This is a genomic window from Streptomyces sp. DF42 (assembly GCF_058267695.1).
The window spans coordinates 5756851-5814072 of record NZ_CM177859.1 but is presented as its reverse complement, the minus strand read 5'-3'; the positions used below and the strand labels follow the sequence as shown (position 1 = coordinate 5814072).

The 57222-nt window shown below is 69.7% G+C and carries 50 protein-coding genes, 1 pseudogene and 1 riboswitch (1 of these 52 only partly in view); of the genes and pseudogenes, 21 read left to right on the top strand and 30 right to left on the bottom strand.

What is annotated here, in order from left to right; all coding sequences use genetic code 11:
- Both ACYUED_RS26700 and ACYUED_RS26695 read right to left on the bottom strand, forming a co-directional pair.
- Positions 1 to 577: the 5' portion of an NADH-quinone oxidoreductase subunit B gene (locus ACYUED_RS26700; RefSeq protein WP_491285744.1), read on the bottom strand. It extends 65 nt beyond the left edge of the window; 577 of the gene's 642 nt are visible here — the first part of the coding sequence; it begins with the start codon at positions 575 to 577; its stop codon lies off the left edge, out of view.
- Positions 568 to 960, bottom strand: coding sequence for an NADH-quinone oxidoreductase subunit A (locus ACYUED_RS26695; protein ID WP_491285742.1), 393 nt, complete (start codon positions 958 to 960; stop codon positions 568 to 570). Before ACYUED_RS26695 ends, ACYUED_RS26700 begins: the two co-directional genes overlap by 10 nt.
- A gap of 270 nt (positions 961 to 1230) precedes the next feature.
- On the opposite strand from ACYUED_RS26695, the gene ACYUED_RS26690 reads away from it, so the two are divergent.
- The 5 genes from ACYUED_RS26690 (at position 1231) to ACYUED_RS26670 (ending at position 8231) form a co-directional block, all read left to right on the top strand.
- Positions 1231 to 2424 (top strand): sensor histidine kinase, encoded by a 1194-nt coding sequence (locus ACYUED_RS26690; protein WP_491285740.1) that lies wholly within the window; start codon positions 1231 to 1233, stop codon positions 2422 to 2424.
- A gap of 121 nt (positions 2425 to 2545) precedes the next feature.
- Positions 2546 to 3937: a sensor histidine kinase gene (locus ACYUED_RS26685; protein WP_491285738.1), complete on the top strand. Its 1392-nt coding sequence runs from the start codon at positions 2546 to 2548 to the stop codon at positions 3935 to 3937.
- A 322-nt stretch (positions 3938 to 4259) separates the two neighbouring features.
- The gene (locus ACYUED_RS26680; RefSeq protein WP_323182986.1) at positions 4260 to 4919 is read left to right on the top strand and encodes a response regulator transcription factor; all 660 of its coding nucleotides are present in this window, start codon (positions 4260 to 4262) and stop codon (positions 4917 to 4919) included.
- Positions 4920 to 5230: 311 nt separating this feature from the next.
- On the top strand, positions 5231 to 7159 hold the full coding sequence (locus tag ACYUED_RS26675; RefSeq protein WP_491285736.1) for a 2-oxoacid:acceptor oxidoreductase subunit alpha: 1929 nt from the start codon (positions 5231 to 5233) through the stop codon (positions 7157 to 7159).
- Complete coding sequence (locus ACYUED_RS26670; RefSeq protein ID WP_491285734.1) at positions 7152 to 8231, top strand: 2-oxoacid:ferredoxin oxidoreductase subunit beta; 1080 nt, start codon at positions 7152 to 7154, stop codon at positions 8229 to 8231. Before ACYUED_RS26675 ends, ACYUED_RS26670 begins: the two co-directional genes overlap by 8 nt.
- 106 nt (positions 8232 to 8337) lie before the next feature.
- Here the strand turns inward: ACYUED_RS26670 and ACYUED_RS26665 are convergent, their stop codons facing one another.
- From ACYUED_RS26665 to ACYUED_RS26655, 3 genes are all read right to left on the bottom strand, one after another.
- Positions 8338 to 8526: a hypothetical protein gene (locus ACYUED_RS26665; RefSeq protein WP_491294445.1), complete on the bottom strand. Its 189-nt coding sequence runs from the start codon at positions 8524 to 8526 to the stop codon at positions 8338 to 8340.
- A 163-nt stretch (positions 8527 to 8689) separates the two neighbouring features.
- Positions 8690 to 9253: a DUF6082 family protein gene (locus ACYUED_RS26660; protein WP_491285732.1), complete on the bottom strand. Its 564-nt coding sequence runs from the start codon at positions 9251 to 9253 to the stop codon at positions 8690 to 8692.
- 279 nt (positions 9254 to 9532) lie between these two features.
- Complete coding sequence (locus tag ACYUED_RS26655) at positions 9533 to 9937, bottom strand: winged helix-turn-helix transcriptional regulator (protein ID WP_491285730.1); 405 nt, start codon at positions 9935 to 9937, stop codon at positions 9533 to 9535.
- 91 nt (positions 9938 to 10028) lie between these two features.
- Here ACYUED_RS26655 and ACYUED_RS26650 point away from each other — a divergent pair, with 91 nt between their 5' ends.
- The 4 genes from ACYUED_RS26650 to ACYUED_RS26635 all read left to right on the top strand — a co-directional run bounded on the left by ACYUED_RS26650 (position 10029) and on the right by ACYUED_RS26635 (position 13558).
- Positions 10029 to 10883: an SDR family oxidoreductase gene (locus tag ACYUED_RS26650; protein ID WP_491285728.1), complete on the top strand. Its 855-nt coding sequence runs from the start codon at positions 10029 to 10031 to the stop codon at positions 10881 to 10883.
- Between the two features lie 120 nt (positions 10884 to 11003).
- Positions 11004 to 11951 carry an EamA family transporter RarD gene (gene rarD / locus ACYUED_RS26645; RefSeq protein ID WP_491285726.1) on the top strand — a complete coding sequence of 316 codons (948 nt, stop codon included), beginning with the start codon at positions 11004 to 11006 and terminating at the stop codon, positions 11949 to 11951.
- A 48-nt stretch (positions 11952 to 11999) separates the two neighbouring features.
- Positions 12000 to 12458: a VOC family protein gene (locus ACYUED_RS26640; protein WP_491285724.1), complete on the top strand. Its 459-nt coding sequence runs from the start codon at positions 12000 to 12002 to the stop codon at positions 12456 to 12458.
- Positions 12459 to 12607: 149 nt separating this feature from the next.
- The gene (locus ACYUED_RS26635) at positions 12608 to 13558 is read left to right on the top strand and encodes a M28 family metallopeptidase (RefSeq protein ID WP_491285722.1); all 951 of its coding nucleotides are present in this window, start codon (positions 12608 to 12610) and stop codon (positions 13556 to 13558) included.
- Positions 13559 to 13593: 35 nt separating this feature from the next.
- On the opposite strand, the gene ACYUED_RS26630 is transcribed toward ACYUED_RS26635, so the two are convergent.
- Positions 13594 to 15132: a tetratricopeptide repeat protein gene (locus ACYUED_RS26630; RefSeq protein ID WP_491285720.1), complete on the bottom strand. Its 1539-nt coding sequence runs from the start codon at positions 15130 to 15132 to the stop codon at positions 13594 to 13596.
- 257 nt (positions 15133 to 15389) lie between these two features.
- Between ACYUED_RS26630 and ACYUED_RS26625 the strand changes: the two genes are divergently transcribed.
- Both ACYUED_RS26625 and ACYUED_RS26620 read left to right on the top strand, forming a co-directional pair.
- Positions 15390 to 15905, top strand: a complete 516-nt coding sequence (locus tag ACYUED_RS26625; RefSeq protein WP_491285717.1) for a DUF6668 family protein — start codon at positions 15390 to 15392, stop codon at positions 15903 to 15905.
- A 120-nt stretch (positions 15906 to 16025) separates the two neighbouring features.
- On the top strand, positions 16026 to 16616 hold the full coding sequence (locus ACYUED_RS26620) for a flavodoxin family protein (RefSeq protein WP_491285715.1): 591 nt from the start codon (positions 16026 to 16028) through the stop codon (positions 16614 to 16616).
- 3 nt (positions 16617 to 16619) lie between these two features.
- On the opposite strand, the gene ACYUED_RS26615 is transcribed toward ACYUED_RS26620, so the two are convergent.
- The 5 genes from ACYUED_RS26615 to ACYUED_RS26595 all read right to left on the bottom strand — a co-directional run bounded on the left by ACYUED_RS26615 (position 16620) and on the right by ACYUED_RS26595 (position 22265).
- Positions 16620 to 17495, bottom strand: coding sequence for an ABC transporter permease (locus ACYUED_RS26615; RefSeq protein ID WP_491285711.1), 876 nt, complete (start codon positions 17493 to 17495; stop codon positions 16620 to 16622).
- Complete coding sequence (locus ACYUED_RS26610; RefSeq protein WP_491285709.1) at positions 17482 to 18456, bottom strand: ABC transporter ATP-binding protein; 975 nt, start codon at positions 18454 to 18456, stop codon at positions 17482 to 17484. Before ACYUED_RS26610 ends, ACYUED_RS26615 begins: the two co-directional genes overlap by 14 nt.
- An 83-nt stretch (positions 18457 to 18539) precedes the next feature.
- Positions 18540 to 19784 (bottom strand): LolA family protein, encoded by a 1245-nt coding sequence (locus ACYUED_RS26605; RefSeq protein WP_491285706.1) that lies wholly within the window; start codon positions 19782 to 19784, stop codon positions 18540 to 18542.
- Between the two features lie 264 nt (positions 19785 to 20048).
- Positions 20049 to 21062, bottom strand: coding sequence for a CHRD domain-containing protein (locus ACYUED_RS26600; protein ID WP_491285704.1), 1014 nt, complete (start codon positions 21060 to 21062; stop codon positions 20049 to 20051).
- Between the two features lie 192 nt (positions 21063 to 21254).
- Complete coding sequence (locus ACYUED_RS26595) at positions 21255 to 22265, bottom strand: polyprenyl synthetase family protein (RefSeq protein WP_491285702.1); 1011 nt, start codon at positions 22263 to 22265, stop codon at positions 21255 to 21257.
- A gap of 385 nt (positions 22266 to 22650) precedes the next feature.
- On the opposite strand from ACYUED_RS26595, the pseudogene ACYUED_RS26590 reads away from it, so the two are divergent.
- Together ACYUED_RS26590 and ACYUED_RS26585 are read left to right on the top strand one after the other, a co-directional pair.
- A pseudogene (locus ACYUED_RS26590) lies at positions 22651 to 22862 on the top strand (CocE/NonD family hydrolase); the annotation flags it as partial.
- Positions 22863 to 23255: 393 nt separating this feature from the next.
- Positions 23256 to 23431: riboswitch (cyclic di-AMP (ydaO/yuaA leader) on the top strand.
- Between the two features lie 3 nt (positions 23432 to 23434).
- Entirely contained in the window at positions 23435 to 23917 is a 483-nt protein-coding gene (locus tag ACYUED_RS26585) for a transglycosylase SLT domain-containing protein (RefSeq protein ID WP_491285700.1), read from the top strand.
- Between the two features lie 6 nt (positions 23918 to 23923).
- Here ACYUED_RS26585 and ACYUED_RS26580 read toward each other — a convergent pair whose 3' ends face one another.
- The 3 genes from ACYUED_RS26580 to ACYUED_RS26570 all read right to left on the bottom strand — a co-directional run bounded on the left by ACYUED_RS26580 (position 23924) and on the right by ACYUED_RS26570 (position 27385).
- Positions 23924 to 24736: an HAD family hydrolase gene (locus tag ACYUED_RS26580; protein WP_491285698.1), complete on the bottom strand. Its 813-nt coding sequence runs from the start codon at positions 24734 to 24736 to the stop codon at positions 23924 to 23926.
- Positions 24737 to 24839: 103 nt separating this feature from the next.
- Positions 24840 to 26072, bottom strand: coding sequence for an FAD-dependent oxidoreductase (locus ACYUED_RS26575; protein ID WP_491285696.1), 1233 nt, complete (start codon positions 26070 to 26072; stop codon positions 24840 to 24842).
- A gap of 65 nt (positions 26073 to 26137) precedes the next feature.
- Entirely contained in the window at positions 26138 to 27385 is a 1248-nt protein-coding gene (locus ACYUED_RS26570; protein WP_491285694.1) for a carboxylate--amine ligase, read from the bottom strand.
- A 216-nt stretch (positions 27386 to 27601) separates the two neighbouring features.
- On the opposite strand from ACYUED_RS26570, the gene fahA reads away from it, so the two are divergent.
- The 7 genes from fahA (at position 27602) to ACYUED_RS26535 (ending at position 34302) form a co-directional block, all read left to right on the top strand.
- Positions 27602 to 28840: a fumarylacetoacetase gene (fahA, locus tag ACYUED_RS26565; RefSeq protein ID WP_491285692.1), complete on the top strand. Its 1239-nt coding sequence runs from the start codon at positions 27602 to 27604 to the stop codon at positions 28838 to 28840.
- Between the two features lie 229 nt (positions 28841 to 29069).
- On the top strand, positions 29070 to 30011 hold the full coding sequence (locus tag ACYUED_RS26560) for a M56 family metallopeptidase (protein WP_491285691.1): 942 nt from the start codon (positions 29070 to 29072) through the stop codon (positions 30009 to 30011).
- A 144-nt stretch (positions 30012 to 30155) separates the two neighbouring features.
- A complete protein-coding gene (locus ACYUED_RS26555; RefSeq protein WP_491285689.1) occupies positions 30156 to 30944 on the top strand; it encodes a GntR family transcriptional regulator in 789 nt (262 codons plus the stop codon).
- 35 nt (positions 30945 to 30979) lie between these two features.
- On the top strand, positions 30980 to 31207 hold the full coding sequence (locus ACYUED_RS26550; protein WP_016437651.1) for a 4Fe-4S dicluster domain-containing protein: 228 nt from the start codon (positions 30980 to 30982) through the stop codon (positions 31205 to 31207).
- 14 nt (positions 31208 to 31221) lie between these two features.
- Positions 31222 to 32580 carry an ABC transporter substrate-binding protein gene (locus tag ACYUED_RS26545; RefSeq protein WP_491285687.1) on the top strand — a complete coding sequence of 453 codons (1359 nt, stop codon included), beginning with the start codon at positions 31222 to 31224 and terminating at the stop codon, positions 32578 to 32580.
- Positions 32577 to 33512 carry an ABC transporter permease gene (locus tag ACYUED_RS26540; protein ID WP_491285685.1) on the top strand — a complete coding sequence of 312 codons (936 nt, stop codon included), beginning with the start codon at positions 32577 to 32579 and terminating at the stop codon, positions 33510 to 33512. Before ACYUED_RS26545 ends, ACYUED_RS26540 begins: the two co-directional genes overlap by 4 nt.
- Positions 33496 to 34302 carry an ABC transporter ATP-binding protein gene (locus tag ACYUED_RS26535; RefSeq protein ID WP_491285684.1) on the top strand — a complete coding sequence of 269 codons (807 nt, stop codon included), beginning with the start codon at positions 33496 to 33498 and terminating at the stop codon, positions 34300 to 34302. The genes ACYUED_RS26540 and ACYUED_RS26535 overlap by 17 nt, the downstream gene beginning before the upstream one ends.
- Before the next feature lie 23 nt (positions 34303 to 34325).
- Here ACYUED_RS26535 and ACYUED_RS26530 read toward each other — a convergent pair whose 3' ends face one another.
- The gene (locus ACYUED_RS26530; protein WP_491285682.1) at positions 34326 to 35549 is read right to left on the bottom strand and encodes an IS110 family RNA-guided transposase; all 1224 of its coding nucleotides are present in this window, start codon (positions 35547 to 35549) and stop codon (positions 34326 to 34328) included.
- A gap of 254 nt (positions 35550 to 35803) precedes the next feature.
- Between ACYUED_RS26530 and ACYUED_RS26525 the strand changes: the two genes are divergently transcribed.
- On the top strand, positions 35804 to 38638 hold the full coding sequence (locus tag ACYUED_RS26525; RefSeq protein ID WP_491285681.1) for a fumarate reductase/succinate dehydrogenase flavoprotein subunit: 2835 nt from the start codon (positions 35804 to 35806) through the stop codon (positions 38636 to 38638).
- A gap of 58 nt (positions 38639 to 38696) precedes the next feature.
- Here the strand turns inward: ACYUED_RS26525 and recQ are convergent, their stop codons facing one another.
- From recQ to ACYUED_RS26450, 15 genes are all read right to left on the bottom strand, one after another.
- Entirely contained in the window at positions 38697 to 40718 is a 2022-nt protein-coding gene (gene recQ, locus ACYUED_RS26520) for a DNA helicase RecQ (protein WP_491294444.1), read from the bottom strand.
- A gap of 210 nt (positions 40719 to 40928) precedes the next feature.
- Positions 40929 to 42587 (bottom strand): NADH-quinone oxidoreductase subunit NuoN, encoded by a 1659-nt coding sequence (gene nuoN, locus ACYUED_RS26515; RefSeq protein ID WP_491285679.1) that lies wholly within the window; start codon positions 42585 to 42587, stop codon positions 40929 to 40931.
- Complete coding sequence (locus ACYUED_RS26510; RefSeq protein WP_491285677.1) at positions 42584 to 44155, bottom strand: NADH-quinone oxidoreductase subunit M; 1572 nt, start codon at positions 44153 to 44155, stop codon at positions 42584 to 42586. The genes nuoN and ACYUED_RS26510 overlap by 4 nt, the downstream gene beginning before the upstream one ends.
- A 5-nt stretch (positions 44156 to 44160) precedes the next feature.
- On the bottom strand, positions 44161 to 46056 hold the full coding sequence (nuoL, locus tag ACYUED_RS26505; RefSeq protein WP_491285675.1) for an NADH-quinone oxidoreductase subunit L: 1896 nt from the start codon (positions 46054 to 46056) through the stop codon (positions 44161 to 44163).
- Between the two features lie 15 nt (positions 46057 to 46071).
- A complete protein-coding gene (gene nuoK / locus ACYUED_RS26500; RefSeq protein WP_242779136.1) occupies positions 46072 to 46371 on the bottom strand; it encodes an NADH-quinone oxidoreductase subunit NuoK in 300 nt (99 codons plus the stop codon).
- The gene (locus ACYUED_RS26495) at positions 46368 to 47204 is read right to left on the bottom strand and encodes an NADH-quinone oxidoreductase subunit J (RefSeq protein ID WP_491285673.1); all 837 of its coding nucleotides are present in this window, start codon (positions 47202 to 47204) and stop codon (positions 46368 to 46370) included. The genes nuoK and ACYUED_RS26495 overlap by 4 nt, the downstream gene beginning before the upstream one ends.
- The gene (nuoI, locus tag ACYUED_RS26490; protein ID WP_491285671.1) at positions 47201 to 47812 is read right to left on the bottom strand and encodes an NADH-quinone oxidoreductase subunit NuoI; all 612 of its coding nucleotides are present in this window, start codon (positions 47810 to 47812) and stop codon (positions 47201 to 47203) included. Before nuoI ends, ACYUED_RS26495 begins: the two co-directional genes overlap by 4 nt.
- The gene (gene nuoH, locus ACYUED_RS26485; protein WP_491285669.1) at positions 47805 to 49169 is read right to left on the bottom strand and encodes an NADH-quinone oxidoreductase subunit NuoH; all 1365 of its coding nucleotides are present in this window, start codon (positions 49167 to 49169) and stop codon (positions 47805 to 47807) included. Before nuoH ends, nuoI begins: the two co-directional genes overlap by 8 nt.
- Entirely contained in the window at positions 49166 to 51670 is a 2505-nt protein-coding gene (locus tag ACYUED_RS26480) for an NADH-quinone oxidoreductase subunit G (protein WP_491285667.1), read from the bottom strand. The genes nuoH and ACYUED_RS26480 overlap by 4 nt, the downstream gene beginning before the upstream one ends.
- Positions 51667 to 53013, bottom strand: coding sequence for an NADH-quinone oxidoreductase subunit NuoF (gene nuoF, locus ACYUED_RS26475; RefSeq protein WP_491285665.1), 1347 nt, complete (start codon positions 53011 to 53013; stop codon positions 51667 to 51669). Before nuoF ends, ACYUED_RS26480 begins: the two co-directional genes overlap by 4 nt.
- On the bottom strand, positions 53013 to 53885 hold the full coding sequence (gene nuoE / locus ACYUED_RS26470) for an NADH-quinone oxidoreductase subunit NuoE (protein WP_491285663.1): 873 nt from the start codon (positions 53883 to 53885) through the stop codon (positions 53013 to 53015). Before nuoE ends, nuoF begins: the two co-directional genes overlap by 1 nt.
- A complete protein-coding gene (locus ACYUED_RS26465; protein WP_491285661.1) occupies positions 53882 to 55222 on the bottom strand; it encodes an NADH-quinone oxidoreductase subunit D in 1341 nt (446 codons plus the stop codon). Before ACYUED_RS26465 ends, nuoE begins: the two co-directional genes overlap by 4 nt.
- A complete protein-coding gene (locus tag ACYUED_RS26460) occupies positions 55219 to 55974 on the bottom strand; it encodes an NADH-quinone oxidoreductase subunit C (protein ID WP_491285659.1) in 756 nt (251 codons plus the stop codon). Before ACYUED_RS26460 ends, ACYUED_RS26465 begins: the two co-directional genes overlap by 4 nt.
- A complete protein-coding gene (locus tag ACYUED_RS26455; RefSeq protein ID WP_009310345.1) occupies positions 55971 to 56525 on the bottom strand; it encodes a NuoB/complex I 20 kDa subunit family protein in 555 nt (184 codons plus the stop codon). Before ACYUED_RS26455 ends, ACYUED_RS26460 begins: the two co-directional genes overlap by 4 nt.
- A gap of 14 nt (positions 56526 to 56539) precedes the next feature.
- Positions 56540 to 56899 (bottom strand): NADH-quinone oxidoreductase subunit A, encoded by a 360-nt coding sequence (locus ACYUED_RS26450; RefSeq protein WP_003992243.1) that lies wholly within the window; start codon positions 56897 to 56899, stop codon positions 56540 to 56542.
- Positions 56900 to 57222 lie beyond the last annotated feature (323 nt).

Sequence of the window (57222 nt, the reverse complement as noted above, 5' to 3'; positions counted from 1 at the left end):
CGGCCGACGGGCGTGAGGTGCCGTACCGCTCGCCCAGCGACTCCCGCGCGATCTTCTCCTGGAGCTTCAGGATCCCCTGGAGCAGGGCCTCGGGGCGCGGCGGGCAGCCGGGGACGTAGACGTCGACCGGGATGATCTGGTCGACGCCCTTGGTGACGGAGTAGGAGTCCCAGTAGGGGCCTCCGCAGTTGCTGCACGCGCCGAAGGAGATGACGTACTTCGGTTCCGGCATCTGCTCGTACAGGCGCTTCACCGCCGGCGCCATCTTGTCCGTCACCGTGCCGGAGACGACCATCAGGTCGGCCTGTCGCGGGCCCGGTGCGAAGGGGATGACGCCGAGGCGGATGAAGTCGTGGCGGGCCATCGACGCGGCGATGAACTCGATCGCGCAGCAGGCGAGGCCGAAGTTGAAGACCCACAGCGAATACCGGCGGCCCCAGTTCAGGACCACCTTCATCGGCTCGGGGGCGAGGCGTGCGAGAGCGCCGAGACGCTTGGGCTCCGGCAGCAGAACGGGCTCGGCCGGCCCACCCGGTGCGGTCGGCTGCCCGTTGGTGTCTGGCGTCGTCACATCCATGCCAGAACGCCCTTCTTGTATGCGTACAGCAGGCCCACGGCCAGGAAGCCCAGGAAGATGAACATCTCGACGAGGGTCGCCGCGCCGTAGCCGGGGGCGGCGAAGACCGTGGCCCAGGGGAACAGGAAGATCGAGTCGACGGCGAAGACGACGTACAGGAACGCGTAGACGTAGTAGCGGACCTGGGTGTGGGCCCAGCCCTCGCCGACGGGGTCGACTCCGCACTCGTAGGTCAGGAGCTTCTCCGGGGTGGGGACCACAGGCCGCAGCAGGCGGCCGGCCCCGAAGGCGACAGCGACGAAGAGCACGCCGACGACGGCGAGCAGTCCGACGACGGAGTACGACTGGAAGTAGTCCGCCGCGACAACGGTCGGTTCCCGCACGTCCGTACCCTCGCTCCCTGACTCTGCGGCCCTGCGGCATCACCGTGGGCCGTCTGCCGCGGGTCGCCATCCGCCCCGGTGACCTGCGGCCCTGATGAACGCTGCTGTTCGACGATCTGTACGCACGGGAGTCTAGGCCCTGATAAAGAGACGGTAAGCAGCCCGTCACGCCTTGAGATCACCTTGAGATGCCGGGGTGGGGTTTTCCCCAGGGGACGGCGGCGGCCGACCTCATGGCGCGGGCGCCCGGCGCGCGGCACGCTGACCCATATGACCGAACGACTCTCGCGCCCGATGCGGGCCCCGGAAAGCGACGGCGACCGTCTGCCGCCCGTCCGTTTCGCCTACGACCGGCACACCTGGAAGGAGATCGCGCATCTCCTGGCGAATCTTCCGGTCGCGCTGCTGGGCTTCACCTACGTCGTCACGGTGCTGTTCACGGGCTTCTGGCTGACCGTGACGGTGATCGGGTTCCCGTTGCTGGCGGCCGGGCTGACCGGTGCGCGGCTGCTGGGCCGGATGGAGCGGGCGCGGGCCAGGAAGCTGCTCGGGGTGCGGGTGGACGAGCCGAGCCCGCTGCCCGGACGCGGCACCGGTTTCCTGCCGTGGCTGTGGATGAGGGTGAAGGACCCGGTGGGCTGGCGCACGGTGCTGTACGACTTCATCCGGCTGCCCTGGGGCATCCTCACCTTCGTCATCACGCTGACCTCGCTGTTCGTGCTGTGGCCGGTACTGCCGTTCATCGCGCGGGGGCTGACCAACGCCGACCGGGCGATGGTGCGCGGCCTGCTGTCGCCCTCCGACGAACTGGAGCGGCGTATCGCGGAGCTGGAGTCGGACCGCGGGGTCGTGGTCGACACGGCCAACGCCGACCTGCGTCGCATCGAGCGCGACCTGCACGACGGGGCGCAGGCCCGCCTGGTCAATCTCGCGATGGGGCTCGGCCTGGCCAAGGAGAAGCTCCTGGAGGACCCCGACACGGCGGCGGAGATGGTCGCGGAGGCGCACGGCGAGGTGAAACTCGCGCTGCAGGAGCTGCGGGATCTGGCGCGCGGCATCCATCCCGCCGTACTCACCGACCGGGGTCTCGACGCGGCACTCTCCGCGGTCGCCTCGCGCTGCACCGTCCCCGTGAAGGTGACGGTCGACCTCGCCGCACGGCCCGCCGCGGCCATCGAGGGCATCGCCTACTTCACCGTCTCCGAGCTGCTGCAGAACATCAGCAAACACAGTGCGGCGAAGACCGCGTCCGTCGAGGTGTGGCGGTCGTCGGACCGGCTGCTCATCCAGGTGGAGGACGACGGCCGCGGCGGCGCGCGCCTCGACGGCGGCAGCGGGATGAAGGGGCTCGCCGACCGGTTGAACGCCGTCGACGGGCTGTTCGTCATCGACTCCCCGCAGGGCGGGCCGACCGTCGTCACCGCGGAACTGCCGTGGCGCGACCGTGCCCCGGGCGAGGGGTAGGGAAAACCCCCCTTCCAAGACGCCGACGGACTCCATGGTTCGCGGACCTGCGGCGAAGGAGTGTGGAGGTACGACAGAACAGCCGCACGGCTAGAAGGACGAGTAGAAACGGACGACGCCGATGGCCACGGAGTACGGACAGGGCTACGCGCACGGTTACGACGACGGGCACGGTTACGACGACGGGTTCGGCGACGGGCTCGGGCTCAGCGACCGGCGGCGCCGACTGCCCGTCGGGCTGCGGGCGCCCTTCGAGGGGCGCAGTTGGCGCGAGTTCGGATATGTGCTGCTGGGCCTGCCGATCGGCGTCCTGATGTTCACGTACGCCGTCACGATGCTGTCGCTCGGGGCGGGTCTGCTGGTGACGTTCCTCGGCGTTCCGGTGCTGGCGGCCGGGCTGGCGGGCTGCCGGGGCCTCGGGGCGATGGAGCGGGCTCGGGCGCGCGGGCTGCTGGGCCTCGACGTGGCCGACCCCGAGCCACTGCGGATGAAGAAGCCCGGCGTGATGGCCTGGATGGGGGCGGTGCTGAAGAGCGGCACGTCGTGGCGGACGCTGCTGTACGCGCTGCTGCAGTTCCCCTGGTCGGTGTTCTCGTTCGTGGTCGCCGTGAACTTCTGGGCGTACGGGTGGGCGCTGCTCACGTATCCGCTGTGGTTCTGGCTCTTCCCGATGTACGGCGGCCAGGACGGCCTTCAGCTGTACGGCGACGGCAGCCACAGCATCTACCTGGACAACCCCTTCGAGATCACCGTCACCGCGCTGGTGGGGCTGCTGTTCACGCTGGCCACGCCGTGGATCGTACGGGCGCTGACGATGGTGGACCGGCTGATGGTGCACGGGCTGCTCGGGCCGTCGCGGCTGGCGACGCGGGTGGTGGAGCTGGAGTCGGACCGGGGGGTCGTGGTGGACACGGCCGCTGCGGACCTGCGGCGGATCGAGCGGGACCTGCATGACGGGGCACAGGCCCGTCTGGTGGCGTTGGCCATGGATCTGGGGCTGGCGAAGGAGAAGCTCACGGAGGATCCGGCGGCGGCCGCGCGGATGGTCGGCGAGGCGCACGGCGAGGTGAAGACGGCCTTGCAGGAGCTGCGGGATCTGGCTCGCGGAATTCATCCGGCGGTGCTGACGGACCGGGGCCTGGACGCGGCGCTGTCGGCCGTTGCCTCACGATGCACCGTGCCGGTGCAGGTGGAGGTGGATCTGGCCGAGCGGCCGACGCCGGCCATCGAGGGCATCGCCTACTTCACCGTCTCCGAGCTGCTGCAGAACATCAGCAAGCATGCGCGGGCCACGTGGGCCTCGGTGGATGTGTGGCGGGTGGAGAACCGGCTGATGGTGCAGGTCGTGGACAACGGGGTGGGCGGCGCGGACGCCACCGTCGGGTCCGGGCTCGGGGGGCTCACGGAGCGGTTGGACGCGGTGGACGGGATCCTGGTGGTGGATTCGCCGGTCGGCGGTCCCACCCGGGTCACCGCGGAGTTGCCCTGGCGTGGGGAGCGGGCGTTGGGCTGACCGCAGGCTGATCACAACCGCTTGCACGCCGCTTGCACGCCGCTTGCACCTCCGCCGGATGGCGCCCGGCGCCCTCCGGCGGTTCCGCCTGCACGTCCTCGTCTCCCCACCCACCCGACTCACCCCCCAGCCAAAGATCAACAATCCGTCACCCCGCACGAGCAACCCGTGACCCGAGAGGCCCCGAGGGGCGGGAACCCGCCGCGCGTGCACGTATTCGCGTTGATTCCTGTTGGTCAGGGGCGACCCGGTCCGAATGCTGGAATGCTGGACTACCGGCAGTTGGAGTCGGGCTGGGGGGCCGGAGATCGTGGAGGACAGGGTGCGCGTGGTCATCGCCGAGGATTCAGTACTGCTCAGGGAGGGACTGACCCGGCTGTTGACCGACCGAGGGCACGACGTGGTCGCCGGAGTCGGCGACGGGGAAGCGTTGATCAAGACCATCACCGAGCTGGACGCGCAGGGCGAGCTGCCCGACGTCGTGGTCGCCGACGTGCGGATGCCGCCGACGCACACTGACGAAGGGGTGCGGGCCGCGGTGCAGCTGCGCAAGGCGCATCCGGGGCTCGGCGTGCTCGTGCTGTCGCAGTACGTGGAGGAGCGCTACGCCACCGAACTGCTGGCCGGTTCGAGCCATGGCGTCGGCTACCTGCTCAAGGACCGGGTCGCCGAGGTGCGCGAGTTCGTGGACGCGGTGGTGCGGGTGGCCCAGGGGGGTACCGCGCTGGACCCCGAGGTGGTCGCGCAGCTACTCGGGCGCAGCCGTAAGCAGGACGTGCTGGCCGGGCTGACGCCCCGGGAGCGGGAGGTGCTGGGGCTCATGGCCGAGGGGCGGACCAATTCGGCCGTCGCGCGACAGCTCGTGGTCAGCGACGGTGCCGTCGAGAAGCACGTCAGCAACATTTTCCTGAAGCTCGGGCTGTCCCAGAGTGACGGGGATCACCGGCGTGTTCTTGCGGTCCTCACCTATCTGAACTCGTGACGGGCTGACACTGAGTCAACAGCAGCCCGTTCAACGAGTCAGCAGCAACCCGTTCGGCGCGTCAGCAGCCGCCATTCAGCCGTCAATCCAGCGTCCGTCCAGCCCCAGGACCGAAGAATTGCGGGGAGCGTCTTCAAGGGAAGCGCCGGGGGGCGAGAAATCATGACAAGTCAGGGCGTCACATCGTCTCAAAACTGTGTCCATGATGCGAATGGCCACAGGAAGGCGACCCTAACCGACGTAGGGTTGATCCTGGGAGGGCCTGCGGGAGGGCCGGTCCCAGACAGCCGCCTCGAGGGAGGTCCAGTTCAGTGACCAGCCAGGTCAGCAGGACAGCGGAGCAGGCAGACGGAACCGTCGTCGGAGAGCAGCGGGGGCCGGGCGGAACGAAGGACGTTCGCAGGCTGGACCGGGTGATCATCCGGTTCGCGGGAGACTCCGGTGACGGTATGCAGCTCACCGGCGACCGCTTCACCTCCGAGACCGCGTCCTTCGGCAATGATCTCTCCACCCTTCCCAACTTCCCCGCGGAGATCCGGGCACCTGCCGGAACCCTGCCGGGCGTCTCCTCCTTCCAGCTGCACTTCGCCGACCACGACATCCTCACCCCGGGCGACGCGCCGAACGTGCTGGTCGCCATGAACCCCGCCGCCCTGAAGGCGAACCTCGCCGATGTGCCGCGCGGCGCGGAGATCATCGTCAACACGGACGAGTTCACCAAGCGGGCGATGCAGAAGGTCGGATACGCGGCCTCCCCCCTGGAGGACGGCTCGCTCGACGGCTACAGCGTGCATCCGGTGCCGCTGACGACCCTCACGGTCGAGGCGCTCAAGGAGTTCGCCCTCAGCCGCAAGGAGGCCGAGCGCAGCAAGAACATGTTCGCGCTGGGGCTGTTGTCGTGGATGTACCACCGGCCCACCGAGGGGACCGAGAAGTTCCTGCGGGCCAAGTTCGCGAAGAAGCCCGAGATCGCCGAGGCGAACCTCGCCGCCTTCCGGGCCGGCTGGAACTTCGGCGAGACGACCGAGGACTTCGCGGTCTCCTACGAGGTCGCGCCGGCCGCCACCGCGTTCCCGCCGGGGACCTACCGCAACATCTCCGGGAACCTCGCGTTGTCCTACGGGCTGATCGCCGCGTCTCGCCAGGCGGACCTGCCGTTGTTCCTGGGCTCGTACCCGATCACCCCGGCCTCGGACATCCTGCACGAGCTGTCGAAGCACAAGAACTTCGGCGTACGGACCTTCCAGGCCGAGGACGAGATCGCCGGCATCGGCGCGGCACTGGGCGCGGCCTTCGGCGGCTCGCTCGGGGTGACGACGACCTCCGGCCCGGGGGTGGCGCTCAAGAGCGAGACCATCGGCCTCGCCGTCTCCCTGGAGCTGCCGCTCCTCGTCATCGACATCCAGCGGGGCGGCCCGTCGACCGGCCTGCCCACCAAGACCGAGCAGGCGGACCTCCTGCAGGCCATGTTCGGCCGCAACGGCGAGGCGCCCGTCCCGGTGATCGCGCCCAGGACGCCGGCCGACTGCTTCGAGGCGGCCGTGGAGGCGGCGCGGATCGCGCTGACGTACCGCACCCCGGTGATGCTGCTCTCCGACGGCTACCTGGCCAACGGCTCCGAGCCCTGGCGCATCCCCGAACTCGACGAACTCCCGGACCTGACCGTGCAGTTCGCGCAGGGACCGAACCACACCCTGGACGACGGCACCGAGGTCTTCTGGCCGTACAAGCGCGACCCCCAGACGCTCGCCCGCCCCTGGGCCGTCCCCGGCACGCCCGGCCTGGAGCACCGCATCGGCGGCATCGAGAAGGAAGACGGCACGGGCAACATCTCCTACGCCCCCGCCAACCACGACTTCATGGTGCGCACCCGGCAGGCCAAGATCGACGGCATCGACGTACCGGATCTCGAGGTCGACGATCCGCACGAGGCGGGCACGCTGGTGCTCGGCTGGGGTTCGACGTACGGACCGATCACCGCGGCGGTACGGCGGCTGCGCGCGGCCGGCGAGTCCATCGCACAGGCCCATCTGCGTCACCTCAACCCGTTCCCGCGGAATCTCGGCACGGTGGTGAAGCGTTACGACAAGGTGGTGATCCCCGAGATGAACCTCGGTCAGCTCGCCACGCTGGTCCGGGCGAAGTACCTGGTGGACGCCCACTCGTACAACCAGGTGAACGGCATGCCGTTCAAGGCTGAGCAGCTCGCCACGGCTCTCAAGGAGGCCATCGATGGCTGAGACGTCCACGGAAGGCACGGGCACGATCGAGGCGCTCTCGCTCGTCCCCAAGGCCGAGGCCCGCCAGTCCATGAAGGACTTCAAGTCCGATCAGGAAGTGCGCTGGTGCCCCGGCTGCGGTGACTACGCGATCCTGGCGGCCGTCCAGGGCTTCATGCCGGAGCTGGGTCTCGCCAAGGAGAACATCGTCTTCGTCTCCGGCATCGGCTGCTCGTCCCGCTTCCCGTACTACATGAACACGTACGGCATGCACTCCATTCACGGACGGGCCCCCGCCATCGCCACCGGACTCGCCGCCAGCCGGCGGGACCTGAGCGTGTGGGTGGTCACCGGTGACGGCGACGCGCTGTCCATCGGCGGCAACCACCTCATCCACGCCCTGCGCCGCAACGTCAACCTCAAGATCCTGCTGTTCAACAACCGGATCTACGGCCTCACCAAGGGCCAGTACTCCCCCACCTCGGAAGTCGGCAAGATCACCAAGTCGACGCCGATGGGCTCACTGGACGCGCCCTTCAACCCGGTGTCCCTGGCCCTCGGCGCGGAGGCGTCCTTCGTGGCCCGGACGATCGACTCGGACCGCAAGCACCTCACGTCGGTCCTGCGGGAGGCAGCCGCCCACACCGGCACCGCGCTGATCGAGATCTACCAGAACTGCAACATCTTCAACGACGGCGCGTTCGACGCCCTCAAGGACAAGCAGCAGGCCGAGGAGGCGGTGATCCGGCTGGAGCACGGGAAGCCGATCCGCTTCGGGGCGGACGGCGCGCGCGGGGTCGTACGGGACGCGGTGACCGGTGATCTGAAGGTGGTCGACGTGACCGCGGACAACGAGTCCCGGATCGTGGTCCACGACGCCCACTCCCCATCGCCGACCACGGCCTTCGCGCTGTCCCGGCTGGCCGACCCGGACACCCTGCACCACACCCCGATCGGTGTGCTCCGGTCCGTGGACCGGCCGGTCTACGACACGCAGATGGCCGACCAGCTCGACACCGCGATCGAGCAGAACGGCAAGGGCGACCTGGCGGCGCTGCTGACAGGCGGGGACGCCTGGACGGTCGTCGGCTGACGGCCTGACACGGGATCCCGCACGGGACTCTGACACGGGACACCCTGCACGGAAGCCCGGCACGGAAAGGGCCCGTATGCACGCTGCGCATCCGGGCCCTTCCGTCTCACGCGTCGGGAATGTCTCTCTTGGCGCGGAGGAGGGTGTCGCGGGTGATGACGACGATGCGCTCGTAGTCGGCGCGGGCGGCATCCGCCGGAAGCAGTGCGTCCAGTTCTTCGGTCCGGTCGGTTCCGATCACCGCGAAGGCACCGTCACTCAACTCGAAGAGATCCGGGCATGTCTCGCCCGTCATGGATCCGCGCTGACGGGGCGTGTCCCCGAGGCGGCGGGTGATGTGGACGGACCGGAACTCATTGCTTGGCACTGAGGTGACCTCTTCCTTACCAGGCCCCAACTCTGGGCCCCTCAGCCCCAAACGAACAGACGCTACCTCAAACACTGTCAGGTCCGTACGGTCACCCGGACGGGTCGGTGTCCGGCCTCGGCCCCACGACCCACCACTCTTCCGGGCCCTCCCCGAGCTCCTCCATGATCACGTCGACCGCCCGGCCCACCCTCGCCTCAAGGCTCTGGTGCGGAACACTCCGACGGTGCTCGACCGTCGCCTCCCAGTACTCCTTGAACACCTCGTTCCGGGCGAGGACCCGCAAGTGGCCGATCAGTTCGTCCCAGTCGTAGGCGCCGATGCGATGGCCGAGCACGATCGCGCCGTATTCACGGTTGGCGAACAACACCTGCCGTCGCTTGCTGTGCGACACGCCGTCCAACGTGCTCATGGCCGACGCCAACGCGGGATCCGCCATGGCGTGATCGACCTGCGCGGCGGTGATGCGATGCAACTGGATCAGGTTGGCATGGCGGATCTCGTCGGTGAGGCGGGTGAGTTCGCTCAGGAGGTCCAGGGCCAGTTCCTCCTGGCGGCGACGCCAGGCCTGACGGGGAAAGGGGACGCGGGTCCGACCGGCCCGGGGCCGTCCTGCAGAACCGATCCTTCGCGCGTCCGGATTCTGTGTGGCCAATGCGAACCCCCGAATAGGCGTCCGCGCACCGGTCGATGACCTCGTGGGCGGCACGAGGACCAGCGCGCGGTTGGGCACAGCGCCCGCCCCCAGGATGCCGGGCGGATCAAGACGGCGCGGGAGGCGGAGAGGGGGCGCATGGGTGGACGAACCGCTCATGTCAACCGACACCCTGTCTAGTGTGTGCCCGGCGAGCGCCTGCGCCATTCCTTCGCCGGCGGGCGTCGATGCCGGCCACGGGAGGGCGTCGACGCTGCCGCTGGAGGGCGTCGATACCGCTCAGTCCCGCGCTTTCGCCGCGTCGTACACCGCGCGCGCCTTCTGCACCTCCCCCATCCGCCGCTCGGTCCATGTCGCCAGGACCCGCACCTGCTGCGCCGCCTCCCGGCCCAGGTCGGTGAGGGAGTAGTCGACCCTCGGGGGGATCACCGGCTTGGCGTCGCGGTGCACCAGGCCGTCGCGCTCCAGGGTCTGCAGGGTCTGCGTGAGCATCTTCTCGCTGACCCGGCCGATGGCCCGGCGCAGTTCGCTGAAGCGGTAGGGGCGGTCGAGGAGTTCGATCAGGACCAGGACGCCCCAGCGGCTGGTGAGGTGCTCCAGGACGAGGCGATGGGGGCACATCGCCTCGCCGGTGCCGTACTTCGCGGCACCGGCGGTCCCGCCACCCACTGTACTTACTGTCATGCCAGTACCTTACTTCAAAGTGGGTACTTTCGAAGAGTTAGCGCACCTCCTAGGGTAAGTGCCATACGCACCCCACAAGGAGTCACCCATCATGAGCATCGTCGTCACCGGCGCCACCGGACACCTCGGCCACCACGTCGTTGAGCAGCTGCTGGAGAAGGTTCCGGCCGACCAGATCACCGCCGTCGTACGCGACGAGGCGAAGGCCGCCGACTTCGCCGCCCGCGGCGTGAAGATCGCGGTCGCCGACTACAACACCCCCGAGACCTTCGGCAGCCTCTTCTCGGCCGGCGACAAGGTGCTGCTCATCTCCGGCAACGAGTTCGACAAGGGGCGCGTCGGCCAGCACACGGTGGTCATCGAGGCCGCGAAGGCCGCCGGTGTCGCCCTGCTCGCCTACACCAGCGCCCCCGGCACCCTGACCGCAGCGCTCGCCGACGACCACCGCGCCACCGAGGAGGTCCTCCTCGCCTCCGGCGCGCCCTACGCGCTGCTGCGCAACGGCTGGTACCACGAGAACTACACCGAGAACCTGGCCCCCGCGCTCGAGCACGGCGCCGTCGTCCAGGCGGCCGGCGAGGGCCGGGTCTCCTCCGCCTCGCGCGCCGACTACGCGGCCGCCGCCGTCGCCGTTCTGACCGGCGAGGGGCACGAGAACAAGACGTACGAGCTGGGCGGCGACGAGGCGTGGAGCTTCGCCGAGTACGCGGCCGAGCTCAGCAGCCAGACCGGCAAGGAGATCGCGTACAGCCCCGTCTCCGTCGAGGCCTTCACCGGGATCCTGGCCGGTGCCGGGCTGCCCGGTCCGCTCGCCGCGATCCTCGCGGGCGTGGACGCCTCCATAGAGAAGGGCGAACTGGTCGTCTCCTCCGGCGACCTGTCCCGGCTGGCCGGCCGTCCGACCACGCCGCTCGCCGACGCGATCGCGGTGGCGGTCAAGGGCTGAGGCTCCCCCCGGGCACACCCTCGCCTGTCATGACCGTATGGCGATACGGGCATGACAGGCGGGGGCGCTCGGCGTTACCTTCTGCCTGACACGCATGCGCGGCGAGGCGAGGAGGGGCCCGTGACAGGGAAGGCGAGGGGCGAGCGGCACATAGGGCTGCTGAACGGCTTCGCGGCATACGGGATGTGGGGCCTCGTGCCCCTCTTCTGGCCCCTGCTGAAGCCCGCCGGAGCGATCGAGATCCTCGCCCACCGGATGGTCTGGTCCCTCGTCTTCGTGGGCGTCGCGCTCGTGGTGACACGGCGTTGGGCCTGGGCCGGCGAGTTGCTTCGGCAGCCGCGCAGGCTGGGGCTCGTCGCGGTCGCCGCGGCGGTCATCACCGTCAACTGGGGCGTGTACATCTGGTCCGTCAACAGCGGACACGTGGTCGAGGCCTCGCTCGGGTACTTCATCAATCCGCTGGTCACCATCGCGATGGGCGTGCTGCTCCTGAAGGAACGACTGCGGCCCGCGCAATGGGTGGCGGTCGGGACCGGGTTCGCGGCGGTGGTCGTGCTCGCGGTGGGATACGGGCAGCCGCCGTGGATCTCGCTCACGCTCGCCTTCTCGTTCGCCACGTACGGGCTGGTGAAGAAGAAGGTCGGTCTCGGCGGGATCGAGTCGCTGGCCGCGGAGACCGCGATCCAGTTCCTGCCCGCGGTCGGCTACCTGCTGTGGCTGGCCTCGCGAGGTGAGTCGACCTTCACGACCGGCGGGGTCGGACACGGGGCACTGCTCGCGGCGACCGGGGTGGTGACCGCGTTGCCGCTGGTCTGCTTCGGGGCGGCGGCGATCCGGGTGCCGTTGTCGACGCTGGGGTTGCTGCAGTATCTGGCGCCGGTGTTCCAGTTCGTGCTCGGGATTCTGTACTTCCATGAGGCGATGCCGGTGGAGCGGTGGGCCGGGTTCGCGCTGGTGTGGGTGGCGCTGTGCCTGCTGACGTGGGACGCGTGGCGCGCTGCGCGGAGGGTGCGGGCCGAGGTCAGGACGCCGCGGGTGGACACGGCGGCGGCCGCGGTGGAGGCCTGACCGACGCGGGTGGCGCTGATGATCGTGCCCGCCAGCTATAAGTGGTCCATGACACAGACTCCCGTGCACTGGAAGCTCGTCATCGACTCCGCCGATCCGCATGCGCAGGCCGAGTTCTGGAGCGCCGCGCTCCGGTACGAGGTCGAGGACAACAGCGCGCTCATCGAGCGGCTGCTGAAGCTCGGTGCCCTGCCCGCCGCGGCCACCCTCGACTTCCACGGCCGCCCGGCCTTCCGGGACCTGATCGCCGTACGGCATCCGGACGACCCGTACGACCAGGACAGCGGAACCGGTCTCGGGCGGCGGCTGCTGTTCCAGCGGGTGCCGGAGGCGAAGACCGTGAAGAACCGGCTCCATCTCGATCTGCATCCCGGCGAGGGTCGCCGGGACGGGGAGGTCGAACGGCTGGAGGGGCTCGGGGCGAGTGTGGTGCGCCGGGTCAAGGAGGCGGGCGGGGAGTGGGTGGTGATGGCAGATCCGGAAGGGAACGAGTACTGCGTGCAGTAGGTGAGCGCGGGCGTGCCCGACGGGGCGGCCGCACCGCCGGATGCTCCGTTATGCGAACTCGCTGTCCTGATAACGCTCTTGACTCCTAGTTGGTCAAAGCTTCACCATCCGGGGACCCTGTTCGATCGAAGGACTTCGGAGCCCCCCACATGAAGCTCTCCGTTTCCGGGCGTGCGACGGCGGCCGTCACCGTTTCGGCTGTCATGCTCCTGACCGGTGGATCCATAGCCGGCGCGGCACCCGCTGCGGCACCGGCGGCCGCCGCCGCGCCCGACATCTCCGTGGCCAACGTCAAGGCCCACCTCGCCCAACTGCAGACCATCGCCACCGCCAACGGCGGCAACCGTGCGCACGGCCGGGCCGGCTACAAGGCCTCGCTCGACTATGTGAAGGCCAAACTGGACGCGGCCGGATTCACCACCACCGTCCAGCAGTTCACGTCCTCGGGCCGTACCGGCTACAACCTGATCGCCGACTGGCCGGGCGGCGACACGAACCAGGTCGTCATGGCCGGGTCCCATCTGGACAGCGTCACCGCCGGGCCCGGCATCAACGACAACGGCTCCGGCTCAGCCGGCATCCTGGAGACCGCGCTCGCGGTGTCGCAGGCCGGCTACAAGCCGGCCAAGCACCTGCGGTTCGCCTGGTGGGGCGCCGAGGAGCTGGGGATGGTCGGCTCCCGCTACTACGTCAACGGCCTCTCCACCGTGAACCGTTCGAAGATCAGCGACTATCTGAACTTCGACATGATCGGCTCGCCCAACCCCGGCTACTTCGTCTACGACGACGACCCGGCGATCGAGAAGACGTTCAAGGACTACTTCACCGGCCTCGGCATCGCCACCGAGCCCGAGACCGAGGGCGACGGCCGCTCCGACCACGCGCCGTTCAAGGACGCGGGCGTTGCGGTGGGTGGGCTGTTCAGCGGCGCCGACTACATCAAGACGGCGGCCCAGGCGGCCCGGTGGGGCGGCACGTCGGGGCGGGCCTTCGACCGCTGCTACCACGCGTCCTGCGACACCGCGTCCAACATCGACACCACCGCGCTGGACCACAACAGCGACGCCATCGCGCACGCACTGTGGGAGCTGTCCTCCTAGCGTCCGAGCAGCCGTTCAACCCATCGGGCCTACGGTCAACCCATCGGCGGCCGGGCCGACTTGCGGGCGCGTTCCGTGAGTCGGCCCATTCGGGCGCGGGCCGACTCCAGCTGCTCGATGTCGTCGGCGGCCGGACCGTCCTCGGCCGTGAGCTCGGTCCACAGGCCGATCAGATCGCGGCCCAGGTCCAGGCCCTGCTGCGGATCGCGCACGGCACGCCAGGCGGAGGCCGCGCTCTGGATGTTGCCGTAGGCCGCCTCCGCGTCCCGGGCGCGACGGCGGATCCCGGCGAGGTCGAGCGAGAGCCGGAAGGAACGGATCGGGTCACCCGCCAAATAGGCGATGTACGCCGTGAGTTCGCGCAGCCGCAGCACCTCGGTGTGCTCCGCTCCGAGCGCCGCCGACGCCTCCCCGACCGCGCTCTCGGCCAGCCCTGCGGCCGTCTCCACCCGCCCCGCCTTCACGGCCTCGTTGATCTGCGCCATCGGCTCCGCGAGGAAGTCGGGCGTGGTCGGCGGTTCGTCGCCGAGTACCGCCTCGGCCACGGCGTCGAAGCCGCGTGCCGGGGTGGGCTTGGGGTCGGGGTCGAGGGCCGGGTCCGGGGGGACGACGAGGAGGGTACCGGCCGAGCGGTCACGTGCGGGTTCCCGGCGGGGTGCGGGTGCGTCCTCGGGTTCGAGGCCACGCTGCGGCACCACGTCCATCGGCGGGGGCGGGCCGAACTCGCCCGTCGGCGCCGCGACCGTGCCGGGGGCCCTGCCCTCGGGCGGCTCCGGCAGCGCTCGCAGCGCGAACGTCTGCGCCGCCCCTCCCGTCGTACCGTCCGACGGCTCCGGGACGGCCCTCAGAGGGAACGTCGGCACGTTCTCACCCAGCGGCAGCGGCTCCGAGACCGCCCGCAGCGGGAAGGTCGGGGCGGTCTCCCGCACGGGTTCCTGCGTCGCACGAAGGACATGCGTCGGCTTGTCACGCCGGGGCGGCTCCTCGGGCTGCCCCGGTTCCACGGCGGCGGAGGCCTCCGAGGGCTCGGTGTACGAGGCCACCGGCTCGGCGAGGGAAGCCTCCGGCACGGCGGGCGACGGGGACGGCGCGGGCGACAGGGCCGGCACCGACGGCGAGGGCGGCGCGGGCGGTAGGGCCGGCGCGGGCGGCGGGGACGGCGGCAGTGACCGGTCAGGGGACGGTGCTGGTGGCGGGGACGGCACAGGAGGCAGGGCCGGCCGGCCCTTCGCCGCGTCCCGCGGCTCCCCCGCAGGAGCAGTCATCCCTACGGGTTCCCCCGTGAAACTGCTGGCCCCGTCCGCGTCCACCCGAAGGTGTACGACGTAACCGATCCGCTCGTCGTGGACCGTGGCGTGGACGGGGTTGCCCGTGGCGAGGGCCACGCGCTGGAGGTGGTTCAGGACGGCCTGCTGGATCTCCTCACCGGCGGCCGCGGCGACCGGCACGCCGCCGACCCACGCGCCGACGGTGCCGGCCGCGGGGACGCGGACGTCGATCGGTGCCGTCAGCAGGGCCGCCGAGCCCACGGCGCGGTTCTGATCCCGCTTCTTCTCGCGGCTGAGTCGAGACATCGGTTCCCTCACTCGGATGCGTCGGGGAGTCGGCGGACAGCGCGTCCGGATTCCATGGTGCTCCCTCCCGCCGTCGGGTTTCCGCTCCCCCGGCGTCAAGCTCCGGCCTTGCACGTACTGTTGCGTAGTCTCTCCGGTCGCTCCCGGTTCTCACGTCACCGTGGCGTCACAGACTCGTCCCAGGAGATCGCTCGCCGTCGCGTGACCGAATCCCGGGCCATGAGGATCGGTGGGCATGGCGAGGAAGGAGAGCGGGCATGTGCACGGACGTGCAGCAGGGACCGGAGATATGGATCCGCGGCCCGGTCACCGTACCGGAGCCGGGACACAGCGAGCCCGCCCATTCCGCCGCGACCGCCCGGCGCTACTCCTGGGTCGGCACACACGGCGGCGCCGGCGTCTCCACGCTCACCGCCGTCTACGGCGGTCACGACTGCGGCCGTGACTGGCCCGGCCCCGACGCCCCTCGGTCCGTCCTGCTCGTCGCCCGTACGCACACCTCCGGACTGGCGGCCGTCCTGCGCGCCCTGGAGGTCTTCCGGCTCGGGGAGGCTCCGCCCGGGCTCGACCTCGACGCCGTCGTTCTCGTCGCGGACGCGCCGGGGCGGCTGCCGCGGCCCCTTGAGAAGCAGGTCCGGCTGATCGAGTCGCACATCGACGTGTACCGCGTGCCCTGGGTGCCCGACTGGCGTCTCGGCGACCTGAACGGGACGCCGCCGCGCGAGACGGCGGCGCTGGCCCGCCTCACCGGGGCGACCACGCGGCGCAGGTAGAGGGTCGGGAGCTGGTGCGTCGGCACCCCCTGGACATGTAGATGCGTGCGCATATAATGCAGGTACTTGTAATTGTTCTGCGCCCATCACACCGATCACGCCGATCATCTGGGGGACCTCATGACCCACCGCCGCTTCCTGTTCGTCCTGGGCAGCAGCCGCACCGACGGAAACACCGAGCTGCTCGCCCGCCGGGCCGCCGAGCAGCTGCCGCGGGATGTCGAGCAGCAGTGGATCAGCCTTGCCGAGCAGCCACTGCCCGACTTCCTGGACCTGCGACGCGACAGCGAGCATGTGCACCCGCCCACCGGAACCGCCCCGGCGCTGCTGCTCGACGCCACACTGGCGGCCACCGACGTGGTGATCGCCTCGCCGCTGTACTGGTACTCGCTCTCCAGCCTCACCAAGCGCTACCTCGACTACTGGTCGGGCTGGCTGCGCACCCCCGGCACCGACTTCAAGGCGACCATGGCCGGCCGCACGCTCTGGGGCGTCACCGCGCTCGCGGACCACGAGCCGGCGGTCGCCGAGCCGCTGGTCGGCGCACTCAACAACTCGGCCGCCTATCTGGGGATGCGCTTCGGAGGGGTGCTCCTCGGCAACGGCAGCGGGCGCGGTGACGTACTGAACGACACCGACGCACTGGCCCGCGCCAAGACCTTCTTCACACAGGAGGCACCGCTCGCCCGCTTCCCGCACCAAGTCGGCTGAGCCCTACGCCGTGATGTCCTTCGTCGTGAACCGCGCCCAGGCCGCCGAGCCGAACACCGCCGCGTACAGGGCCTGCAGTTCGAGGTTCTTCACCAGGTCGTCCCAGTAGATCGGCTCGCGCATGAGGTCGGCGAAGGACAGCCAGTAGTGGGAGAAGAAGTACGGCTGTATCGCGTGGAGTTGGGGTATCTGGTCGAGGATCTGGACCGTGATCAGCAGTCCGACGGTGGTCGCCATCGCCGCGATGCCGCTGCCGGTCAGTGTCGAGACGAACAGACCGAGTGCCGCGACGCCGATGAGGGACACGGCGACGATCAGGGCGATCAGCAGGGCTCTGGCCAGGCCCTCGCCGAAGCTGATCTGTGTGCCGGAGATGGTCGTCAGGTCGCCGAGCGGGAAGAGAACGGCTCCGACCGTCAATGCCGAGACCGCGACGACGAGGGTGGCGACCAGGCAGAACGTCATCACCGTCGCGTACTTGGTGAGCAGCAGACGGGTGCGGCCGGCGGGGGCGACCAGGAGATAGCGCAGGGTGCCCGAGTTCGACTCGCCGGCGATCGCGTCGCCCGCGACGACCCCGATCGCCATCGGCAGGAAGAACGGGAGCGTGGCGGCCAGCGCGGTGAAGACCAGGAACAGGCCGTTGTTGGTGATCTGCGAGATGAACGCCGGGCCCCCGCCGCCACCCCGGCCCCCGCCCGCGGACGAACCGTCGCTCGTCTCGATCTTGACGGCGATCCCCACCAGGATCGGCACGGCCGCCAGGACGGCCAGCAACGCGAGGGTGCGCCAGCGCCGGAACGTGGTGAGCAGTTCGCTGCGCAGGAGCCCGAAGGTCCACAGCAGCCGTGGAGCGCGGATCGCCTCAGCCTGCGACATCGAAGCCCTCCCCCGTCAGCGCCACGAACGCGTCCTCCAGGGAGGCCCGCTCCACGCCGAAGCCGCGCACGCGGACACCGGCCGTCACCAGCGCGGCGTTCACCTCGGCGAGGTCGCCGTCCGGCGGCTCGGCGGTCACGCGATCCTCGGCGGTGACGACATCGGCGGCGCCCTGCTCCTTCAGGACGCGGGCCGCGTCCACGGTGTCGGGGGTGGTGACGACCAGTCGGCCGCGCGCCCCCGCCGCCAGGTCGGCCACGGCGCCCTGGGTGATCAGGCGCCCCTGCGCCATCACCGCGGCATGGGTGCAGACCTGCTCGATCTCGTCGAGAAGGTGGGAGGAGAGGAAGACGGTCGTGCCATCGGAGGCCAACTCCCTGACCAGGGAACGGATTTCGCGCATTCCCTGCGGGTCGAGCCCGTTGGTCGGCTCGTCGAGCACGAGCAGTTTGCGTGACTGCAGCAGCGCGGCCGCGAGGCCGAGCCGCTGTTTCATGCCCAGCGAGTACGCCTTCGCCTTCTTGCCGGCCGCAGCCGTCAGGCCCACCCGCTCCAGCGCCGCCGTGACGCGGACGCGCCGGGTGCGCGGATCGGCGGTCGGGTCGGCGGCGTCGTAGCGAAGGAGGTTGTCGCGTCCGGAGAGGAAGCCGTACAGGGCGGGTCCCTCGATGAGAGCGCCGACGTGCGGGAGCACGGCGCGCGAGGCCCGTGGCATGGGCCGGCCGAGCACACGCGCCGTGCCCGAGGTGGGCTCGATGAGGCCCATCAGCATGCGGATGGTGGTGGTCTTGCCCGAGCCGTTCGGACCGAGGAAGCCGAAGACGCTGCCCGCCGGGACGGTCAGGTCCAGGCCGTCGACGGCGAGCTGTCCGCCTCGGTAGCGCTTGGTGAGCGCCCGGGTGGCGATGACGCTGTCACCCGGCTCGCTCTGTTCCGGCTCCGCGGCGGACGGCTCGTCCATCGGCTCCCTCGATTCGTGCTCGTACGACCTCGTGCGGCGGTTACACACAGTGAGTACGAGTGGCCGCCGCGCAAGGTTCCCGGCTAGCCCGCGTTCGCCGCCTTCACCAGCGCGTCCTTGGTCACCGCGCCGACGTAGACCTTGCCGTCGTCGGTCATCAGGGCGTTGATCAGGCGGGTCTTGAAGACCGTGCCCGAGCCGAACTTGCCGGAGACCTTGTCGCCGAGCGAATCCAGGAAGCCGCCGACGGCTCCGCCGCCGGCCTCGGAGCCGGAGGGCATGCCCTGGCCGCCGGTGTCGAAGGTGGCGATGGAGTTCCAGCCCTTGCCGATGACGTTCAGTCCGTCGAGGCCCTTGGCGAGGCCCTCGTCCGGCTTCGGAGCCTTGTCGCTGCCCTTGCTCCCGTGCTCGGTCCGGCTCCCGTGCTCGGCCTTGCTCCTGTGCTCGGCCTGGCTGTCCTCGGTGACCTTCGCGCCCTTGGGCACGGTGAAGTCGAAGGTCGAGGCACTCGGCCTGGCGAAGCTGACCTGGGTGAAGCCGGCGTCGATGACCGCGGCGCCACCGCTCGACGGGGTGAGCGTGAACTTCAGCGGCAGCCCGGTCTTCGAGTCCACGGCCACGGTGATCTGACCGACCGTCGAACCGGACTGCTTCGGCTTGACGACCAGCCGGTACGCGTCACGGCCCGCGACCTGGGCGGTCCCCTGAACGGTCACCGACGTGGTGTCGTCGACCGACCTCAGGACGTCCTCGGTGAGGTCCTTGGGCGTGGCGGGGACGTCTTCGTTCTGCTTCGCGCTCGCGTTGCCGGGAGAGGCCGAGTGGTAGACCTCGTTCGACTGGCTGTCGTAGCCCCAGACGTCCTTGCCGTTGTGGATGAGGCTGTACTCCGCCGCATGCTCCAGCAGCGACACCTTCTGGCGGTCCGGGCCGTCGGCCGCGACACGCAGGGTGTGGGTACCGGTGGCAAGCTCCGTGAGCTTGGAGGACGGGTCGGCGGACGAGCCGTCACCCGACCCCGCGGCGCCGGACGTCAGGCTGTTTTCGAGACCGCCGAGGTTCGGCAGTCCCAGATCCGTGCTGATCTTCACCGTGCCGGACATCTGCTGGACGTCCGACTTGGCGATCTTGTCGATGAGTTGCTGTGCGCTGATCTTCGGCAGGTCAGGGTCGCCGGAGTTGGCGAGGGCCGGGACGAGGCCGATGGTCGCCGCCGCCACCCCCACCACCGCGACCGGGACCACGTACCGCGCGGCCTTGCGCCGGCCCGCGCGCAGGTCGTCGGCCTCCCCGGCGGTCGTACTGTCGTCGGATTCGTACGGTGCCATGTGTGCACTACCTCCGTCGTCGGCGGCGGCTTGCCCAACTGTCGTGCTCTCGTTGTCCACCCCGAGCCGCCATTCTCACCCGAATCGGTGAGGAGTGGTGTTTTCCGTGGTTTCCATCTCACCAAATCGGCCGGGAAGAAGCGTCAGACCCCGGAGGCAACTCCGCGTACTCCTGGGGTATGACACGAGAGGGCGGCGCCTCCCCCGACCCGTAGGGGTCACGAGGGAAGACGCCGTCCTGGTGAGGTTGTGTCAACTACTCGATCAGCTCTGCAGGAACACGTAGTCCGCCTGGTAGGGGACGCCGACGATCGCGCCCGGCGAGTAGGAGCCGGACGGGGCGACTCCGCCGAGGGTGTTGAGCCGCAGGATCTCGGCGGTGTCCGCGAGCAGGCCGTGGTGTTTGCCGGACCGGGTGGCCTCGAGGTCGAGCTCAGGGATGTTGCCGTCCCCGTTCGGCGTCTTCGACAGCACGGCTCCGGTCACCGCGCTGCCGTCCGGCGCGACCCACTGCGGGGTACCGGAGTTGGGCTTGACGAACGTGTGCCGGATGCCGCCGCCGAGCAGGGCGTTGACGTCCCGCTGGGCGAAGGCGTAGCCGCCGCCGTCGGCCGGCTTGCACTCGTAGATCTGCTTGCCCTTGACGACCGACGCCTGGAAGTTGTCCAGGGCGTGGCGGAAGTCGAAGGCGGCGACCGTGACCTTGTGGAGCCGGCCTCGGACGGCTCCACCGGGGAACTCGGCGGTGTGCAGGTTGGCGTAGAAGGAACCGGGATCGGACGTGAGAGCGGCGAGCAGGTCGTGGTCCTCGACCTTGACGGTGCCGGTGACGCTGTGCCGCTTGCTCTTCTTCAGCAGGTCGGTGAAGTCGACCTTGACGCCGCCGTTGGTGCCGTTGGCGCCCTGGTGGATGTGGAGCATGGTCGGCTTGCCGGTTCCGCGCCAGGTCACGGCCACGGACACCATATCGCCCTTCACCTTGATGAACTCCACCGCGGCACCGTCCTTGTCGCCGACGGCCGGACCGCCCGCCACGGGAACCTCGTTGGCTCCCCGCAGACTGGCGGCGAGGAGGGTCCCCCCGGTGCCGCCGGACACGGTCCCGCTCTGGGTCACGATGCTCTGGCCGCCCATGCCGCCGGAGTGGTCCGCGTGGTCGGCGCGGGTGCCTCCGGCTGCGAAGGCGGGAATCACCGCGGCGGCTACACCGCCGGCGGCGGCCACCGCGACAGCGGTGACGATCAGGCTCTTACGGCGCTTCGAGAACGTCGCTTTCATGCCCATGATTCTGTTTTCTCCCCGTAGACCGGCCGACGCCCCCTGCGTCGGCCTTCTGCGTATGACTACGGAAGTGATCTCAGTTTGGACTCAGTACAGACATGTGACAGGCATCACACTGCCTTAGACGCAGGTCCATGGCGCGTTCAGACGCAGGTCCGCGTCGAGTTCAGACGCAGGTCAGTGGCGAGTTCAGCCGGCCCGGTGCACCACGGCGTCGCACATTTCCATCAGCGCGAGCCTCGCGCCGCACTCCGGCAGCGGAGCCAGCGCCGCCCGCGCCTCCTCGGCGTAGCGCACGGTGTCCCGGCGCGCCTGCTCCAGCGCGGGGTGCGCGCGCAGTGCCGTGAGTGCCTCCGCGAGCCGCGCGTCGTCGCCCAGGTCGGAGTCCAGCAGCTCACACAGGGCGATGTCCTCGGCCAGTCCCAGCCGCGCCGCCCGCTCCCGCAGCCGGAGCACCGGCATGGTGGGGATCCCCTCGCGCAGATCGGTGCCCGGCGTCTTTCCGGACTCGCGCGAGTCGGAGGCGATGTCCAGCACGTCGTCGGCCAGCTGGAAGGCCACGCCGAGCCGCTCCCCGTACTGCGTCAGCACGTCCACGACCGTCTCGTCGGCGCCCGACATCATCGCGCCGAAGCGGCACGACACGGCCACCAGCGAGCCCGTCTTGCCCCCCAGCACGTCCACGTAGTGATCGACCGGGTCCCGCCCGTCCTGCGGCCCCGCCGTCTCCAGGATCTGCCCGGTGACCAACCGCTCGAACGCCTCCGCCTGGACCCGGACCGCCTCGGGGCCGAGGTCGGCCAGGATGTGCGAGGCGCGCGCGAACAGGAAATCGCCGGTGAGGACCGCGACCGAGTTGCCCCAGCGGGTGTTGGCGCTGTCCACACCGCGCCGCACCGCGGCCTCGTCCATCACGTCGTCGTGGTACAGCGTGGCCAGATGGGTCAGCTCCACCACCACGGCCGACGGCACGATCCCGGGGGCGTACGGATCACCGAACTGGGCGGCGAGCATCACGAGCAGCGGGCGGAACCGCTTCCCACCCGCCCGCACCAGGTGCTGGGCGGCCTCCGTGATGAAGGGCACCTCACTCTTGGTGGCTTCGAGCAAACCTTCCTCGACGGCCGCCAATCCGGCCTGGACATCGGCTTCCAGAGCCTGGTCCCGCACGCTCAGCCCGAACGGCCCGACGACGGTCACGAGGGGTCTCCTGTCTGCTGGTGTCTGCTGGCGGTTACACGGTTTGTCGATAGGTCGCTGACATCACTCAAGTCAGCGTATCCGGTCACCTTTCGATCACCGATGCCACCCACCCGTCCACCACGGGCGGTATCGGATCACGACCGGTATGTTTTTGATCACCTGATATGAGCGGATATCTATCGACTTTCCCATCACCTTGCCTGTCGCCCCACCTGTCGCCTTGCCTGTCGGCGCCTCTGCCGGCTCCGACAGGTGGACGGCCTGCGCCCCGGACGAAGACGGACGCCGCATCCGGCAGCGGGCAGCCACCTTGAGGACGACCCCGCCCCCTTCGGCCGACCGGGGGGTCTGCTCTCACTCTTTCCGGCCCCGCGGCCACTACTCCATGAGGGTGGGCATGTCCGGCATCTCCTGGGGCGGCTTCAGCTCCCTCCAGATCGCGACCCTCCCGCCCGAGCCGCTCAAGCGGTCGTCAAGGCGTGCTCGACGGACGACTGCCATGACAACGACGCGCACCACAGAGGAGGTTCCGTCCTCACGGTGGACATGCGCGCGCGGGCGGCCACCGTGCTCGTCCGCCACTCCCGGATCCCCCGTAGACCACCTGCGACAGAGAGTCCCTTTCGCCCCTAATCAGGCGGTGTGCAACGAAGATAGAGAGGTGATCTTCCTTCGAACCAGGGGGACGTGGACCTCATGAACAGTTGATTGACTACGAGTTGGGCCTATTGCCCGATTTGCCACTGTTACCGGAGCCAGTGAGTTGGGTCACGCCGTCGCGCGAGTCGACGGCCGTCCGACTTCTGTCGATTTTCCTTCACCCGTACGCAAGTTGAGGGTTGGCAACCGCAAAGGATCAAGCGACCCATATGCCTCAGACCAAGGTCAATAGGCGTGATCTGTGAATTCAGTACTTGTTCCGGACATGTGCTCTCGCATACGTTCCCGGCCTGTCGGGCGGAACGCCGAATCCTGCCGCCGCCTGGACACGACCCATCGACGAACTCACTCGCACGGCAGGAGCGGGGGAACCAGGTAAGCCGCCGGACCGGGCACCGTCCCGGACCGGCTAGGGGTGAAGTCGCGTCGCCGCAGGGCGGCGCGGCCGGGCAGCTCCCGCCCGAACCCGACAGCTCACCTCGTAGGCGCCGGAGAGGAACCTCGCCATGCCTGCTGCCGCTCAGCACCGCCGCACCAAGAACTCCCGCCTCGCCCGCAAGCTCGCCGTCATCGGCACGGGCGCCGCCGTTCTCGCCCTCCCGATCATCGGAGCGACCAGCGCCTCCGCGGCCACCCCGACCGTGGCCACCGCCAGGTCCCTGGGCTACGCCGACAACCTCGACGGCTGGATCCGGGCCTCCCTGCAGGTGATGGCACAGAACGGCATCCCCGGGACGTACAACGGCATTTACCGCAACGTCATCCGCGAATCCTCGGGCAACCCGGCCGCCATCAACCTCTGGGACTCGAACGCGGCCGCCGGCACCCCGTCCAAGGGGCTGCTGCAGGTCATCGACCCGACGTTCCTCGCCTACCACGTGCCCGGCACCTTGTACGACCCCTACGACCCGGTCGCGAACATCACCGCCGCCTGCAAGTACGCGGCCGCGCGGTACGGATCGATCGACAACGTGTTCGGCGCGTACTGAGCCGTATCACCCGCTCGGGAAGAGTCTTTCGAGGACGACGGCGATGCCGTCGTCCTCGTTCGACGTGGTGATCTCGTCGGCCACCGCCTTGAGTTCGGGATGTGCGTTGGCCATGGCGACGCCGTGGGCGGCCCAGTCGAACATCGGGATGTCGTTGGGCATGTCACCGAAGGCGATCGTCCGCTCCGGTCCGAGTCCCAGGTGTGCGGCGGCCAGCGCGAGGCCCGTCGCCTTCGTGATGCCGCATGGCTGGAGTTCGACGGTCCCGGGTCCGGACATGGTGACGGTGGCCAGCGAACCGACCACCGTGCGCGCCGTCGACGCCAACTCGTCGTCGGACAGGTCGGGATGGCGCAGCAGCACCTTGCTGATGGGCTCGCCCCACAGGTCGTCGCGCCGGTCGACCCGCACGGCCGGCAGGGTCGGGTGCGGCATCAGATAGCCCGGTTCGATGAGCGTGAGTCCCTCCACTCCGTCCTGGTCGACGGCCGCGTACACCTGGCCCACCTCGGCCTCGATCTTGCCGAGGGCGGTCTCGGCCAGCTCCTGGTCCAGCGTGACGGACCACAGCAGACGGTCCGCGCCGGCGTCGTACACCTGCGCGCCCTGTCCGCACACCGCGAGCCCCGTGCTGCCCAGGGCATCCAGGAGCGGCCGCACTCCGGGCGCCGGCCGACCCGTCACGACGAGGTGACGGGCGCCGGCCTCGGCCACCCGCGCGAGCGCTGCGAGAGACCGGTCGGACAGCGTGTCGTCGCCTCGGAGCAGCGTGCCGTCCAGGTCGGTGGCGATGAGTGCATATGCGGTGGGTGCGGCCATGATCAGAGAATACGGACAGGACGCCCCACCGACTCACCGCGAACCGGACGATGGCGGAGTGCACCGCCGATCCTTGGTCAACTCCCCTGCTCCGGTGGGCTCTTCATCGCCGGGTGGGGTGCGCGGCGCCCGCCTGTCCGTGCGCTGCGGCCAGGTGTGTGGCGAGCCTCGGAGAGGCGAACTCCGTGCCGCACACGAAGCGCATCACGGGGCCGTACGACGACGCGGCCGGCAGGCCCGTGAAGTACAGGCCCGGAACCGAGGAGACGTACCCCGCGCCCAGTTTGGGCGCGCCCCGGCTCACCGCCAGACCTGTGCGCAGTCCGTGGCCGAGGACGTCCATCGCGGCGATGTCCACGCGGTATCCGGTCGCCGCGATGACGTGGTCCGCGGACAGCTTCTGGAGGCCACCCGCGTGCGTACGGACCGTCAGGGTCGGGCCGCCGTCCGCCGCGTCCGTGCGCACGATCCGGTCGACCTCGCTGACCTGCACCTTCCCCTCGAAGCGGTCGCGCAGCCACCAGGCGCCGAGCGGGCCGAGGACGCGGCGCACCAGATAGTGGCGTACCTCGGCCGGGAGGTAGCGGTAGGCGTGCGGGTAGTAGCTGAGGGCCCACAGGGACCAGGCGCGGCCGAAGGGCGACTCGGGGCGCAGTTTCGGCTGCTTCCACGGCGGTGCCCCGAAGGCGACCCTGCCGCGGCCGCGGGACACCAGCCTGACCTGCGCGCCCGCCTCCGCCGCCAGCGCCGCCGTCTCCAGCGCGGACTGGCCGGCGCCGACGACGATCAGGTCCTTGCCGGCGTAGCGCGTGAGGTCGTGCTGCTGAGAGCTGTGGGAGACCGGGCCCGTGGGCGTGGGCCCGTCCGGCGCGGCCGAGGCGAGCTCGGCCGGCAGGCGCTCCAGGCCGGACAGCCCGGTCGCCACGACGACCGCGCGGGCGGTGAACAACTCGCCCGAGTCCAGCTTCAGTTCGAAGCCGCCGCTCTTGCTCCGCTCCACCGACACGACCCGCACCTGCTCCAGCTCGGGCACCAGCTTCTGCTGGAACCACTCGCCGTAGGCGATGAACGTCTCGACCGGGATGATGTCCTCGTCCGTCACGAGCCGCTTGATGCCGGCGGCGTCGCAGTAGTCGACGAGGTTGTGCCCCTGCTGCGGGGCGTCGAAATTGGAGGCGACCGGAGTCGACTTCAGGAGCATTCCGACGGGCATGTGGTCGCGCCAGCTGACCATGGGGTCGCCGAAGACGCGGACGGGGATGCCGCGCGCTCGCAGATGGGCGGCGGTCGACAGGCCGAAGGGCCCGGCGCCGATGATTGCAACCGGTTGAATCACGAAGTCCCTCCCCAGGACAATCACTTCGTCACTTCGTGTCCGGCTCTCGCAGCTGGAACTGCCGGCTAGCTGCTCGAACTGGTGCTGCTGCCACGGCGGTTGGTCCGCCACAGTTGGTACAGGTGCTTCGCGCCAGGCCGCACGAAGCGCGCGAGCATCGTGACGAACGGCAGCGGGTCGTCACCCGCGAGCCAGGCCAGCTCCGTCCCGCTCGCGCGCGCCGGTGCGTGCGGCGTCGTATAGCCGCTGCGGCGGTAGGCGAGCAGGGCGGGCAGGTCGATGTTCTCCACGATGTACCGGTGGCCGGCCCGCTGTTCCCCCTCCGGGACGGGGCGCCCGGTCAGATCCAGATGCATGGCGCGGACGACGTCCACCCCGGACTCGTTCTCGAAGAGCCGGAACTGGGCGCCCATGCGCGGGTTGAAGTCGAGGAGTTTGTACAGGCCGTCGCGCCGGTCGAAGCGCAGGTCGAGGTCGATGATGCCGGTGAAGCCGATCTGTTTGATGAAACGCGCGGCAAGGTCCGCGAGTTCCGGATTGTCGACGACGTACGCGTTCGCCGTCATGCCCGCGTGCGGTGGCCAGGAGCGCACCTTGACTCCGGTGAACATGGCGAGCGGGGTCGAGTCCTGGTCGAAGTAGGCGTGCACGATCCAGTCCTCGGCGTCCTCCCGCGGCAGGTACTCCTGGAGGATCACCCCGGGGTGCTCGCCCCAGTCGCGGGCGAGGGTGAGCAGGCCCTCGCGGGTGGCGATCCTCGTCGTGCCGTTCACCGCGGGCTGCTTGCGCCGCATGAACGCCTCGCGGTTCTTGGCCACCACCGGGAAACGGGCCTTGTCGGCGAAGGCCACGATGTCGTCGTACGTCCGCGGGAACGCGGCCGTCGGGCTCGGGATGCCGTGTTCCACGCACAGTTCGTGCAGGCCCTGCTTGCTGGCGAGGCGGCGCGGCAGGGCCGGTTCGACGCGCGGGAAGAGGAAGAAGCTCTTGAGCGCGTCCTGGTTCTCGGCGATCAGGACGGCTGCCTCCTCGTCCGTGGGGACGAGGACGGTGGGACGGCCGATGCGGCGGCCGACGCGCAGCAGGCCTTCCACCAGACGGTCGGGATTCTCGGTGCCGGTGGTCGGCCAGACGAAGGCCTTCTTGAGATAGCGGGAGGAGGCGGCGGGCGTGTAGCGGTCCTCCGTGATCGCGTACATCGGCACGCCCAGGCGGCCCAGGCTGCGGATCGCGCCGACGCCGCCGTGGTGCAGCGGATAGTCGCCGAACTTGACGATCAGGCCGGGCACATCACGGTCGGCCTCAAAAGGCACACTCCTGCTGCTCCTGGCCACGGGTCCCCCCACGCGTCCCCCCTACGGACCGGACCCACCCCGTCCGTGTCCCCCAAAGGACGCTAAGCCGGAATTGGGGCCTCCGACAAGGCCAATTCGGACATTGCAAACTCTTTAGACACTGCCCAAGACAGGCAACTCAGCCGTAACGTGTGGCACGACCAGCAGGAACACACGAGAGTGAGGCAGCACCCCATGCCCCCCTTCGACGTCCCCGAAGGTGACCCCTTCGGTCCGCACAACCTTCCGTACGGCGTGTTCTCCCCCGCCGGTTCGACGCAGCGGACCGTCGGAGTCCGGCTCGGTGACCAGGTCCTCGACGCGGGCGCGGCGGCGCAGGCGCTCGGCTCGCCGTATGCCTCCCTGCTCGCGCGCCCCTCGCTGAACCCGCTTCTCGCCGCGGGTCGCACCGCCTGGTCGGACGTGCGGCGCGCACTGACGGCGTGGGTGACGGTGCCGGCGCATCAGGAGGCGATCGGATCCTTCCTGCACCCGCTGTCGTCGGTGACGCTCCATCTTCCGTTCGAGGTCGCGGACTACGTCGACTTCTACGCGTCCGAGAACCATGCGCGAAACGTCGGCCAGATCTTCCGCCCGGACGCGGTGGACTCGCTGACGCCGAACTGGAAGCACCTCCCGATCGGTTACCACGGGCGCTCGGGGACGGTGGTGGTCTCGGGCACCGACGTCGTACGGCCGTCCGGGCAGCGCAAGGCTCCGGCCGACGCGGCTCCCGTCTTCGGGCCGTCCGTCCGTCTGGACATCGAGGCCGAGGTCGGCTTCGTGGTGGGCGCGCCCTCGGAGCGCGGGACGCCGGTGGCACTCGGCGACTTCCGGGAGCACGTGTTCGGGCTGTGCCTGCTCAACGACTGGTCCGCGCGCGACATCCAGGCCTGGGAGTACGTCCCCCTCGGACCGTTCCTCGGCAAGTCCTTCACCACGTCGGTGGCCGCGTGGATCACCCCGCTGGACGCCCTGGAGGACGCGCGCGTGGCGCCGCCGGAGCGGACGCACGCGCTGCTGCCCTATCTGGACGACACGGACGGCTCGGGCACCTCGGGTGACGGACCCGGCGGCTACGACCTGCGGATCTCCGTCGCGATCAACGGCCATGTCGTCTCCGAGCCGCCCTTCTCCACCATGTACTGGACGGCGGCGCAGCAACTGGCCCACATGACGGTGAACGGCGCCTCGCTGCGGACCGGCGACCTGTACGGCTCGGGCACGGTGAGCGGCCCGGAGCTGTCGCAGCGCGGATCCCTGCTGGAGCTGACCTGGAACGGACGGGATCCGCTGGAACTTCCCGACGGCAAGCGGACGTTCCTGGAGGACGGGGATGTGGTGACGCTCTCGGCGTGGGCGCCCGGGCCGGGCGGGACCCGGGTGGGACTGGGCGAGGTGAGCGGCCGGATCGTGGCAGGCGTGGTGGAGTGAGGGGAGTTGCGGGGTGTTGAGCGGGAGTTGCGGGGTGTGACGACGACCGCGCGGGGCGTACGGGGCGGCCGCGCGAGACGTACACGATGGCACTGCGAGACGTATGTGATGGCCGTCGGCCCCTGACTCACGCGCTGTTCGCCGTCATACTGGCGGCGGGGTCCCGCGCGCCGAGCCGCATCGTCCCACCGCCCGCCCCTTCCTCCGACCAGGATCCGGAGACCGTGGCATGACCGTCTGTCTGCTCCTGCTGAGCGTCGCCGCCGTGATGGCCGCCGTGCCGGTTCCGCGTGCGCTGGTGCGGGCGACGTGGCCCGAGCGGGAGCCCGTGGTCGCGCTGTGGGTGTGGCAGTGCCTGGTCGCCACCGTGCTGCTGTGCTGTCTGACGGCGCTCGTGCTGGGCGCGGCCGCCGTCTTCCACACCTTCCGCGACCACGTCTTCGCGCCGGCGCCCCCGGCCGTGGCCGCGGCGTACGACCTGACGGCCGCGCCGTCCTGGGCCGTCGCCCTCACCCTGCTGCTGGCCTGCGGTGCCGGCTGGACGACGGCGATGCTCGCGCGCGAACTCGTCGAGGCACGCCGACGCCGCGGCCAGGCCCGTGCGCACCTGCGTGAACGCGCCCCCGAGCTGCCCGCCGGGCTGGAGGAGGCGGCGCGCGGCCCGCTGCTGGTGCTGGAGGACGAGTATCCCGACGCCTGGTGGATGCCGGGCCACCCGCCCCAGCTGGTCGTCACGACAGGTGCCCTGCACCGGCTCACCGACCACCAGCTCGACGCCGTCCTCACCCATGAGCGCGACCACGCCCGTGCCCACCACGACTGGCTCCTGCACCTGTCGACCGCCCTGGCCACGGGGTTTCCCCGGGTGCCGCTGTTCGCCCACTTCTGCGACCAGACACACCGGCTGGTCGAACTGGCCGCGGACGACACGGCGTCGCGCCGCTGCGGACACCTCACCACGGCGCTCGCCCTGATCGAGCTGAACCAGCACCGCGGTGTGCTGTCCTGCGCCTCCAGCCACCGCCTGCTCGGCGAACGCGTCGACCGTCTCCTCGAACCGCCCCCGCGCCTGGGCCGCCGGCACCGTGCCCTCACGACGACGGCGGCGGCCCTGGTGCCGCTGCTGCCGCTGCTGATCGCGTTCGCTCCAGGGCTGACGGCGCTGGGGTGACCGCCCTCTCGGGGCACCGGGGTTGTGGCAGATCTTACATCGGTGCACCTGTTTCCCCAGGTCAGCGAGTTGCCTGACGCCTTCACAAGTGGCGCAACATTCTCGCAACACTGCCTTCCCTACCAGGTCGCTATGGTTCGAGACATGCCACCCAGCGACCGCATCCGAGACCACGCCGGCCAGGGCGCGACCACCGTCGCCGCCCACCGTGCGCGGCGCCGGCTGCGGGCCGACCAGGCCAGGCAGCTCGCCGACCTGCTGCGCCACCAGCTCCTGGCCGGCGGGTTCCCGGACGGCACACTCCCGCACGAGACGATCCTCGCCACGGACTACCGCGCCACCCGCAACACCGTCCGTCAGGCCCTGGACCTGCTCAGGGCCGAAGGCCTCGTGGACCGGCTCCCCGGAGTCGGCACGGTGGTCGTCGCCCAGAAGTACCCGCACGGCCTCGACCGTCTGATGGGCCTCGCGGAAACCCTCCGCGAGCACGGCCGGGTCACCAACGAGGTCCGCACCATGGGCCCCGCACCGGCACCGGCCCCGGTCGCCGACCGCCTGCACGTCCAGCCCGGCACCGACGTTCTCTACATCGAACGCCTGCGCCGCCTGAACGGCCTCCCCCTCTCCCTCGACCTCACCTACCTCCCGCTCGACATCGGCACCTCCCTGCTCGGTGCCGACCTGGAGAACACCGACGTCTTCCGCCTCCTGGAGACGATCACCGGCCAGGGACTCGGCCACGCCGAGATCACCCTGGAGGCGGTGAACGCGGACACCCATTCCGCCGCCGTGCTCGAAGCCCCGCACGGTGCGGCCGTCCTCATGCTGGAACGGCTCACGCACCTCGCCGACGGCCGCCCGGTGGACCTGGAGTTCATCCGCTTCCGCGGCGACCGCATCACCATGAGCGGCCTGCTGCACCGCGCCCTCTAGCCCCCTTTTCTCTGACCCGTTTCCTGGAGACAGCCATGCCTTTGGCGCCCCAGCGGGCCGACGTGCCCGTGACCATCGACGAGTCGAAGTGCATCGACGGCTGCACCCTCTGCGTGGACATGTGCCCGCTGGACTCCCTCGCCATCGACGACAGCAGCGGCAAGGCCTACATGCACGTCGACGAGTGCTGGTACTGCGGCCCGTGCGCGGCCCGCTGTCCCACCGGAGCCGTGACCGTCAACATGCCCTATCTGCTCCGGTGAGAGGCCCGACCGCGATGTCCCGCACTTCCGTGAAACGCACGACGGTGGCCGTGTCCACCGCCGCTCTCCTCCTTCCGCTGAGCGCCTGCGGCGGCAGCGCCGAGGCAGGTGACGGCAAGAACGTCACCATCACCGTCGGCTACCAGTCCAAGACCATCAACACGGTCACGGCCGGCACCCTCCTGCGCTCCCTCGGCTACTTCGAGAAGGACCTGGGCGCCCTCCACGACGGCCACACCTACAAGGTCGACTGGCAGGACTACGCCACCGGCGCCCCCATCACCGCACAGATGACCGCGGGGAAGATCGACATCGGTTCGATGGGTGACTTCCCGCTGCTCATCAACGCGGCCCGGGGCAAGCAGCTCGGCAAGCCCACCCACCTGGTCTCCGTCACCGGCTACAACCTCCGCGGCGGTCTCAACACGATCGTCACCTCCCCGGACTCGAAGCTGGCCTCCCTCGGCGACCTGAAGGGCAAGAAGGTCTCCACGAGCATCGGCTCGGCCGCCGACGGCACCCTCGTACGGGCCCTGCAGCGCGCCGGCATCGACCCCGAGAAGGGCATCGAGAAGCTCAACCAGCAGCCCGCGGTGGGTGCTTCGGCCCTGTCGGCGGGCAGCGCGGACGCGCTGTCCCAGTTCGTCGCCTGGCCCGGCCTGCTCACCTTCCAGGGCAAGGCGAAGGCGCTGTACGACGGCGCCCAGCTGAACCTCCCCACCTTCCACGGTGTCACCGCCCGCGAGGACTTCGCGAAGCAGCGGCCGGCCGTCCTGGAAGCCTTCCTCAAGGCCCAGTCGGAGGCCACGGACTACCTCAACGCCCATCCGGTCGCCGCCGCCGAGTCGGTCGCCGAGGCCACCGGTCTGCCCGCCGAGGTCGTCTACCTCTACAACGGCGCCCACGGCATCTCCACCTTCGACCCGGCGGTCAAGCCGCAGCTCGTCTCCGCGCTGGAGCAGGACGTCTCGGTGCTGAAGGCGGCGAAGCTGACCGGTGACATCGACGTGGACTCCTTCGTCGACGACCAGTACGTGAGGAAGGCCCTCGGCGCCGACTACGCCCAGCGGCTCACGTCGAAGCCGCCCGCCGCCGCGAGCGAGGTGTGGCCCAAGGGCTCCGAGAAGACGGTCGGCTTCAAGTCCCCCGCCGCGCTGCTGGGTTACGTCGCCCAGCACAAGGACGGTATCCGCGCCGCGTACGTCCCCGACGCCACCACCGGCACCCTCTGGTTCGCCGACAAGGCGGTCTGGGTGGCCGACGGCGACCAGGTCCTCCCTTTCGTCGCGCCGGCCACCGCGAAGACGTACGTCGCCGCGCACGGGGGCGCCCGAGTCATCACGTACGCCGACGCGCTGGGGCGGGCGTCGTGAGCCCGCAACCGCGGGGGCGGGGCAGGTTCGCGCTCCGCTCTCCGCGGCGAGCGGGCCGCCTCGCCCTGCGGCTCACGTCGCTGGCGGCGGCCCTCGGCGCCTGGCAGCTGCTGGCCGGCCTGAAGATCGACCTGTGGCTGCGCTTCTCGCAGTTCCCCACGGTCGTCGACGTGGCCCGCGCCTTCGCCGACCGGCTGTCCGGGCCCGACTACTGGACGGACCTCACCGACAGCCTCACCCGCATCCTCACCGGTTTCCTGCTCGCCGCCGTCCTGGGCGTGGCGACGGGCGTGCTCGTGGCGCGCTCCCCTCTCGCCGAGGACCTGCTCGGGCCGGTCCTCGAGGTGATCCGCCCGATCCCGGCGATCGCCCTGGTCCCGGTCGCGATCCTCCTGTTCCCCTCCAACGAACAGGGCATCGTCTTCATCACCTGCACCGCCGCCTTCTTCCCGGTCCTGGTCTCCACCCGGCACGCGGTCCGCGCGCTGACGCCGGTGTGGGAGGAAGCCGTGCGCACCATGGGCGGCGGCCGGTGGCGGGTCCTCGGCTCGGTCATCCTGCCGGGCGCGCTGCCCGGCATCTTCGGCGGTCTGTCGGTCGGCATCGGCGTGTCGTGGATCTGTGTGATCTCCGCCGAGATGATCTCCGGCCAGTACGGCGTCGGCTACCGCACCTGGCAGGACTACACCGTCGTCAACTACGCGGGTGTGTTCGTCGGCATGGTCACGATCGGCGTGCTCGGCTGGCTCACCTCCACGGCCGTGGAACTCCTCGGCCGCCGGCTGACGCGCTGGCTGCCCCGCACGTCGTACGTCCCCGCCGGCAGGCCCCGGACGGCCCGCACGGCCACCCCTGCGGCCCCCGCCTCCGCACCCACCCAGACCAAGACCACCCCGTCGACCGAGGAGGCACGCGATGAGCACCTCGTCTGACACCGAAGTGACCGCCGCCCCGCTCACCGACCCGCAGGCGCAGACGCCGCCGACGGTACGGGGCACGCGGCTCACCCTTGGCCGCGCCGCGCTCGGCCGCCCCGACGCCCCGGTCCTGGCGGACGTCGAGCTGGATGTCGCACCCGGCGAGATCCTCACCGTCGTGGGCCCCTCCGGCTGCGGCAAGTCGACCCTGCTGCGCACCCTGGCCGGCCTGCTGACTCCGTTGGCCGGGGAGATCACCCAGGACGGAAGCCCGCTGACGGGCCCCTCCGCCGAACGCGCCCTGATCTTCCAGGAGGACGCCCTTCTGCCCTGGCGCACCCTGCGCGCCAACGTCGAACTGCCGCTCGCCATCAGGGGTTCGTCCCGCTCCGAGCGCCGCGCCCAGGCCGAGTCCTGGCTCGGCCGGGTCGGACTCGCCGACCACGCACGGCACCTGCCGCACCGCGTCTCCGGCGGACAGCGCCAGCGCGCGCAGCTGGCCCGGGCCCTCGCGGGGGCGCCCCGCGCCGTCCTCATGGACGAACCCTTCGGCGCGCTCGACGCCCAGACCCGCGCCGGCATGCAGGACCTGCTGGTGGAGGTGCTCCAGGGCACGGGCGCGACCGTCGTCTTCGTCACCCACGACGTCGACGAGGCCCTGTTTCTCGGCGACCGTGTGGCGCTCCTCGGCAACGGCCGGCTGACCGCCGTACGCGACGTGCCGCGCCCACGCGACCGTACGGCGCACGACGACCCCGCGCGCGTGGCGCTGCGGCGCGACGTCCTCTCCTCGCTCGGTACCTGAAAGACATCCCAGGAGCGTAGATGTCAACTCGTAGCCAGTTCCGCGTGATGCGACCAGGCGGTTGCCTCGTCGTAGAGGGTGCCGGTTTTGAGGCACCCGTGGAGGATGCCGACGAGGCGGTTGGCGAGTTGGCGCAAGGCGGCGTTGTGGCCGGCGCCGCGGGCGCGTTGTCGCTGGTAGTAGGCGTAGGCGTTGGGCGAGTAGCGCAAGGTGCCGAATGCCTGAGTGAGCAGGGCATCGATGAGCCGGTCGTTGTGGACGTAGCGAGCCAGGGCGACCTTCTTCTTCCCGGAGGCGCGGGTGATCGGGGAGGTGCCGGCGTAGTTCTTGCGGGCCTTGGCGCTGGCGTAGCGGTCGGGGTCGTCGCCGAATTCTGCGAGCACCCGGGCACCGAGGCCGACTCCCATTCCGGGCTGGGAAAGGAGGATCTCAGCGGCCGGGTGCCGGCCAAAATGCGCCTCGACCTGCCCTTGCAAGATCTTGATCTGGGTGTTCAGCGTGGCCAGGACCGCTATGAGCGCGGTGATGGACGCGGCGTAGGCGGCGGCTACTTCCTCGGGCTGGCCGAGGTGTTGCTCACGCAGCGCCCCCTGGATGACCTTCGCCTTGGCGGTCACGTTCTTTCGGTGGGCGCGCTTGAGCGCGGCACTGATCTGCCCCGTCGTGAGCTTCGCAGCCTGGGCGGGAGTGGGTGCCTTGCCGAGCAGTTCCAGGGTGTCGGCGGCGTCCAGGTCCTCGAAGGCAGCCAGTGCTGCGGGGAAGTAGTCGCGCAACGCGTGCCGCAGTCGTTGGGTGTGCCGGGTGCGCTCCCAGATCAGTGTCTTGTGGGTGCGGGTGACCACCTTGACCGCTTCGGCCTGGGCGCTGTCCCCGGCAACGGGCCGCAGCTCGTGGCTGTGGGTACGGACCATGTCGGCCAGCACATGCGCATCGCCCGGATCGCTCTTGGCCCCCGACACCGCAAGCCGGTCACGGAACCGGGCGGCCTGCAGCGGGTGGACGGCCAGCACCGTATACCCGGCCGTGACCAGGGCACGTACCCACGGACCACGGTCGGTTTCGATCCCCACAACGACCTCGGCCGTATCGGTATCCTCTCCCACCACTTCGCCCACCAGCGCGTGCAGCCGGGTCATCCCGGCCACCCCTTCGGGCAACCGCGCCTTGGCCAGCCGCCGCCCGGCCGAGTCCATCAGCTCGATGTCGTGGTGGTCTTCGGCCCAGTCATCCCCGACGAACAGTCGCAATGGTCCTCCCGCGCTCCGGTACCGATCAACTGCAGCAGCCTGCCGGAGAACTATCAGCGACCTAATCAAGCAGTGCTCACGCCGAGGTACGGCAGGCACGACATCCCAGTAGCGATCAACTCTCCGGGCCGAACGGCAGGGGCACGGTCTTTCAGCAGGACTCGAAAGTCCAAGCCCAATGAGTGCTCACCCGCCGTCGGCTACCACCCGGAGTCTGCCGTGCGGCCGACTCCCCGAACTGATTAGGCCCCCCGGTGACCACCCCCGTGAACACGCCCCTGGAGATCCCCGCGCTCACCGACGCCGAGGAGATCCGCTGCGACGTCCTCGTCATCGGCGGCGGCACCGCCGGCACCATGGCCGCGCTGACCGCCGCCGAGCACGGCGCGAACGTGCTCCTCCTGGAGAAGGCCCACGTCCGCCACTCCGGCGCGCTCGCCATGGGCATGGACGGCGTCAACAACGCGGTCATCCCCGGCCGTGCCGAACCCGACGACTACGTCGCCGAAATCACCCGCGCCAACGACGGCATCGTCGACCAGTCCACCGTCCGTCAGACCGCCACCCGCGGCTTCGGCATGGTGCAGCGCCTCGAGTCGTACGGTGTGAAGTTCGAGAAGGACGAGCACGGCGACTACGCGGTCCGCCAGGTCCACCGCTCCGGCTCCTACGTGCTGCCGATGCCGGAGGGCAAGGACGTCAAGAAGGTCCTGTACCGGCAGCTGCGGCGGCGCGAGATGCGGGAGAGGATCCGCATCGAGAACCGGGTGATGCCGGTGCGCGTGCTCACCGCCGAGGGGCGGGCCGTGGGGGCGGTCGGTTTCAACACGCGCACGGGCGCGTTCGTCACCGTCCGCGCCGGCGCAGTGATCCTGGCGACGGGCGCCTGCGGCCGCCTCGGCCTGCCCGCGTCCGGTTACCTGTACGGCACGTACGAGAACCCGACGAACGCGGGCGACGGCTACGCCATGGCGTACCACGCGGGCGCCGAGCTGACCGGCATCGAGTGCTTCCAGATCAACCCGCTGATCAAGGACTACAACGGCCCCGCCTGCGCCTACGTCGCCAACCCCTTCGGCGGCTACCAGGTCAACCGGCACGGCGAACGCTTCGTCGACTCCGACTACTGGTCGGGACAGATGATGGCCGAGTTCGCGGCGGAGGTCGCGAGCGACCGCGGACCGGTGTACCTGAAGCTGAGCCACCTTCCGGAGGAGTCGGTCTCCGCCCTGGAGTCGATCCTGCACTCCACGGAGCGCCCGACCCGCGGCACCTTCCACTCGGGCCGCGGGCACGACTACCGCACCCACGACATCGAGATGCACATCTCCGAGATCGGCCTGTGCGGCGGCCACTCGGCCTCGGGCGTCCGGGTCGACGACCACGCCCGTACGACGGTCCCCCGCCTGTACGCCGCCGGCGACCTGGCCTGCGTCCCGCACAACTACATGATCGGCGCGTTCGTCTTCGGCGACCTGGCGGGTGCGGACGCATCCCAGTACCCGTCCTACGAGGGCGAGTTGCCCGAGGACCAGCTGCGCGAGGCGCACGAGCTGATCTACCGGCCGCTGCACCATCCGGAAGGGCCGCCGCAGACCCAGGTCGAGTACAAGCTGCGCCGTTTCGTGAACGACTACGTGGCCCCGCCGAAGTCGGGTGCCCGGCTGTCCCTGGCCCTGGAGGCCTTCGAGCGGATGCACGACGACATCGCGGAGATGGGCGCGCGCACCCCGCACGAACTGATGCGCTGCGCCGAGGTCTCCTTCATCCGCGACTGCGCGGAGATGGCCGCGCGTGCCTCGCTGGCCCGCACGGAGTCCCGCTGGGGTCTCTACCACGACCGTCTCGACCACCCCCAACGTGACGACGCCTCCTGGTTCCACCACCTCGATTTGCACAAGTCCCCCTCTGGCTCCATGGAGTTCACGGCCCGTCCCGTGGCTCCCTATCTCGTCCCCGTCGACGAGTTCACCCCCGTCGGCGGTCCTTCCCGGCATCTCGGCGAGGTCCACGCCGAGGACGTCGCCACGGCCGGCTCACGCGAGGTGGCACCGGTGGCCTCCGGGGCACGGGAGGGGACGCCCGCGGCCGTGGCCGAGACCGCCGGGCCGGGCCGGGGCGACACCCCCGACTCGCCGGAGTCCCGTCCCGAACAGACCTCCGCCCGTCTCCTGGAACTCGTCGCCCTCTCCGAGGAGGAGCCCGAACTCCCCGCCCTGAGGCCCTACTTGGCGGACCCGGCACCCGCCGTCCGGCGCGAGGCCGTCGCCGTCCTGACCGAGACGGTGCCACCGGGCACCGGCCCCGCCCTCGCCGAGGCCCTGCGCGACGCCGCCGCCGAGGTACGGGCCGCCGCAGCCGCGTCCCTGCGCGAGCTCGTCGAGACGCTGCCGCCGGAACCAGCCCTGCGGGACGGCCTCTCCGCCGCCCTCGCCGAACCGGACCCGGTCGTCCGGGCCGCCGCCCTCGACGTCCTGCGCGCCCTGCGCCTCGGTGACGCGGCGCTGTTCGCGGGCTTGCTGACCGACGCCGTCATCTCCGTGCGCATCGAGGCCGTACGAGCCCTCGTCTCGGTCGACGCCGCCACCGAACTGGCCAACGCGGCGACCGCCGACCCGTCCCGCGAGGTCCGCGTCACCATCGCCAAGTCCCTGGCGACGGTGTGGGCGGCTCGGGTGGAGGGCACGGCGGGTGCCGCGGCAGCGTCCGGCAACCTCGGGCCCGACCCCGTCCTCACGGCCCTGGCGGACCTCACCGCCGACCAGGACGCGCTGGTCCAGGGCGCCGCCTACGGGGCGCTGGGCACCACGGGCTGCCCGGCACCGCTCGCCGCACGCGCCGTGACCGCACTGTCCGACTCGGCCTGGCAGGTGAGGCAGGGCGCCGCGACCGCGCTGTCCGCCGCCGAGCCGGATGTGGCCGTCCCCGCCCTCGCCAAGGCCCTCGCCGATCAGAACGCCGACGTACGCAAGGCAGCCGTGCTGGCCCTGACCCGGCACAGCGGTACCGAGGACGCCCGGGCCGCCCTGTCCACGGCCACATCGGACTCGGACGCGGACGTGAGGGCGTACGCGGCACGGGCGCTGTGACGGCCGCCGGCCGCCCGGGTCACCGAACCCCGACCCGGGCGGCCGGCTCGCCCCTCGCCTATATCCAGTCGTCCGGCTCCGGCTCGGCATCCATCTCGGGCCAGTGGTCATCGCCGTGGCCGCCGTCGCCGGCCGGTGCCGAACCGGCCACAGGCGCCGAACCGGCCGTCGGGGTCGAGTCGGGTGCCCCGCCCAGCTCGGCGAGCACCTCCAGCACGCCCTCCCCGTACGTCACCAGCTTCTTCTCGCCGACCCCGCTGATGCCGCCGAGCTGCGTCACCGAGGTCGGCCAGGCGGTGGCGATCTCCCGCAGCGTGGCGTCGTGGAAGATGACGTACGCCGGGACGCCCTGCTCCCGGGCCTGCTCCGCGCGCCAGGCGCGCAGCGCCTCGAACGCCGGCTGCAGCTCCTCGGGCAGCTCGGCCACGGCGGCCTTGGCCTTGCGCTCGCCCTTGCCGGAGGACGACGACGCCGACCGTGAGGTCGCCGGCTTCTTCGGCTCCTTGCGCAGCGGCACCTCCCGCTCCCGCCGGAGCACCGTCCCGCTGTCCTCGGTCAGCACCAGAGTGCCGTACTCCCCCTCCACGGCGAGCAGTCCCTGTGCCAGCAACTGCCGTACGACACCCCGCCATTCGCCCTCTGCGAGTTCCTCGCCGATGCCGAACACGGACAGCTGGTCATGGTCGAACTGGATCACCTTGGCCGTGCGTTTCCCGAGCAGGATGTCGACGATCTGGATCGCGCCGAACTTCTGCCCGCGCTCGCGCTGCAGCCGCACCACCGTCGACAGCACCTTCTGCGCCGCGACCGTGCCGTCCCAGGTCTCGGGCGGGGTGAGGCAGGTATCGCAGTTGCCGCAGCCCGTCGGGGCGGGGTCCTGTCCGAAGTAGGCGAGCAGCTGGCCACGCCGGCACTGGACGGTCTCGCACAGCGCCAGCATCGAGTCCAGGTGGGCTCCGGCCCGGCGCCGGAACGCCTCGTCGCCCTCGCCCAACTGGATCAGCTTGCGCTGCTGTATGACGTCGTTGAGGCCGTATGCCATCCATGCCGTCGACGGCAGCCCGTCCCGGCCGGCGCGTCCCGTCTCCTGGTAGTAGCCCTCGACGGACTTCGGCAGGTCCAGGTGGGCCACGAAGCGCACGTCCGGCTTGTCGATGCCCATCCCGAAGGCGATGGTCGCCACCACGACCAGGCCCTCCTCGCGCAGGAACCGGGACTGGTGCGCCGCGCGCGTGCCCGCGTCCAGGCCCGCGTGATACGGCACCGCCTCGATGCCGTTGCGGCTGAGGAACTCCGCCGTCGACTCCACCGACTTGCGGGACAGGCAGTAGACGATGCCCGCGTCCCCGGCGTGCTCCTCGCGCAGGAAGCTCAGCAGCTGCTTCTTGGGGTCGGCCTTGGGCACGATCCGGTACTGGATGTTGGGCCGGTCGAAGCTCGCCTCGAAGTGCCGGGCCGTCGGCATGTGGAGCCGCTGGGTGATCTCCTGGTGCGTGGCGTGCGTGGCCGTGGCCGTGAGCGCGATCCGCGGGACGTCGGGCCAGCGCTCGCCGAGTAGGGAGAGGGCGAGGTAGTCGGGGCGGAAGTCGTGGCCCCACTGGGACACACAGTGAGCCTCGTCGATGGCGAAGAGCGCGATCTTGCCGCGGGAGAGAAGGTCGAGCGTCGAGTCGAGCCGCAGCCGCTCCGGCGCCAGGTACAGCAGGTCCAGCTCGCCGGCCAGGTACTCGGCCTCGACCACCCTGCGCTCGTCGAAGTCCTGCGTGGAGTTCATGAACCCGGCACGCACGCCGAGCGCCCGCAGCGCGTCCACCTGGTCCTGCATCAGCGCGATGAGGGGCGAGACCACGATGCCCGTACCAGGTCTGACCAGGGCCGGGATCTGGTAGCACAGGGACTTGCCGCCACCGGTCGGCATGAGGACCACGGCGTCGCCGCCGGTCACCACGTGCTCGATGACCGCTTCCTGCTCGCCGCGGAAGCTGTCGTATCCGAAGACGCGGTGGAGTGCGGCCAGCGCCTCGCTCTCACCGTGTGCCGCCGATGTGTGTGCTGCGGTCGTCACAACCGTCCCGCCCATTCCGTGCATCGCTCGTCCCCCGTGCGTCGTCCCTCGACCACTGCGTCCACGATAGGGGTCGGCACCGACAGTGCCCGAGTTATCCACAGGTCCGGACACGTGTGCGGGCAGCATCAGCACGGGGAGTGCGGGGCGACCGGCACGGGACGCGCGAAGGCCCCGGTTCCCACCTGCGGAACCGGGGCCTCGCGGACGTACAGCCACAGCCCGTCAGCGCACGAACACTCCGGCCTGGCTCGCCAGGTCCAGGAAGTACTGCGGCGCCACACCAAGCACCAGCGTGACCACGACACCGAACCCGATCGCGGTCATCGTCAGCGGCGACGGGACGGCGACCGTCGGGCCGTCGGGACGCGGCTCGCTGAAGAACATCAGCACGATCACGCGGATGTAGAAGAACGCGGCGACCGCGGACGAGATCACACCGACCACGACCAGTGGGGCCGCGCCGCCCTCCGCCGCCGCCTTGAACACGGCGAACTTCCCGGAGAAACCGGAGGTCAGCGGAATGCCGGCGAAGGCCAGCAGGAACACCGCGAACACGGCCGCCACCAGCGGGGAGCGGCGTCCGAGGCCGGCCCACTTGGACAGGTGCGTCGCCTCGCCGCCCGCGTCCCGCACCAGCGTGACCACCGCGAAGGCGCCGATGGTCACGAAGGAGTAGGCGCCCAGGTAGAAGAGGACGGACGAGACGCCGTCCTTCGAGGTCGCGATGACACCCGCGAGGATGAATCCGGCGTGCGCGATCGACGAGTACGCCAGCAGCCGCTTGATGTCGGTCTGCGTGATCGCGACGATCGCGCCTCCCAGCATGGTGACGATCGCGACGGCCCACATGACCGGCCGCCAGTCCCAGCGCAGCCCGGGCAGGACGACGTAGAGCAGCCGGAGCAGCGCACCGAACGCCGCCACCTTCGTCGCCGCCGCCATGAACCCGGTCACGGGCGTCGGCGCGCCCTGGTAGACGTCCGGCGTCCACATGTGGAACGGGACCGCGCCCACCTTGAACAGCAGCCCCATGACGATCATCGCGCCGCCGACGAGCAGCAGCGCGTCGTTGCCCATGGTGCCGGCGAGCGCCGGGTCGACGTTCGTGACAGTGCCGTCGACGACCTGCGCGATCCTCGCGTACGACACCGAGCCCGCGTAGCCGTACAGCAGCGCGATGCCGAACAGCGTGAACGCGGAGGCGAACGCGCCGAGCAGGAAGTACTTGACCGCTGCCTCCTGCGACATGAGCCGCTTGCGGCGGGCCAGGGCGCACATCAGGTACAGCGGGAGGGAGAAGACCTCCAGGGCCACGAACAGGGTCAGCAGGTCGTTCGCCGAGGGGAACACCAGCATGCCCGCGACCGCGAAGAGCAGCAGCGGGAAGACCTCGGTGGTGGTGAACCCGGCCTTGACCGCGGCCTTTTCGCTCTCGCTGCCCGGCACGGACGCTGCCTGTGCGGCGAACGAGTCGACCTGGTTGCCGTGCGCCTCCGGGTCCAGGCGGCGTTCGGCGAAGGTGAACAGGCCGACGAGGCCGGCCAGCAGGATCGTGCCCTGGAGGAACAGGGACGGTCCGTCGACGGCGATCGCGCCCATCGCCGCGATGTGTGCCTTGGTGGTGCCGTATCCGTCGGCCGCGAGCGCCACGACCGCCGCGAAGGCGGCGCAGAGCGCGACCGCGGACACGAACACCTGTGCGTAGTAGCGGGACTTGCGCGGCACGAACGCCTCGATCAGGACCCCGACGATCGCCGCGCCCAGGACGATCAGGGTGGGCGACAATTGCCCGTATTCGATCTTCGGTGCGGGGATCTTCGCGATCGGGTCGGTCGCGGTTGCCGCCGTTGTCCACAGGCTGTGGACGGCTGATGCGCTCACTTGGCCGCCTCCACTGCGGGCTTGGGGTCTTTCTTGTGCACGTCGGACAAAGTCGACTTGACCGCCGGGTTCACGATGTCCGTGACCGGCTTCGGGTACACGCCCAGGAAGATCAGCAGAACGATCAGGGGCGCCACGACCACGAGTTCACGCGCGCACAGGTCAGGCATCGCGGAGACCTCCGCCTTCACCGGGCCCGTCATCGTCCGCTGGTAGAGGACGAGGGTGTAGAGCGCGGCGAGCACGATGCCGAATGTCGCGATGATCCCGATTGCCGGGTAGCGCGTGAACGTGCCGACCAGGACCAGGAATTCACTCACGAACGGCGCGAGACCGGGGAGCGACAAAGTGGCCAGGCTGCCGATCAGGAACGTACCGGCGAGCACCGGTGCGACCTTTTGCACACCGCCGTAGTCGGCGATGAGCCGCGATCCGCGCCGAGAGATCAGGAAGCCCGCCACCAGCATCAACGCGGCGGTGGAAATACCGTGGTTGACCATGTAGAGCGTGGCCCCGGACTGGCCCTGGCTGGTCATCGCGAAGATGCCCATGATGATGAACCCGAAGTGCGAGATCGACGCGTACGCCACCAGCCGCTTGATGTCCCGCTGGCCGACGGCGAGCAGTGCCCCGTAGACGATGCTGATCAGGGCGAGGACGAGGATGGCGGGCGTCGCCCACTTCGACGCCTCCGGGAACAGCTGGAGGCAGAAGCGGAGCATCGCGAAGGTGCCCACCTTGTCGACGACCGCCGTGATGAGCACGGCCACCGGTGCGGTGGACTCCTGCATCGCGTTGGGCAGCCAGGTGTGCAGCGGCCACAGCGGCGCCTTCACCGCGAACGCGAAGAAGAAACCGAGGAACAGCCAGCGCTCGGTGTTGGTCGCCATGTGCAGCGAGCCGTCGGCGCGAGCCTGCGCGATCTCCTGGAGGCTGAAGTTCCCTGCGACCACGTAGAGGCCGATCACCGCGGCCAGCATGATGAGGCCGCCGACCAGGTTGTAGAGGAGGAACTTCACCGCCGCGTACGACCGCTGCGTCGACGCCGCCTCCTCGCCGTGCTCGTGGGCACGGTCCCCGAAGCCGCCGATGAGGAAGTACATCGGGATGAGCATGGCTTCGAAGAAGATGTAGAAGAGGAAGACGTCGGTGGCCTCGAAGGAGATGATCACCATCGCCTCGACGGCCAGGATCAGGGCGAAGAAGCCCTGCGTCGGCCGCCACCGCCTGCTGCCGGTCTCCAGCGGGTCGGCGTCGTGCCAGCCCGCGAGGATGATGAACGGCATCAGCAGGGCGGTCAGCGCGATCAGCGCCACCGCGATGCCGTCAACGCCCAGCTCGTATCTGACGCCGAAGTCCGCGATCCAGGCGTGTGATTCGGTCAGTTGGTAGCGGCTGCCGTCCGGGTCGAAGCGGACCAGGATCGTGATCGCCAGGGCGAGCGTGGCGAGCGAGACGAGCAGCGCCAGCCATTTGGCCGCGGTGCGTTGCGCGGCCGGCACGGCTGCCGTGGCGACCGCCCCGAGGGCCGGGAGGACCGCCGTCGCTGTCAGCAGAGGAAAGGACATCGGTATCAGACCGCCCTCATCAGCAGGGTCGCGGCGATGAGGACCGCCGCACCGCCGAACATCGAGACCGCGTACGACCGCGCGAAGCCGTTCTGCAGTCGGCGCAGCCGTCCGGACAGGCCGCCGACCGAGGCCGCCGTGCCGTTGACGACACCGTCGACCAGGGTGTGGTCGACGTACACCAGGGAGCGCGTGAGGTGCTCGCCGCCGCGGACCAGGACGACGTGGTTGAAGTCGTCCTGCAGCAGGTCGCGCCGGGCGGCTCGGGTGAGCAGCGACCCGCGCGGGGCGACGACCGGGACCGGGCGTCGGCCGTACTGGGCGTACGCGATGGCGACACCGACGACCAGGACGACCATGGTGGCCAGCGTGACCGTGAGGGCGCTTACCGGCGAGTCGCCCTCCTTGTGACCGGTGATCGGTTCGAGCCAGTGCAGGAAGTTGTTCTGGAAGTTGAACAGGAAGCCCGCGGCGACGGATCCCACGGCCAGCACGATCATGGGGATCGTCATGGTCTTGGGCGATTCGTGCGGGTGCGGCTCGTTGCCGTTCCCGTCGGGCTGCCAACGCTTCTCTCCGAAGAACGTCATCAGCATCACGCGCGTCATGTAGTACGCCGTGATCGCCGCGCCCAGCAGTGCGCAGCCGCCGAGGATCCAGCCCTCGGTGCCGCCCTTGGCGAACGCCGCCTCGATGATCTTGTCCTTGGAGAAGAAGCCGGACAGTCCCGGGAAGCCGATGATGGCGAGGTAGCCGAGCCCGAAGGTGATGAAGGTGACCGGCATGTACTTCCTGAGGCCGCCGTACTTCCTCATGTCCACCTCGTCGTTCATGCCGTGCATGACCGAGCCGGCGCCGAGGAAGAGCCCGGCCTTGAAGAAGCCGTGCGTCACCAGGTGCATGATCGCGAAGACGTAGCCGATGGGGCCGAGGCCCGCCGCCAGCACCATGTAGCCGATCTGCGACATGGTCGAGCCGGCCAGCGCCTTCTTGATGTCGTCCTTCGCGCAACCGACGATCGCACCGAACAGGAGCGTGACCGCACCGACCACGGTGACCGCCAACTGAGCGTCGGGCGCCGCGTTGAAGATCGCTGCGGAGCGGACGATCAGGTACACGCCCGCGGTCACCATCGTCGCGGCATGGATGAGGGCCGAGACCGGGGTCGGGCCCTCCATCGCGTCCCCGAGCCAGGACTGCAGCGGCACCTGGGCGGACTTGCCACAGGCGGCGAGCAGGAGCATCAGGGCGATCGCCGTGAGTTTGCCCTCGGAGGTGTTGCCGGCGCTGTCGAACACCGGCCCGAAGGCGAAGGTCCCGAACGTCGAGAACATCAGCATGATGGCGATGGACAGGCCCATGTCGCCCACGCGGTTGACCAGGAAGGCCTTCTTGGCCGCCGTCGCCGCGCTGGGCTTGTGCTGCCAGAAGCCGATCAGCAGGTAGGACGCCAGACCGACGCCCTCCCAGCCGACGTACAGCAGCAGGTAGTTGTCGGCGAGGACCAGCAGGAGCATCGCCGCGAGGAACAGGTTCAGATAGCCGAAGAAGCGGCGGCGGCGCTCGTCGTGCTCCATGTACCCGACCGAGTACAGATGGATCAGCGAGCCGACGCCTGTGATCAGCAGGACGAACGTCATCGACAGCTGGTCGAGACGGAAGGTGACGTCCGCCTGGAATCCCTCGACGGGAATCCAGGTCCACAGGTGCTGAATCAGGGTCCGGTGCTCGGCGTTCTTCCCCAGCAGGTCGGCGAAGAGGACGACGCCGATGACGAAGGAGGCGGCCGCGAGGACCGTGCCGATCCACTGGCCGACGGCATCGAGCCGCCGGCCGCCGCACAGCAGTACGGCCGCTCCGAGCAGTGGCGCCGCCACCAGCAGCGCAATCAGGTTCTCCACGATTCTTCCGACCCCTCAGAGCTTCATCAGGCTGGCGTCGTCGACCGAGGCCGAGTGGCGGGAACGGAACAGGGACACGATGATCGCCAGCCCGACCACGACCTCGGCGGCGGCGACGACCATCGTGAAGAAGGCGATGATCTGCCCGTCGAGATTGCCGTGCATCCGGGAGAAGGTGACGAACGCGAGGTTGCAGGCGTTCAGCATCAGCTCGATGCACATGAACACGACGATCGCGTTGCGCCTGATCAGCACGCCGGTGGCGCCGATCGTGAACAACAGGGCCGAGAGATACAGGTAGTTGACCGGGTTCACTTCGACGCCTCCTCCCGCTTGAAGGTGGCCCGCTCGACCTCGGTGCGCTCCAGGCGCTCCTCCGCGCGCTGCTCCAAGGCCTTGAGGTCGTTGAGCGCCTCCGACGACACGTCACGGATCTGGCCGCGTTCACGCAGCGTCTTGCTGACGGTGAGCTCGGACGGGGTACCGTCGGGCAGCAGGCCCGCGATGTCCACCGCGTTGTGCCGGGCGTACACGCCGGGCGCCGGCAGTGGCGGGAGGTGCTTGCCCTCGCGGACGCGCTCCTCGGCCAGCTCGCGCTGCGTCTTGGCGCGCTCGGTGCGCTCGCGGTGGGTGAGCACCATGGCGCCGACGGCGGCCGTGATCAGCAGGGCGCCGGTGATTTCGAAGGCGAACACGTACTTGGTGAAGATGAGGGCCGCGAGGCCCTCCACATTGCCGTTCGCGTTCGCCTCACCGAGGCCGTTGAACTCCGTGAGGGATGCGTTGCCGATACCGGCGAACAGCAGGATGCCGAAGCCGAGCCCGCACAGAAGGGCCAGCCAGCGCTGGCCCTTGATGGTCTCCTTCAGGGAGTCCGCGGCCGTCACGCCGACGAGCATCACCACGAACAGGAACAACATCATGATCGCGCCGGTGTAGACGACGACCTGCACGATGCCCAGGAAGTAGGCGCCGTTGGCGAGGTAGAACACCGCGAGGACGATCATGGTGCCGGCCAGCGACAGAGCACTGTGCACGGCCTTCTTCATGAACACGGTGGCCAGCGCGCCGATCACGGCGACGGTGCCGAGGACCCAGAACTGGAAGGCCTCTCCGGTGGAGGTGGAGTAGGCGGCGAGGTTACTCATGCCTCGGCCCCCTCTTCCCTGGGCTGCTCTCCCTTGGACACGGCGACCTGGGGCTCGGTGCCGGGCGCGGCCTCGGTGACGAGCCCTCGGTAGTAGTCCTGCTCGTCCATCCCGGGGTAGATGGCGTGCGGGCTGTCGACCATGCCTTCTTCGAGGCCGGCGAGCAGCTGTTCCTTGGTGTAGATGAGGTTGGCGCGGCTGCTGTCGGCGAGCTCGAACTCGTTGGTCATCGTGAGCGCGCGCGTGGGGCACGCCTCGATGCACAGGCCGCACAGGATGCAGCGGGCGTAGTTGATCTGGTAGACGCGCCCGTACCGCTCGCCCGGCGAGTAGCGCTCCTCCTCCGTGTTGTCGGCGCCCTCGACATAGATGGCGTCGGCGGGGCAGGCCCAGGCGCACAGCTCGCAGCCGACGCACTTCTCCAGGCCGTCCGGATGGCGGTTGAGCTGGTGCCGTCCGTGGAATCGGGGGGCGGTGGTCTTCTGCTGCTCCGGGTACTGCTCGGTCAGCCGCTTCTTGAACATGGCCTTGAAGGTCACGCCGAAGCCTGCGACGGGGTTCATGAAGCCAGGCCTCAACTGCTCAGTCTCCTTGGGCTCCTCAGCCATCGGACGCCTCCTTTCCCTCCGAAGATCCGTCACTGGCAGTATCCGACCCGCCACTGACAATGAGCTCCCGCTCGCGGTGCGGACGGCGCCTGGGCGTCGCCGGCAGCTCCTGTCCCGGCAGCGGCGGCACGGGGAATCCGCCTGCCATCGGGTCGAATCCGGCAGCTTCCGCGGCGGGCCGTCCGGCCTCCTTCGCCTTCTCGCGGAACATGTCGGCGACGAAGGACAGCAGCAGCAGGGCGAGGACGCCGGCGCCGATGTAGAGGGCGATGTCGGCGAAGTCGTAGTTCTCGTTCTTCATCGCTCGCACCGTGGCGACCAGCATCAGCCAGACCACGGAGACCGGGATGAGGACCTTCCAGCCGAGCTTCATCAACTGGTCGTAGCGGACCCGCGGGAGGGTGCCGCGCAGCCAGATGAAGAAGAACAGCAGCAGCTGGACCTTGATCACGAACCAGAGCAGCGGCCACCAGCCGTGGTTCGCGCCCTCCCAGAAGGTGCTGATCGGCCAGGGGGCGCGCCAGCCGCCGAGGAAGAGCGTGGTCGACACGGCCGAGACCGTCACCATGTTCACGTACTCGGCGAGCATGAACAGCGCGAACTTGATCGACGAGTACTCGGTGTTGAAGCCGCCGACCAGGTCGCCCTCGGACTCCGGCATGTCGAAGGGGGCGCGGTTGGTCTCGCCGACCATCGTGACGATGTAGATGATGAAGGAGACCGGCAGAAGCACGATGTACCAGCGGTCGTGCTGCTGCTCGACGATCGTCGACGTCGACATCGACCCCGAGTAGAGGAACACGGAGGCGAAGGCGGCGCCCATGGCGATCTCGTACGAGATCATCTGCGCGCAGGAGCGCAGGCCGCCGAGGAGCGGATAGGTGGATCCAGAACTCCAACCCGCCAGCACGATGCCGTAGATGCCGACCGAGGCGACCGCGAGGATGAACAGCATCGCGATCGGCAGGTCCGTCAGCTGCATCGTCGTGCGATGGCCGAAGATCGAGATCTCGTTGTCGGCCGGGCCGAAGGGGATCACCGCGATCGCCATGAAGGCCGGGATGGCCGCGACGATCGGTGCGAGGACGTAGACGACCTTGTCCGCGCGTTTGACGATGACGTCTTCCTTGAGCATCAGCTTCACGCCGTCGGCGAGCGACTGGAGCATGCCCCAGGGGCCGTGCCGGTTGGGGCCGATGCGCAGTTGCATCCAGGCGACGACCTTGCGCTCCCAGACGATGGAGAACAGCACGGTCACCATCAGGAACGCGAAGCAGAAGACCGCCTTGACGACGACCAGCCACCAGGGGTCGTGGCCGAACATGGAGAGGTCTTCAGCGGCGAGGTACGGGCTCATGCCTCCGCCTCCTTCGGGGCCTCGCCGACGAGCGTCGCCGGGCCGATACGGACGAGAGCGCCGGGCAGCGCCCCGGTGTCGGAGGCGACGCCGCCGCCTGCGGAGTTCAGCGGAAGCCAGACCACCCGGTCCGGCATCTCCGTGATCTGCAGCGGGAGTTCGACGACTCCGGCGGGTCCGGTCACGGCGAGGGCGTCGCCGTCCTTGACGCCGGCTTCGGCGGCCGTCGCGGCCGACACGCGCGCGTGGGCCGCGTGCCGGGTTCCGGCGAGCGCCTCGTCGCCCTCCTGGAGTACGCCCCGGTCGAGCAGCAGCCGATGTCCGGCGAGTACGGCCTCCCCGGCGGCGGGCCGCGGCAAGTGGGCCGCGGTCTCCAGCGGTTCGGTGGCTCGCGGCCCGTCCCAGGCGCCCAGCCGGTCCAGCTCCGCACGCACGGTGCGCAGGTCCGGCAGACCCAGGTGTACATCCATGGCGTCGGCCAGCATCTGCAGCACGCGCGCGTCGGAGGGCGCGAGCCGGCGGGTCATCTGGTCCGGCTTGAGCGCGGCCTCGAAGAAGCGCACCCGGCCCTCCCAGTTGAGGAACGTGCCGGCCTTCTCGGCGACCGCGGCGACGGGGAGCACGACGTCCGCGCGCTCGCTGACCTCGCTGGGCCGCAGCTCCAGTGACACCACGAACCCGGCCTCGTGAAGTGCTTCACGCGCGCGTGCCGGGTCGGGCAGGTCGGCCACCTCCACACCCGCGACCACCAGGGCCTGCAGCTCGCCGGACGCAGCGGCCTCGACGATCTGGCCCGTGTCGCGGCCGTAGCGGTGCGGAAGTTCCGCCACGCCCCAGACCGCGGCGACCTCTTCTCGCGCGCGTGGATCGGTGGCCGGACGGCCGCCCGGCAGCAGCGAGGGCAGCGCACCCACCTCGAGGGCGCCGCGCTCTCCGGCCCGCCGCGGGATCCACACCAGCTGGGCGCCGGTGGCGGCCGCTGCCCGTACGGCGGCGGTCAGCCCGCCCTCCACCGCGGCGAGTCGCTCGCCGACGACGATCACCGCGCCCTCGGCGCGCAGCGCCTCGGCGGCCTTCGCGCCGGGATCCTCCAGGCCGACTCCGCTCGCGAGTGCGTCCAGCCACTCGGTCTCGGTGCCCGGGGCGGCCGGCAGCAGCGTGCCTCCGGCCTTCTCCAGGCCTCGCGTGCTGTGCGTGGCCAGCGAGAACACCTTCTGTCCGTGCCCCCGCCAGGCCTTGCGCAGCCGCAGGAAGACGCCGGGCGCCTCCTCCTCGGCCTCGAACCCGACCAGCAGAACGGCGGGCGCCTTCTCCAGAGCGGTGTACGTGACGCCCGTACCGTCGAGATCACGACCGCGACCGGCGACCTTGGCGGCGAGGAAGTCGGACTCCTCGCTGCTGTGCACGCGCGCGCGGAAGTCGATGTCGTTCGTGTCGAGGGCCACGCGCGCGAACTTGCTGTACGCGTAGGCGTCCTCGATGGTGAGGCGGCCGCCGGTCAGCAGGCCCGTCCTGCCGCGTGAGGCGAGCAGTCCCTGAGCGGCGATCTGCAGCGCCTCCGGCCAGGAGGCCGGTTCGAGGTCGCCCTCGGCGTTGCGCACCAGAGGCGTCTCGAGCCGGTCGCGCTGCTGCGCGTAGCGGAACGCGAAGCGTCCCTTGTCGCAGATCCACTCCTCGTTGACCTCGGGGTCGTTGGCCGCGAGGCGTCGCATGACCTTGCCGCGCCGGTGATCGGTGCGGGTGGCGCAGCCGCCGGAGCAGTGCTCGCACACGCTCGGGGACGACACCAGGTCGAAGGGGCGGGAGCGGAAGCGATACGCCGCCGAGGTCAGCGCGCCGACCGGGCAGATCTGGATGGTGTTGCCGGAGAAGTACGACTCGAAGGGGTCACCCTCTCCGGTGCCGACCTGCTGCAGCGCGCCCCGCTCCAGCAGCTCGATCATCGGGTCGCCCGCGATCTGGTTGGAGAAGCGGGTGCAGCGCGCGCACAGCACGCACCGCTCACGGTCGAGCAGTACCTGGGTGGAGATCGGGACGGGCTTCTCGTAGGTCCGCTTCCTGCCCTCGAAGCGCGACTCGGCCTGACCGTGGGACATGGCCTGGTTCTGCAGGGGGCACTCGCCGCCCTTGTCGCAGACCGGGCAGTCCAGCGGGTGGTTGATGAGGAGCAGCTCCATCACACCGTGCTGCGCCTTCTCGGCGACCGGCGAGGTGAGGTGGGTCTTCACCACCATGCCGTCCGTACACGTGATGGTGCAGGACGCCATCGGCTTGCGCTGGCCCTCGACCTCGACGATGCACTGGCGGCAGGCGCCGGCCGGGTCGAGGAGGGGATGGTCGCAGAACCGGGGGATCTCGATGCCGAGTTGCTCGGCGGCCCGGATGACCAGGGTGCCCTTGGGCACGCTGATCTCGGCGCCGTCGATCGTCAGCGAGACGAGATCTTCCGGCGGGACCGCCGCCTCTCCCCCTCCCGAGGGAGCGTTGGTGGTCACAGTCATGCGTTCACCTCCGTGCGGTCGGCCCAGGCCGTCGACTTGGCCGGGTCGAAGGGGCAGCCGCGGCCCGTGATGTGCTGCTCGTACTCCTCACGGAAGTACTTGAGCGAGGAGAAGATCGGCGAGGCGGCGCCGTCGCCGAGGGCGCAGAAGGACTTGCCGTTGATGTTGTCGGCGATGTCGTTCAGCTTGTCGAGGTCGGACATGACGCCCTTGCCGGCCTCGATGTCGCGCAGCAACTGCACGAGCCAGTACGTCCCTTCGCGGCACGGGGTGCACTTGCCGCAGGACTCGTGGGCGTAGAACTCGGTCCAGCGGGTGACGGCGCGTACGACGCAGGTCGTCTCGTCGAAGCACTGCAGGGCCTTGGTGCCGAGCATGGAACCGGCGGCGCCGACCCCCTCGTAGTCAAGGGGTACGTCGAGGTGCTCGTCGGTGAACATCGGCGTCGAAGAGCCGCCCGGCGTCCAGAACTTGAGCCGGTGCCCCGGCCGCATGCCGCCGCTCATCTCGAGGAGCTGGCGGAGCGTGATGCCGAGCGGGGCCTCGTACTGGCCAGGGCTCGAGACGTGGCCGCTGAGCGAATAGAGCGTGAAGCCCGGCGACTTCTCGCTGCCCATCGACCGGAACCATTCTTTGCCCCGAGTCAGGATTGCGGGAACCGACGCGATCGACTCGACGTTATTCACAACAGTCGGGCACGCATAGAGGCCCGCGACAGCGGGGAAAGGGGGACGGAGCCGCGGTTGGCCCCGGCGGCCTTCGAGCGAGTCGAGCAGTGCGGTCTCCTCACCGCAGATGTACGCGCCCGCGCCCGCGTGCACGGTGAGCTGGAGGTCGAGCCCGCTGCCCAGGATGTTCTCGCCGAGGTAGCCGGCCGCATAGGCCTCGCGCACGGCCTCGTGCAACCGCCGCAATACGGGGACGACTTCACCACGCAGATAGATGAAGGCATGCGACGACCTGATGGCATAACACGCGATGACAATGCCCTCGATGAGGCTATGCGGGTTCGCGAAGAGGAGCGGGATGTCCTTGCAGGTTCCGGGCTCCGACTCGTCGGCGTTGACAACTAGATAGTGCGGCTTTCCATCTCCCTGGGGAATGAACTGCCATTTCATTCCCGTCGGGAATCCCGCGCCGCCACGGCCGCGCAGCCCGGAGTCCTTGACGTACGCGATCAAGTCGTCCGGGGACATCGCGAGCGCCTTGCGGAGCCCCTCGTACCCTTCGTGCCTTTTGTAGACGTCGAGAGTCCAGGACCCGTCCTCGTCCCAGAAGGCCGACAGCACGGGTGCGAGCAGCTTCTCGGGACTCGTGTCCTTGAGTTCGGGTGCCAAGGTCATCACTCCCCCTCCTCGGCGGCAGGCCCTGCCGGGTGGGCCGGGTCGGAGGCCGACGTGTCGTGCGGCGCGTCGTGCGAACTGAGGTGCTCGGTCGGCGACGGCTCGTGCACTGTCCTGTCCGGCGGCTCCTCGTGCGGGCCGCCGTCCCGCGGATGGACCACGCGCGCGGGTGCGGCCTCTCCCCTTGCCAGGCGAAGGCCCACCAGCGACGCCGGTCCCGCACTGCCGCCCGCCTCGACGGCCCCGGGCCGCTCGTCGGGGAAGCCGGCCAGAATCCGCGCGGTCTCCTTGAAGGTGCACAGGCGCGCCCCGCGCGTGGGCTCCACACTCCTGCCCGCGCGCAGATCGTCGACGAGGCGCTTGGCACTGCCCGGGGTCTGGTTGTCGAAGAACTCCCAGTTGACCATCACGACCGGCGCGAAGTCGCAGGCCGCGTTGCACTCGATGTGCTCCAGGGTGACCTTGCCGTCGTCGGTGGTCTCGCCGTTACCGACGCCGAGGTGCTCCTGGAGCTCTTCGAAGATCGTGTCACCGCCCATGACCGCGCACAGGGTGTTGGTGCAGACGCCCACCTGGTAGTCACCGCTCGGCCTGCGCCGGTACATGGTGTAGAAGGTGGCGACCGCGGTGACCTCGGCCGTGGTCAGGTCCAGCATGTCCGCGCAGAACTGCATCCCGGTGCGCGTGACATGGCCCTCCTCCGACTGCACGAGATGCAGCAACGGCAGGAGCGCGGACCGGGAGTCGGGGTAGCGGGCGATCACCGCGCGCGCGTCCGTCTCCAGCCGGGCTCGGACGTCGTCCGGGTAGGCGGGCGCGGGCAGTTCGGGCATGCCCAGGCTGACGCCCCGCTCAGAAGAAGAGGTGGTCACCGGTCGACGCCTCCCATCACGGGGTCGATGGACGCGACAGCGACGATGACGTCGGCGACCTGGCCGCCCTCGCACATCGCCGCCATGGCTTGCAGGTTGGTGAAGGACGGGTCGCGGAAGTGGACCCGGAAGGGGCGGGTGCCGCCGTCGGACACGGCGTGCACCCCGAGTTCGCCCTTGGGCGACTCGACGGCCGCGTACGCCTGTCCCGGCGGCACGCGGAAGCCCTCGGTGACCAGCTTGAAGTGGTGGATCAGGGCCTCCATGGAGGTGCCCATGATCTTCTTGATGTGGTCGAGGGAGTTGCCGAGGCCGTCCGGCCCCAGGGCGAGCTGCGCGGGCCAGGCGATCTTCTTGTCGGCGACCATGACCGGGCCGGGCTGCAGCCGGTCCAGGCACTGCTCGACGATCCCGAGCGACTGGCGCATCTCCTCGAGGCGGATCAGGAAGCGGCCGTAGGAGTCACAGGTGTCGGCGGTCGGGACCTCGAAGTCGTACGTCTCGTAGTCGCAGTACGGCTGCGTCTTGCGCAGGTCGTGCGGCAGGCCGGTGGAGCGCAGGATCGGGCCGGTGGCGCCGAGGGCCATGCAGCCGGCCAGGTCGAGGTAGCCGACGTCCTGCATACGGGCCTTGAAGATGGGGTTCCCGGTGGCGAGTTTGTCGTACTCCGGGAGGTTCTTCTTCATCTTCTTCACGAACTCGCGGATGTGGTCCACCGCGCCGGGCGGCAGGTCCTGCGCGAGTCCGCCGGGGCGGATGTACGCGTGGTTCATCCTCAGGCCCGTGATGAGCTCGTAGATGTCGAGAATCATTTCACGATCACGGAATCCGTAGATCATGATCGTGGTGGCGCCGAGTTCCATGCCGCCGGTGGCGATGCACACCAGGTGCGAGGAGAGCCGGTTCAGCTCCATCAGGAGAACCCGGATGATCTTGGCTCGCTCGGTGATCTGGTCCTCGACGCCGAGGAGCTTCTCGACGGCGAGACAGTAGGCGGTCTCGTTGAAGAAGGACGTCAGGTAGTCCATGCGCGTCACGAACGTGGTGCCCTGCGTCCACGTGCGGAACTCGAGGTTCTTCTCGATGCCGGTGTGGAGGTAGCCGATGCCGCAGCGGGCCTCGGTGACCGTCTCGCCGTCGATCTCCAGGATCAGGCGGAGCACACCGTGGGTGGAGGGGTGCTGCGGGCCCATGTTGAGGACGATGCGCTCGTCGTCGGCACGGGCTGCGGCCTGGACGATCTCGTCCCAGTCGCCACCGGTGACCGTGTATACGGTGCCCTCGGTGGTCTCGCGGGCCGAGGCGGCGGAGGCCGCGGATGCTGACTGCGTGCTCACGAGTACGACCTCCGCTGGTCCGGAGCCGGAATCTGGGCGCCCTTGTACTCGACGGGGATGCCGCCGAGGGGGTAGTCCTTGCGCTGCGGATGGCCCTGCCAGTCGTCCGGCATCATGATCCGCGTCAGGGCCGGGTGGCCGTCGAAGACGATCCCGAAGAAGTCGTAGGTCTCGCGCTCGTGCCAGTCGTTGGTCGGGTAGACGGAGACCAGGGACGGGATGTGCGGATCGGCGTCCGGGGCGCTGACCTCCAGGCGGATCAGCCGGTTGTGGGTGATCGAGCGCAGGTGGTAGACGGCGTGCAGCTCGCGGCCCTTGTCGTGGAGATAGTGGACTCCGCTGACCCCGGTGCACAGCTCGAAGCGCAGGGCCGGGTCGTCGCGCAGGGTGCGGGCGACGCGCAGCAGGTGCTCGCGCTCGATGTGGAAGGTGAGTTCGCCGCGGTCGACGACCGTCTTCTCGATCGCGTTGTCCGGGAGGAGACCCTGCTCCTCCAGCGCCCCCTCGAGCTCGTCGGCGACCTCGTCGAACCAGCCGCCGTAGGGGCGGGCCGCCGGTCCCGGGAGGCGGACCGAGCGGGCCAGGCCGCCGTAGCCGGAGGTGTCGCCGCCGTTGTTGGCGCCGAACATGCCGCGCTGGACGCGGATCTCCTCGCCGCCCTCGCCGCGCTGGCCGGGGAGGTTGGAGGCGCCCAGGTCCTTTTCGGGGTTCACCCCGTTCGACGCACCGTTGGTGCCGTTCGCGTCGCTCACCGCAGCAGCCCCTTCATCTCGATCGTGGGCAGGGCCTTGAGCGCCGCTTCCTCCGCCTCGCGAGCCGCCTCCTCGGCGTTGACGCCGAGCTTGGAGTTCTGGATCTTCTGGTGGAGCTTGAGGATGGCGTCCATCAGCATCTCGGGCCGTGGCGGGCAGCCGGGCAGATAGATGTCGACCGGGACGATGTGGTCGACGCCCTGGACGATCGCGTAGTTGTTGAACATGCCGCCCGAGGAGGCGCAGACCCCCATGGAGATCACCCACTTGGGGTTCGGCATCTGGTCATAGACCTGGCGCAGCACCGGCGCCATCTTCTGGCTCACCCGGCCGGCCACGATCATCAGGTCCGCCTGGCGGGGCGAACCTCGGAAGACCTCCATGCCGAAGCGCGCCAGGTCGTAGCGACCGGCGCCGGTGGTCATCATTTCGATGGCGCAGCAGGCGAGGCCGAACGTGGCCGGGAAGACGGACGCCTTGCGCACCCAGCCCGCGGCCTGCTCGACGGTGGTCAGCAGGAAGCCGCTCGGCAGCTTTTCTTCGAGTCCCATGTTCTAAAGGCCCCTCAGTCCCATTCCAGGCCGCCGCGCCGCCATACGTACGCGTACGCGACGAAGACGGTGAGCACGAAGAGCAGCATCTCCACGAGCCCGAAGATCCCCAGGGCGTCGAAGGTGACGGCCCAGGGGTAGAGGAAGACGATCTCGATGTCGAAGACGATGAAGAGCATCGCCGTCAGGTAGTACTTGATGGGGAAGCGCCCGCCGCCGGCCGGCGTGGGGGTCGGCTCGATCCCGCACTCGTAGGCCTCGAGCTTGGCCCGGTTGTACCGCTTCGGACCGATCAGCGTGGCCATGACCACGGAGAAGATCGCAAAGCCTGCCCCGAGGGCTCCCAGTACGAGGATGGGCGCATACGCGTTCACCGCTCCTCGCTCCTCTCAGTCGGCACTGACTGCTGGCGTGGTGGCGGACTCACACCGACCTCATACGTCTCTCCAACCTCGCCCGTCCCGGCGAAGATCGAGAACATGTGAAGCAGGTCACAAGCCCAACTGCCTCGCATCTTATGCCCGCGACTCTGTGATCTGCGACACGGGGTATTACACAAGCTTTGTGATCTCCACCACCTGACGAACGATCATGAAGTCGGATGAGCAGTGATCTTCGTACTGGAAGCGTCCGAGTGGTCACCAGAGGTGACATTTCCGCTCGTCGGCCCAGCTCGGAGGGGTCGTCTCAATATCAA

Excerpts from the sequence above, each read along its gene's own strand:
- ACYUED_RS26655 (WP_491285730.1), bottom strand. The coding sequence starts at position 9,937 with ATGACAGTAAGTACAGTGGGTGGCGGGACCGCCGGTGCCGCGAAGTAC.
- ACYUED_RS26610 (WP_491285709.1), bottom strand. The coding sequence starts at position 18,456 with ATGGACGAGCCGTCCGCCGCGGAGCCGGAACAGAGCGAGCCGGGTGAC.
- ACYUED_RS26510 (WP_491285677.1), bottom strand. The coding sequence starts at position 44,155 with ATGTCCTTTCCTCTGCTGACAGCGACGGCGGTCCTCCCGGCCCTCGGG.
- ACYUED_RS26555 (WP_491285689.1), top strand. The coding sequence starts at position 30,156 with ATGCCACCCAGCGACCGCATCCGAGACCACGCCGGCCAGGGCGCGACC.
- ACYUED_RS26535 (WP_491285684.1), top strand. The coding sequence starts at position 33,496 with ATGAGCACCTCGTCTGACACCGAAGTGACCGCCGCCCCGCTCACCGAC.
- ACYUED_RS26635 (WP_491285722.1), top strand. The coding sequence starts at position 12,608 with ATGAAGCTCTCCGTTTCCGGGCGTGCGACGGCGGCCGTCACCGTTTCG.
- ACYUED_RS26615 (WP_491285711.1), bottom strand. The coding sequence starts at position 17,495 with ATGTCGCAGGCTGAGGCGATCCGCGCTCCACGGCTGCTGTGGACCTTC.
- ACYUED_RS26495 (WP_491285673.1), bottom strand. The coding sequence starts at position 47,204 with ATGAGTAACCTCGCCGCCTACTCCACCTCCACCGGAGAGGCCTTCCAG.
- ACYUED_RS26620 (WP_491285715.1), top strand. The coding sequence starts at position 16,026 with ATGACCCACCGCCGCTTCCTGTTCGTCCTGGGCAGCAGCCGCACCGAC.
- ACYUED_RS26605 (WP_491285706.1), bottom strand. The coding sequence starts at position 19,784 with ATGGCACCGTACGAATCCGACGACAGTACGACCGCCGGGGAGGCCGAC.
- ACYUED_RS26550 (WP_016437651.1), top strand. The coding sequence starts at position 30,980 with ATGCCTTTGGCGCCCCAGCGGGCCGACGTGCCCGTGACCATCGACGAG.
- fahA (WP_491285692.1), top strand. The coding sequence starts at position 27,602 with ATGCCCCCCTTCGACGTCCCCGAAGGTGACCCCTTCGGTCCGCACAAC.
- recQ (WP_491294444.1), bottom strand. The coding sequence starts at position 40,718 with ATGGGCGGGACGGTTGTGACGACCGCAGCACACACATCGGCGGCACAC.
- ACYUED_RS26625 (WP_491285717.1), top strand. The coding sequence starts at position 15,390 with ATGTGCACGGACGTGCAGCAGGGACCGGAGATATGGATCCGCGGCCCG.
- ACYUED_RS26690 (WP_491285740.1), top strand. The coding sequence starts at position 1,231 with ATGACCGAACGACTCTCGCGCCCGATGCGGGCCCCGGAAAGCGACGGC.
- ACYUED_RS26640 (WP_491285724.1), top strand. The coding sequence starts at position 12,000 with ATGACACAGACTCCCGTGCACTGGAAGCTCGTCATCGACTCCGCCGAT.
- nuoF (WP_491285665.1), bottom strand. The coding sequence starts at position 53,013 with ATGACCTTGGCACCCGAACTCAAGGACACGAGTCCCGAGAAGCTGCTC.
- ACYUED_RS26480 (WP_491285667.1), bottom strand. The coding sequence starts at position 51,670 with ATGACTGTGACCACCAACGCTCCCTCGGGAGGGGGAGAGGCGGCGGTC.
- ACYUED_RS26630 (WP_491285720.1), bottom strand. The coding sequence starts at position 15,132 with ATGTCTCGACTCAGCCGCGAGAAGAAGCGGGATCAGAACCGCGCCGTG.
- ACYUED_RS26685 (WP_491285738.1), top strand. The coding sequence starts at position 2,546 with ATGGCCACGGAGTACGGACAGGGCTACGCGCACGGTTACGACGACGGG.
- ACYUED_RS26560 (WP_491285691.1), top strand. The coding sequence starts at position 29,070 with ATGACCGTCTGTCTGCTCCTGCTGAGCGTCGCCGCCGTGATGGCCGCC.
- ACYUED_RS26670 (WP_491285734.1), top strand. The coding sequence starts at position 7,152 with ATGGCTGAGACGTCCACGGAAGGCACGGGCACGATCGAGGCGCTCTCG.
- ACYUED_RS26665 (WP_491294445.1), bottom strand. The coding sequence starts at position 8,526 with ATGACGGGCGAGACATGCCCGGATCTCTTCGAGTTGAGTGACGGTGCC.
- ACYUED_RS26580 (WP_491285698.1), bottom strand. The coding sequence starts at position 24,736 with ATGGCCGCACCCACCGCATATGCACTCATCGCCACCGACCTGGACGGC.
- nuoI (WP_491285671.1), bottom strand. The coding sequence starts at position 47,812 with ATGGCTGAGGAGCCCAAGGAGACTGAGCAGTTGAGGCCTGGCTTCATG.
- nuoH (WP_491285669.1), bottom strand. The coding sequence starts at position 49,169 with ATGAGCCCGTACCTCGCCGCTGAAGACCTCTCCATGTTCGGCCACGAC.
- ACYUED_RS26455 (WP_009310345.1), bottom strand. The coding sequence starts at position 56,525 with ATGGGACTCGAAGAAAAGCTGCCGAGCGGCTTCCTGCTGACCACCGTC.
- ACYUED_RS26600 (WP_491285704.1), bottom strand. The coding sequence starts at position 21,062 with ATGAAAGCGACGTTCTCGAAGCGCCGTAAGAGCCTGATCGTCACCGCT.
- ACYUED_RS26585 (WP_491285700.1), top strand. The coding sequence starts at position 23,435 with ATGCCTGCTGCCGCTCAGCACCGCCGCACCAAGAACTCCCGCCTCGCC.
- ACYUED_RS26545 (WP_491285687.1), top strand. The coding sequence starts at position 31,222 with ATGTCCCGCACTTCCGTGAAACGCACGACGGTGGCCGTGTCCACCGCC.
- ACYUED_RS26650 (WP_491285728.1), top strand. The coding sequence starts at position 10,029 with ATGAGCATCGTCGTCACCGGCGCCACCGGACACCTCGGCCACCACGTC.